The sequence below is a fragment of the Undibacterium sp. Xuan67W genome (genome assembly GCF_049340165.1).
Taxonomy (GTDB): domain Bacteria; phylum Pseudomonadota; class Gammaproteobacteria; order Burkholderiales; family Burkholderiaceae_D; genus Undibacterium.
In genome coordinates this window covers 1-57,671 of the sequence record NZ_JBMPPN010000013.1, presented here as the reverse complement: position 1 = coordinate 57,671, position 57,671 = coordinate 1, and the positions used below count along the sequence as shown (strand labels likewise).

General features: G+C 49.3%; 52 protein-coding genes (1 of these 52 running past the window's edge). 18 read left to right on the top strand and 34 right to left on the bottom strand.

What is annotated here, in order from left to right; all coding sequences use genetic code 11:
- Positions 1-97, top strand: the final stretch of a protein-coding gene (locus ACO0LE_RS12910) for an ATP-binding protein (protein ID WP_422960760.1). Its footprint begins 1,403 nt before the window's first position; the window shows 97 of its 1,500 coding nt (coding positions 1,404-1,500); the start codon falls outside the window, past its left edge; its stop codon occupies positions 95-97.
- Positions 98-169: 72 nt separating this feature from the next.
- On the opposite strand, the gene ACO0LE_RS12905 is transcribed toward ACO0LE_RS12910, so the two are convergent.
- From ACO0LE_RS12905 to ACO0LE_RS12875, 7 genes are all read right to left on the bottom strand, one after another.
- Positions 170-1,492 carry a TolC family outer membrane protein gene (locus ACO0LE_RS12905; RefSeq protein ID WP_422960759.1) on the bottom strand — a complete coding sequence of 441 codons (1,323 nt, stop codon included), beginning with the start codon at positions 1,490-1,492 and terminating at the stop codon, positions 170-172.
- 85 nt (positions 1,493-1,577) lie between these two features.
- Positions 1,578-1,901: a rhodanese-like domain-containing protein gene (locus ACO0LE_RS12900; protein ID WP_422960758.1), complete on the bottom strand. Its 324-nt coding sequence runs from the start codon at positions 1,899-1,901 to the stop codon at positions 1,578-1,580.
- Positions 1,902-1,919: 18 nt separating this feature from the next.
- Complete coding sequence (locus tag ACO0LE_RS12895; protein ID WP_422960757.1) at positions 1,920-2,570, bottom strand: protein-L-isoaspartate O-methyltransferase family protein; 651 nt, start codon at positions 2,568-2,570, stop codon at positions 1,920-1,922.
- Positions 2,571-2,694: 124 nt separating this feature from the next.
- Complete coding sequence (locus tag ACO0LE_RS12890; RefSeq protein ID WP_422960756.1) at positions 2,695-5,853, bottom strand: efflux RND transporter permease subunit; 3,159 nt, start codon at positions 5,851-5,853, stop codon at positions 2,695-2,697.
- A 3-nt stretch (positions 5,854-5,856) separates the two neighbouring features.
- Positions 5,857-7,050 carry an efflux RND transporter periplasmic adaptor subunit gene (locus tag ACO0LE_RS12885; RefSeq protein WP_422960755.1) on the bottom strand — a complete coding sequence of 398 codons (1,194 nt, stop codon included), beginning with the start codon at positions 7,048-7,050 and terminating at the stop codon, positions 5,857-5,859.
- 152 nt (positions 7,051-7,202) lie between these two features.
- Positions 7,203-7,832: a TetR/AcrR family transcriptional regulator gene (locus ACO0LE_RS12880; protein ID WP_422960754.1), complete on the bottom strand. Its 630-nt coding sequence runs from the start codon at positions 7,830-7,832 to the stop codon at positions 7,203-7,205.
- A gap of 676 nt (positions 7,833-8,508) precedes the next feature.
- The gene (locus tag ACO0LE_RS12875) at positions 8,509-9,528 is read right to left on the bottom strand and encodes a LacI family DNA-binding transcriptional regulator (RefSeq protein ID WP_422960753.1); all 1,020 of its coding nucleotides are present in this window, start codon (positions 9,526-9,528) and stop codon (positions 8,509-8,511) included.
- 716 nt (positions 9,529-10,244) lie between these two features.
- Here ACO0LE_RS12875 and ACO0LE_RS12870 point away from each other — a divergent pair.
- The 4 genes from ACO0LE_RS12870 (at position 10,245) to ACO0LE_RS12855 (ending at position 16,573) form a co-directional block, all read left to right on the top strand.
- Entirely contained in the window at positions 10,245-11,498 is a 1,254-nt protein-coding gene (locus tag ACO0LE_RS12870) for an MFS transporter (protein WP_422960817.1), read from the top strand.
- 128 nt (positions 11,499-11,626) lie between these two features.
- Complete coding sequence (locus ACO0LE_RS12865) at positions 11,627-12,982, top strand: GH1 family beta-glucosidase (RefSeq protein WP_422960752.1); 1,356 nt, start codon at positions 11,627-11,629, stop codon at positions 12,980-12,982.
- A 315-nt stretch (positions 12,983-13,297) separates the two neighbouring features.
- Complete coding sequence (locus ACO0LE_RS12860; protein WP_422960751.1) at positions 13,298-15,721, top strand: TonB-dependent receptor; 2,424 nt, start codon at positions 13,298-13,300, stop codon at positions 15,719-15,721.
- A gap of 555 nt (positions 15,722-16,276) precedes the next feature.
- On the top strand, positions 16,277-16,573 hold the full coding sequence (locus tag ACO0LE_RS12855; protein WP_422960750.1) for a YkgJ family cysteine cluster protein: 297 nt from the start codon (positions 16,277-16,279) through the stop codon (positions 16,571-16,573).
- Here the strand turns inward: ACO0LE_RS12855 and ACO0LE_RS12850 are convergent.
- The 4 genes from ACO0LE_RS12850 to ACO0LE_RS12835 form a co-directional block, all read right to left on the bottom strand.
- Positions 16,543-17,148 (bottom strand): hypothetical protein, encoded by a 606-nt coding sequence (locus ACO0LE_RS12850; protein ID WP_422960749.1) that lies wholly within the window; start codon positions 17,146-17,148, stop codon positions 16,543-16,545. The two genes, ACO0LE_RS12855 and ACO0LE_RS12850, sit on opposite strands and share 31 nt — an antisense overlap.
- A gap of 108 nt (positions 17,149-17,256) precedes the next feature.
- Entirely contained in the window at positions 17,257-17,835 is a 579-nt protein-coding gene (locus ACO0LE_RS12845) for a hypothetical protein (protein ID WP_422960748.1), read from the bottom strand.
- 54 nt (positions 17,836-17,889) lie between these two features.
- A complete protein-coding gene (locus ACO0LE_RS12840; RefSeq protein ID WP_422960747.1) occupies positions 17,890-19,038 on the bottom strand; it encodes a hypothetical protein in 1,149 nt (382 codons plus the stop codon).
- A 140-nt stretch (positions 19,039-19,178) separates the two neighbouring features.
- Positions 19,179-21,311, bottom strand: a complete 2,133-nt coding sequence (locus tag ACO0LE_RS12835) for a helix-turn-helix domain-containing protein (RefSeq protein WP_422960746.1) — start codon at positions 21,309-21,311, stop codon at positions 19,179-19,181.
- Positions 21,312-22,272: 961 nt separating this feature from the next.
- Between ACO0LE_RS12835 and ACO0LE_RS12830 the strand changes: the two genes are divergently transcribed.
- The gene (locus ACO0LE_RS12830) at positions 22,273-23,094 is read left to right on the top strand and encodes a hypothetical protein (RefSeq protein ID WP_422960745.1); all 822 of its coding nucleotides are present in this window, start codon (positions 22,273-22,275) and stop codon (positions 23,092-23,094) included.
- Between the two features lie 72 nt (positions 23,095-23,166).
- On the opposite strand, the gene ACO0LE_RS12825 is transcribed toward ACO0LE_RS12830, so the two are convergent.
- A complete protein-coding gene (locus ACO0LE_RS12825) occupies positions 23,167-24,786 on the bottom strand; it encodes a recombinase family protein (protein ID WP_422960744.1) in 1,620 nt (539 codons plus the stop codon).
- A gap of 87 nt (positions 24,787-24,873) precedes the next feature.
- Between ACO0LE_RS12825 and ACO0LE_RS12820 the strand changes: the two genes are divergently transcribed.
- From ACO0LE_RS12820 to ACO0LE_RS12795, 6 genes are all read left to right on the top strand, one after another.
- Positions 24,874-25,080, top strand: coding sequence for a Fe-S-cluster oxidoreductase (locus ACO0LE_RS12820; RefSeq protein WP_422960743.1), 207 nt, complete (start codon positions 24,874-24,876; stop codon positions 25,078-25,080).
- A 43-nt stretch (positions 25,081-25,123) separates the two neighbouring features.
- Positions 25,124-25,492 (top strand): VOC family protein, encoded by a 369-nt coding sequence (locus tag ACO0LE_RS12815; protein ID WP_422960742.1) that lies wholly within the window; start codon positions 25,124-25,126, stop codon positions 25,490-25,492.
- 156 nt (positions 25,493-25,648) lie between these two features.
- Entirely contained in the window at positions 25,649-26,227 is a 579-nt protein-coding gene (locus ACO0LE_RS12810; protein WP_422960741.1) for a transglutaminase-like domain-containing protein, read from the top strand.
- A 302-nt stretch (positions 26,228-26,529) separates the two neighbouring features.
- Positions 26,530-27,393, top strand: coding sequence for an undecaprenyl-diphosphate phosphatase (locus ACO0LE_RS12805; RefSeq protein WP_422960740.1), 864 nt, complete (start codon positions 26,530-26,532; stop codon positions 27,391-27,393).
- Between the two features lie 3 nt (positions 27,394-27,396).
- Positions 27,397-29,238, top strand: a complete 1,842-nt coding sequence (gene recQ / locus ACO0LE_RS12800) for a DNA helicase RecQ (RefSeq protein WP_422960739.1) — start codon at positions 27,397-27,399, stop codon at positions 29,236-29,238.
- Between the two features lie 10 nt (positions 29,239-29,248).
- The gene (locus tag ACO0LE_RS12795) at positions 29,249-29,938 is read left to right on the top strand and encodes a helix-turn-helix transcriptional regulator (protein ID WP_422960738.1); all 690 of its coding nucleotides are present in this window, start codon (positions 29,249-29,251) and stop codon (positions 29,936-29,938) included.
- Positions 29,939-30,037: 99 nt separating this feature from the next.
- Here ACO0LE_RS12795 and ACO0LE_RS12790 read toward each other — a convergent pair whose 3' ends face one another.
- Positions 30,038-30,430, bottom strand: coding sequence for an MAPEG family protein (locus ACO0LE_RS12790; RefSeq protein WP_422960737.1), 393 nt, complete (start codon positions 30,428-30,430; stop codon positions 30,038-30,040).
- A gap of 241 nt (positions 30,431-30,671) precedes the next feature.
- Positions 30,672-32,819: a gluconolaconase gene (locus ACO0LE_RS12785; RefSeq protein ID WP_422960736.1), complete on the bottom strand. Its 2,148-nt coding sequence runs from the start codon at positions 32,817-32,819 to the stop codon at positions 30,672-30,674.
- Positions 32,820-33,008: 189 nt separating this feature from the next.
- Here ACO0LE_RS12785 and ACO0LE_RS12780 point away from each other — a divergent pair, with 189 nt between their 5' ends.
- Positions 33,009-33,383, top strand: coding sequence for a VOC family protein (locus ACO0LE_RS12780; RefSeq protein ID WP_422960735.1), 375 nt, complete (start codon positions 33,009-33,011; stop codon positions 33,381-33,383).
- Positions 33,384-33,578: 195 nt separating this feature from the next.
- Here the strand turns inward: ACO0LE_RS12780 and trmB are convergent, their stop codons facing one another.
- From trmB to ACO0LE_RS12705, 15 genes are all read right to left on the bottom strand, one after another.
- Positions 33,579-34,298 carry a tRNA (guanosine(46)-N7)-methyltransferase TrmB gene (gene trmB / locus ACO0LE_RS12775; protein WP_422960734.1) on the bottom strand — a complete coding sequence of 240 codons (720 nt, stop codon included), beginning with the start codon at positions 34,296-34,298 and terminating at the stop codon, positions 33,579-33,581.
- A gap of 283 nt (positions 34,299-34,581) precedes the next feature.
- Positions 34,582-35,661, bottom strand: coding sequence for a porin (locus tag ACO0LE_RS12770; protein ID WP_422960733.1), 1,080 nt, complete (start codon positions 35,659-35,661; stop codon positions 34,582-34,584).
- A 491-nt stretch (positions 35,662-36,152) separates the two neighbouring features.
- Entirely contained in the window at positions 36,153-37,430 is a 1,278-nt protein-coding gene (locus ACO0LE_RS12765; RefSeq protein ID WP_422960732.1) for a multidrug effflux MFS transporter, read from the bottom strand.
- A 345-nt stretch (positions 37,431-37,775) separates the two neighbouring features.
- Positions 37,776-39,248 carry an NAD-dependent succinate-semialdehyde dehydrogenase gene (locus tag ACO0LE_RS12760; protein WP_422960731.1) on the bottom strand — a complete coding sequence of 491 codons (1,473 nt, stop codon included), beginning with the start codon at positions 39,246-39,248 and terminating at the stop codon, positions 37,776-37,778.
- A 158-nt stretch (positions 39,249-39,406) separates the two neighbouring features.
- Positions 39,407-40,618, bottom strand: a complete 1,212-nt coding sequence (locus ACO0LE_RS12755; RefSeq protein WP_422960730.1) for a THUMP domain-containing class I SAM-dependent RNA methyltransferase — start codon at positions 40,616-40,618, stop codon at positions 39,407-39,409.
- A 270-nt stretch (positions 40,619-40,888) separates the two neighbouring features.
- On the bottom strand, positions 40,889-41,491 hold the full coding sequence (locus ACO0LE_RS12750) for a 2-hydroxychromene-2-carboxylate isomerase (protein WP_422960729.1): 603 nt from the start codon (positions 41,489-41,491) through the stop codon (positions 40,889-40,891).
- 17 nt (positions 41,492-41,508) lie between these two features.
- Positions 41,509-41,931: a CopD family protein gene (locus ACO0LE_RS12745; RefSeq protein ID WP_422960728.1), complete on the bottom strand. Its 423-nt coding sequence runs from the start codon at positions 41,929-41,931 to the stop codon at positions 41,509-41,511.
- Positions 41,932-42,010: 79 nt separating this feature from the next.
- A complete protein-coding gene (locus ACO0LE_RS12740; protein ID WP_422960727.1) occupies positions 42,011-43,276 on the bottom strand; it encodes a glutamate-5-semialdehyde dehydrogenase in 1,266 nt (421 codons plus the stop codon).
- Between the two features lie 234 nt (positions 43,277-43,510).
- A complete protein-coding gene (holA, locus tag ACO0LE_RS12735) occupies positions 43,511-44,527 on the bottom strand; it encodes a DNA polymerase III subunit delta (RefSeq protein ID WP_422960816.1) in 1,017 nt (338 codons plus the stop codon).
- Positions 44,528-44,632: 105 nt separating this feature from the next.
- A complete protein-coding gene (gene lptE, locus ACO0LE_RS12730; RefSeq protein ID WP_422960726.1) occupies positions 44,633-45,166 on the bottom strand; it encodes an LPS assembly lipoprotein LptE in 534 nt (177 codons plus the stop codon).
- 2 nt (positions 45,167-45,168) lie between these two features.
- On the bottom strand, positions 45,169-47,844 hold the full coding sequence (gene leuS / locus ACO0LE_RS12725; RefSeq protein WP_422960725.1) for a leucine--tRNA ligase: 2,676 nt from the start codon (positions 47,842-47,844) through the stop codon (positions 45,169-45,171).
- A 117-nt stretch (positions 47,845-47,961) separates the two neighbouring features.
- Positions 47,962-48,414 carry an ExbD/TolR family protein gene (locus tag ACO0LE_RS12720; protein WP_422960724.1) on the bottom strand — a complete coding sequence of 151 codons (453 nt, stop codon included), beginning with the start codon at positions 48,412-48,414 and terminating at the stop codon, positions 47,962-47,964.
- 5 nt (positions 48,415-48,419) lie between these two features.
- Complete coding sequence (locus tag ACO0LE_RS12715) at positions 48,420-49,076, bottom strand: MotA/TolQ/ExbB proton channel family protein (protein ID WP_422960723.1); 657 nt, start codon at positions 49,074-49,076, stop codon at positions 48,420-48,422.
- A 226-nt stretch (positions 49,077-49,302) separates the two neighbouring features.
- On the bottom strand, positions 49,303-50,109 hold the full coding sequence (gene dapB, locus ACO0LE_RS12710; protein WP_422960722.1) for a 4-hydroxy-tetrahydrodipicolinate reductase: 807 nt from the start codon (positions 50,107-50,109) through the stop codon (positions 49,303-49,305).
- Positions 50,110-50,123: 14 nt separating this feature from the next.
- Positions 50,124-50,702, bottom strand: a complete 579-nt coding sequence (locus ACO0LE_RS12705) for an outer membrane protein assembly factor BamE (protein WP_422960721.1) — start codon at positions 50,700-50,702, stop codon at positions 50,124-50,126.
- Between the two features lie 188 nt (positions 50,703-50,890).
- On the opposite strand from ACO0LE_RS12705, the gene fur reads away from it, so the two are divergent.
- A complete protein-coding gene (gene fur, locus ACO0LE_RS12700; RefSeq protein WP_422960720.1) occupies positions 50,891-51,328 on the top strand; it encodes a ferric iron uptake transcriptional regulator in 438 nt (145 codons plus the stop codon).
- A gap of 141 nt (positions 51,329-51,469) precedes the next feature.
- Here the strand turns inward: fur and ACO0LE_RS12695 are convergent, their stop codons facing one another.
- Entirely contained in the window at positions 51,470-51,853 is a 384-nt protein-coding gene (locus tag ACO0LE_RS12695; protein WP_422960719.1) for a response regulator, read from the bottom strand.
- A gap of 57 nt (positions 51,854-51,910) precedes the next feature.
- The gene (gene hrcA / locus ACO0LE_RS12690) at positions 51,911-52,939 is read right to left on the bottom strand and encodes a heat-inducible transcriptional repressor HrcA (RefSeq protein WP_422960718.1); all 1,029 of its coding nucleotides are present in this window, start codon (positions 52,937-52,939) and stop codon (positions 51,911-51,913) included.
- A 150-nt stretch (positions 52,940-53,089) separates the two neighbouring features.
- Here hrcA and ACO0LE_RS12685 point away from each other — a divergent pair, with 150 nt between their 5' ends.
- From ACO0LE_RS12685 to arsC, 3 genes are read left to right on the top strand one after another with little or no spacing between them, the layout of a single operon-like run.
- On the top strand, positions 53,090-53,431 hold the full coding sequence (locus tag ACO0LE_RS12685) for an ArsR/SmtB family transcription factor (RefSeq protein WP_422960717.1): 342 nt from the start codon (positions 53,090-53,092) through the stop codon (positions 53,429-53,431).
- Positions 53,432-53,433: 2 nt separating this feature from the next.
- Positions 53,434-54,123, top strand: a complete 690-nt coding sequence (locus ACO0LE_RS12680; RefSeq protein WP_422960815.1) for an aquaporin — start codon at positions 53,434-53,436, stop codon at positions 54,121-54,123.
- A gap of 39 nt (positions 54,124-54,162) precedes the next feature.
- Positions 54,163-54,582, top strand: coding sequence for an arsenate reductase (glutaredoxin) (arsC, locus tag ACO0LE_RS12675; protein WP_422960716.1), 420 nt, complete (start codon positions 54,163-54,165; stop codon positions 54,580-54,582).
- A gap of 385 nt (positions 54,583-54,967) precedes the next feature.
- On the opposite strand, the gene ACO0LE_RS12670 is transcribed toward arsC, so the two are convergent.
- A complete protein-coding gene (locus tag ACO0LE_RS12670; protein ID WP_422960715.1) occupies positions 54,968-55,549 on the bottom strand; it encodes a hypothetical protein in 582 nt (193 codons plus the stop codon).
- A 591-nt stretch (positions 55,550-56,140) separates the two neighbouring features.
- Entirely contained in the window at positions 56,141-56,407 is a 267-nt protein-coding gene (locus ACO0LE_RS12665) for a hypothetical protein (protein ID WP_422960714.1), read from the bottom strand.
- A 121-nt stretch (positions 56,408-56,528) separates the two neighbouring features.
- Between ACO0LE_RS12665 and ACO0LE_RS12660 the strand changes: the two genes are divergently transcribed.
- The gene (locus ACO0LE_RS12660) at positions 56,529-56,759 is read left to right on the top strand and encodes a hypothetical protein (protein ID WP_422960713.1); all 231 of its coding nucleotides are present in this window, start codon (positions 56,529-56,531) and stop codon (positions 56,757-56,759) included.
- A 438-nt stretch (positions 56,760-57,197) separates the two neighbouring features.
- On the opposite strand, the gene ACO0LE_RS12655 is transcribed toward ACO0LE_RS12660, so the two are convergent.
- The gene (locus ACO0LE_RS12655) at positions 57,198-57,470 is read right to left on the bottom strand and encodes a hypothetical protein (RefSeq protein ID WP_422960712.1); all 273 of its coding nucleotides are present in this window, start codon (positions 57,468-57,470) and stop codon (positions 57,198-57,200) included.
- Between the last annotated feature and the right edge of the window lie 201 nt (positions 57,471-57,671).

Below are 57,671 nucleotides of genomic sequence, written 5' to 3'. Positions count from 1 at the left end.
GATCGGCGTTAGAGAGAGGGTATTTGCACTAGATGGTGATATTCAAATTCTGTCTGAGACAGACGGCGGTACAACGATCACCATCAGACTGGGGTAGGTTTTGAACAATATGATAGTTCAATAAAAAAGCTCGCTTGCGCGAGCTTTTTTATTGAACTGGAACTAAAAATTAACGCTGCAACAAATCATTAATTTCTGCCAGATCCGATTCTTTTAAAGTGCCGGCGGCGGATTTCAAACGCAGGCCATTCATGATGGTGTCATAACGTGCTTTAGCCAAGTTCTGACGTGTTGTATATAACTGTTGCTGTGCATTCAGCACATCAATATTAATACGTACGCCAACCTGATAGCCAAGCTTGTTTGAGTCGAGCGCGGATTGAGAAGAGATCTCTGCAGCTTCCAGAGCTTTGACTTGTGCCAATCCGCTATTAACGCCGAAGTAGGCTTGACGGGCTCCTTGTGCGGCTGTGCGGCGTACATTGTCGAGATCGCTTCTGGCTTTATCCTCTAAAGCAATTGATTCACGCACACGACTGTCTACAGCAAAGCCGGAGAACAAAGGAATGTTCCACTGAACACCGATAGCCGTCGGCTTTACAACACCGGTACCGGACAAGGAATTGCCGCCTGTTGAAGTGCGTCCTGTACTGGCAACTAAATCCAGGGTTGGCATGTGACCTGCGCGGTTTCTTGAGATATCACGCTGAGCGATTTCTAAGGCGACTTGTGAGGCGACTACGCCGTAGTTCTGCTTCTCCGCAGAGCCTACCCACTCCTCAATACGTTCCGGCTGAGGTGAGCTGAGTTTGACGCCTGGTTTCAGGCTGGACAAATCGCCCGCTTCTTTGCCGATAATTTGCTGAAGTGCTGCGCGCTTGATTTGCAAATCGCTCTGACCAGCAAATTCCTGAGCGATGATCAAGTCATAACGGGCTTGTGCTTCATGCGTATCCGTAATGGTTGACGTGCCGACTTCGAAATTGCGCTTTGCCGACGCCAGTTGTTCCGAGGTTGCGGACTTTTGAGCCTGTAAAGTCGCGAGTGTATCCTGTGCAGCCAGTACATCGAAATAAGCCTGACCTACTCTTACGATCAGGTCTTGCTGCGCCTGGGCAAATTGCGCATCACTTACGATGACAGATAATTTGCCTTGTTCATATTGCTGCCAGTTCGCCCAGCGAAATAAGGGCTGCGACAACGCCAAGGTGTACGTATTTGTGTAGCTCGTGCCCTTGCTGTCACGGCCCGCCAGATCTGACTCAAAATTACTGTTGGTACGAACATCGCTACCGCTCAATGCCACACTTGGCAAAATACCTGCACGGCCTTGTACAGATTTTTCTTTACCTGCCACTTGCGAAGCGCGGGCGCTACTGTATTGCGCATCATTGACTAAGGCATCTTTGTATATTTGCAGCAGATCGCTGGCGCTGGCATTGAGCGTCAGAAAAGCACTGGCAATCAGTGTGGCAATGATGGGATTACGCATGTAACACTCCAGAGAGTAGTAGTTAGTTAAATTTATGTTTGAGCTTGCTACGCTTTAAGCGTTTCAGACAGGTCAAACGTCTCAATCAATAAGTCGGCATTGCACTATCGACCAACTGTGCCCAGGCATGCACACCGCCAGTCAGGTTGATTACCTGGGTAAATCCCTGGCGCTCTAAAAAATGAGCGACCTGCATGCTGCGTGCTCCGTGGTGACAAATACAGACGATCGTAGAATCAGGATCAAGCTCTTGCTGTCGTCCCGGTATGCTCTGCATCGGCATCAGAACAACACCTGGGATATGACACGTTTCATACTCCCAAGGTTCCCTGACATCGAGCAAAACCGGAGGATTTTTTGAAGTATCCGCCAGCCAGCTTGCTAACTCGGGGGCAGTTAAATGTTGCATGACAATTTCCGCAATCGTTTAAAAAATGAAACGCGATACATGCTCAGACTGCGGCAAGGCTGGCACCACAGTTTCAAACAAGGTTGTCGCTTTAAAACTGGTATCAGATTCACGACGTATCAGTTGCGCTGCCATGACCGGTGCCTGTCCAGTGACGACAAATAAACGACCACCGATATTGAGCATATCCTGCAATACTTGCGGAACGATTTCGAGAGAGCCGCTGACGACGATGACGTCATAAGCCGCACCCTGCTGAGCGGTCAGCCCACTGGCTTGAATAATGCTGACATTCGAGACATCGTTATCACGTAAGTTCTTTGTGGCTGTTGCAATCAATTCAGGATTGGTTTCAGTCACTGTCACATGCTTCGCCTGATGCGCCAGCAGTGCTGCCAGATAACCTGTGCCAGCACCAATCAGCCAGACAGATTCTGATTTTTTTGATGCGACCTCCTGAACGATCCGTGCCTCCAGTTTGGGGCTTAATGCGAAAGCGCCGCCGGCCAAAGGTAACTCGGTATCAAAGAAGGCCAGACTTTTTTGACTCTCAGGAAAAAAGTTTTCGCGCTTGCAAACGATGAGTAAATTCAAGACATCCAGATCCAGGACATTCCATGGGCGGATTTGCTGTTCTATCATGTTGAAACGGGATTTTTCGATATTCATGGTATTTACTCTGTCGCAATATAGGTGGGGAACCCGCATTTTATCAAAGCGCAGCCCCCGATTAGAAGAATCCTTGTTTATTAGTTCAAATTGCCAGATCAAATTACTAGCTCAAATTACTAGCTCAAGAAGTCCATTTGTTTTTAAACCAGGTTCCCAAATCATCCAGATAGGTGTACATCACAGGAACCACCACCAGCGTCAGCAATGACGAGGTAATAATGCCGCCTATTACCGCCTGCCCCATCGGCGCACGTTGCTCGGAGCCCTCAGTCAAGGCAAATGCCAGTGGCACCATACCAAACACCATTGCCAGGGTTGTCATCAGAATAGGACGCAGACGGACATGAGCAGCCTCCAGCAGAGCCTCCATACGTTCCATTCCCTCTTTACGTGCCTGATTCGCAAAATCGACCAGCAAAATTGCGTTCTTGGTGACTAATCCCATCAGCATGATGAATCCGATGATAGAGAACATATTCAAGGTCGAACGGAAGAACATCAGCGCCAAAAATACGCCAATCAAGGTCATAGGCAAAGCCGACATAATCGCCACTGGTTGCAAGAAGCTGGCGAACTGAGATGCCAGGATCATGTAAATAAAGATGACTGCCAATGCCAGGGCAGATAAAGCATAACCAAAAGACTCCGCCATGTTTTTAGACGCGCCACCCATCTTGTAACGATAACCGGGTGGCCACTGCATGCTATCCAATACCTTTTTCACTTCAGCGCTTGCCTCACCGGCAGAGCGACCGACTACGTTCGCGGACAACTCCACCTCGCGATTAAGATCGCGCCGGTTAATCTGATTTGCCCCGGTGGATGCCTGAATATCGGCTACCTGACGCAGCGCGACCATTTTTGGAGAGCCGTCCGCATTCAACTGAGAACTACTCAGCATCAGTCGTGATAAATCATCCTGGTTGTTTCTGTCATTGGGCGACAAGCGGACTGAGACGTCATAATTTTCATCGTCCGGTGCACGCCATGTCGTTGCTGTCTCACCGGCTAGCAATGGTCGCAGAGCTGCACCGATTTGCGCAACGCCAATACCCAGATCGGCGCCCTGATCCCGCTTGGGACGTACAGAAATCGTCGGCTTCTGGGCTTTCAAGCTGGTATCAAGATCGACGACCCCCGGAATAGCGCGCATGCGTCGTTGCGCCTCTTCTGAAAGAGTAGCAAGTTGCCGTAAATCGGTTCCCAGTAAGCTCAGGCGCAATTGTTTATTGTCGCCACCGACACCATCCAACGCACCGATATGCGTGACCGTAATACCAGCAATTTGAGTCAAGCGATTACGTAAGGGAATCGACATCTGCGAAGTGCTGCGCACTCTGTCCTTGCGCGGTACCAGCCTGATGTAGGTGGTCACATAGTTCTTACCCTGTGCTGAGCCGGTGTTGACTGTGCTATAGGTATCTAATACTTCAGGAAACTCCTTCAGTACAGTCTCGACCTGATGCACTTTGGTTTCAGTCAATTCCAGCGAGGATCCTACTGGCGTATAAAAAGTCACACCGGTTTCAGAATAGTCAGCTTGAGGCACAAACTCTGATCCGATCAATCCTGTAGCAGGAATCATCAGGCCACCGACAAAAGTCAGTAGCGCAATCAATAAAGTCTTGATACGGTGTTTAAGCGACCAGCGCAACATACTCTGATAACCGCGCGAAAACCATTGCACACCGCGCTCAAATTGTTCCAGTACACGACCAATCGTGTGCGCATAAAACCCTTTTCGCGCTTGCCCTTCATGGCCGTGCGCATCGGGATCAGGCCAGATCGACGACAACGTAGGATCCAGCGTGAAGGACACAAACATCGAGATTAATACAGCCGCCGTCACCGTAATACCAAACTGGTGAAAGAAGCGTCCAATAATCCCGCCCATGAATCCGACTGGCAAAAAGACGGCCACAATCGAGAATGTCGTTGCCAGCACGGCGAGTCCGATTTCTGCAGTGCCTTCCAGCGCTGCCGTGTGATGATCCTTGAACTTGCCATTCACTTTCATGCCGGCATGACGGACGATATTTTCGCGTACCACAATCGCATCATCGATCAACAAACCAACGCACAGGGACAATGCCATCAGCGTAATCATATTGATGGTAAAACCGAACATGTCCATGAACAGGAAAGTTCCGATCAAAGCAACCGGTAAAGTCAGTCCGGTAATCACGGTGGACCGCCATGAATTCAAAAACAGAAACACAATCAGGATAGTCAGTGCAGCGCCTTCGATCAGCGTCCTGCGTACGTTTTCAACACCAACCCGTATTTGCCGTGAACCGTCTTTGATGATCTGTACCTTCACACCCGGATACAGGGCTTTGAGTTGCGGATCCAGATTCTTTAATGCCTCTGCCAGGCCATCGGCGACTTCAATCGTGTTCTGTCCCTGGGCTTTCAGGATATCAAGCGCCAGCGTACGTTCCCCGTTATACAGAGCCAGACTTTCCTGTTCTTCCTGACCGTCAACAATGGTGGCAACCTGAGATAAAAATACCGGCTGTCCACCACGTTTAGTCACAATAATGCGCCCAAAATCCGCAGGGTCTTTGACACGTCCCTGTATCTGGACAATTTTTTCGTTATCCAAAGAACGTATCGCACCTGTTGGTAACTCCTGGTTTTCATTCTTTACTGCGTTGATCACCTGATCGACACCCAAGCTCAGGGCTTCCATCTCATTCGGCTTGATATAAATCTTGATCTCACGTTTGACGCCACCAACTAGCGTGACGGAACCGACGCCTCGCACATTTTCAAGACGCTTTTTAACGATCTGATCACCGATCGTCGTCAGCTCTCGAAAACCGCGTTTTTTGATCTTGTCGTCATTCGTCACCGAAACAGAAAAGATGGGTTTGTCTGACGGGTCGTAACGCGTCACGCGCGGCTCTTTGACTTCTTTGCGGAATCCAGTTTTTACCAAAGCCACTTTTTCACGTACGTCTTGTGCTGCTTGCGCCGGATCAATAGTCAGATCAAATTCCATAATCACGACCGAACTACCTTCGTACGAACGCGATGTCAGTGCGCTGATACCATTGATGGTGTTCACCGCCTCTTCGACTTTGCGCGTGATATCGGACTCAATAGTCTCAGGTGATGCGCCCGGATAGTCGGTCTGAATCACGACAACGGGAAACGTGATATCGGGAAACTGATCGACCCGCAAGCGTTTATACGAAAACAAGCCCAGCACGACAAACGCCACCATCATCATGGTTGCGAGCACGGGGTTGCCGATACTGATACGAGTAAACCACATGATCTAGCCCTTGCTCACAGATGCTGGCGTTGCGGTTGGCCCTACCGTTGGAGTTGGAGCAGATGCAGATCCAGATGACGGTACTGCAAGTTTGACGTTTATTCCCGAACGCAGACTACCGAGATTGGCTTTGACAATTTGTGCGCCGATAGTCAAACCGGATAAGACTTCTGCCGCAGGCCCGGCAACACTATCGCCCTGCAAACCGATGCTGACACTTTTCTGTTGCAACACATTGTTCTCGATCGCGTAGACAAACGCTTTGCCCCCGTCATATTGCACCGCTGTTTGCGGGATCGTGAGGACATGGAGCTTTTTGTCAACAGCGAGTTGCGCTTCCGCGAACACACCCGCCTTTAAAAAACCATCCGGATTCGCAACCTGAATATACGACATGATGGAGCGAGAACCCGATTGAACCGCGGGATTGATGCGCGTCACTTTACCGACAATAATTGCGCTGACACCTTCTACCTTGAGGGCAACTTCCTGACCTAAGCGAATATTGGCGATGTCCTGACTGGGCACGGCGGCTTCCATTTCCAGTGTACGTAAATCGACGATATCAAGCAGGCGATTATCCGCAGAAACTTTTTCGCCAGGCTGTACGCTACGAGTGCTGATAACGCCAGCAATCGGCGCTTTGATCAGTGTATCGGCGAGTGCTTTTTGCGCGACAGAGAGTGCCCCTTTGGCGGAATCCACATTCGCTGCCGCAATGGCGTACTGGTTAGTCGCATTATCAAACGCGTTCTTGGAAATGAAATTTTTATCCAGCAGCGCTTTGTTGTTATCGCGTGTCTGTTTTGCAATTTCCAGTTGTCCCTGCGCCGCCAGCAATGCACCGCGCGCTTGTTCCAGACGCGCGTCGTACTCTGTCGTGTCCATCTTGATCAGCACTTGTCCCGCTTGTACTGTCTCACCTTCACGAACCAAAACTTCCCTCACCTCAGAAGCGACCCGTGCCTTAACAGCAGACTGATTCATCGCACGCAAGGCGCCAGATAAGGTCAGGTTTTTTTGTAGATCAGCAGTATTGGCCGTCGTAATATCGCTGGGTAAAAACTCCAATACTTGCAGTGTACTGACCGTAAGCGGTACTTTAGGCGCATCTGAAGATTTCTTCTTCATAACGACCACCGCGACGATAACAAGCACGATCACAATGACAATCCAAGTTCCGCGACGCTTCAACATAGAGATCCGATATATAAGTAATTATTTTTTTAATCTGCGCATTGGTGCGGCATGATTTACTTTTGAATTCTGCGTCTTTAATTGCTACTAATTCATTCTGATTCATACTATTTGATGCAGCTGTGCCAGCGAACTCACAATGTCATGCGGCGTTATCTGACAAGCAGGCCGTGCAAAGCCATATCAATGTAATGCTCCAGATAACTATCCAAATCCTTGTTAGGAATCTGGCACACGCTGTAGGAATGCTTCCACATCATCATCATAATCATCGGCGCAATCAAAATTTTTGCTCCGATTTCCGGATCTATCGTACGCATTTCGCCATTGGCAATACCTCGGCGCAGCATGCCAACGATCATCGCATCGCCCGTAGCAATCACTTCATCATGATAGAACTGCGCGAGGTCCGGAAAATTACTCGCCTCTGCCATCATTAGCTTGCTCAAGCCAGACAATTTAGTCTTACCCATGCGTTCCCACCATGTCGTCATGAATAAGCGAAACAAATCGGCGGTACTACCGGAAAAAGTCTGTATTAACTCACCTGCTTCATCGATCAACGGCAGCACATTTTCACGTACGACTGCTTTAAATAATTCTTCTTTGCTGCTGTAATACAAATACAAGGTTCCCTTAGACACGCCGGCTGCCCGCGCAACATCGTCCAGACGCGTCGCAGCGAAGCCACGTTCGACAAACAAGTCGAGGGCGGCTAAAAGTAGTTCTTGAGGGCGAGCATCCTTGCGGCGCTCCCAGCGTGGCTTAAATGGGCAGGACATCATAGAAGGGAAAATTAACTTACTTTTGAGTCAGTAATATAATCATCTATCCCGACAGCGTCAAGCAAAGCACGCCCTGCAACCCGGTACGGAGTCTGACAAAGGCCGGGTTCCGGCACAATCAGAATGCGACGAATGGACAAATTGACAGTCTGAAATGCAACAAACTGGCACAAAGTTATATCGGTCCCGATGCAAAAGCAGAGATAAACCCGATGTAAATCCGACATTGGTATGGCGGCGACAAGCAAGAAATAGCGTCAAAACGGGAGTTGCGTAAACAAACTCACCGGAAACTTCTAAAAATTTCTAAAGTGGAAAATCACATCGACAGAACTGATGCAACAACCAAGACCCCTCACCACAGCGATACGTAGACACGGAGACACGAAGACACAAAGAAAAGGCAGGAGTAGAGGAGTTAAACGGCTCCAAGAAATATCGATTTTAGGTTTTTTAGAAATTTCCGATATCGAATCCGCAGGCTGGACGAAGCTTTCAGAGGCATTTCAGGCTAGCAGGTCCATCCAGCCTGTGGATTCGTTTTAAAAATTTTCTAAAAAATCGGTAAACTTAACCACTCTCTAAGCAAGGCATCTTGGATGTGCGTCACTGTAACGAGACATTTTGGTTATCGAGTCAATATTGTGACAGTGTTACTGTAAGCGCGGAGCAATTAACGAAACCGCCTTGTAGTTTCCCTGACCACTAACTCCAAAGGTGGCAATTCTGTTGCAATTTTCTCGCCATGAATCAAGCCCATTAATGCCACGGTTGCGAGACGCCCCATGTCATATAAAGGCTGGTGTATGGTAGTCAAAGGCGGGGTTGTATACAGCGAGCCAGGTAAATCATCGAAGCCGACCAGAGAGATGTCATCCGGAACGCGAATACCTCTGCGATACAGGCTCAGGCGCACGCCATATGCAGTCAGGTCATTGGCCGCAAACACCGCGCTAAACTGCTGCTGGGACTCAAACAGACGATTCATCGCCATTAAGCCGCTAGCCTCATGAAAATCGCCCTCTACTACCAACAGTGGATCAAAGATCAGATTTGATTCAGTCAGTGCGCGCCGGTAGCCCGCCAGACGATCGGCTGCATCCACGTTATTCGAGGGTCCTGCCACGAATGCAATTCTGCGATGACCAAGCTCAATCAGGTGCCGTACAGCGAGATAAGCGCCATGCTCATTGTCTAGCTTGAAGCCAATCGCCGTCTTACTATTCAGCATGCGCCCTGTCGCTACAATCGGACGCTGATTCGCAAAACGCAGCACATCCTTATCTTCGATGCGGCCTGACAGCAGAATAATTCCATCGACTTTACGCGCCAGCAATAATTTGATCCGCTCGGTTTCTTCTTCCGCGTTCCAATGACCACTCACAATCACAGATGCAAATCCTGTTCCCTTGAGTCCATCATCAACGCCGCGCAAGGTCTCATCAAAAAACGGACTGGAAATATCCTGCACCACGATACCAATTGTCATGGAGCGGCCTTTTTTTAAACCTTGTGCGAGCTGATTCGGTTCGTAATGCATTTGTGCGATGGCCTTCTCTACCGCAGCTCTCTTGACCGCCGACACCTTCGCCGTACCATTCAAAATACGAGATACCGTGCTGGGCGAGACGCCAGCTTCTTTGGCGACATCTAGCAACGTGACCGGCATAGCGGCATTTTCTTCTTTGTTCAATTCTTTCCTCTCGCTTTTGAACATGGTAAGCAAACCATGGCGTACAGCTATATTTTTATATCATCAAAGCACCGACTTCCGCATCAGCCTTTACCAGCACCCGGCAACCTGCAATATGAGGCAGAACTAATCACTCAACTGATAAATCGCTAAAAAAACACTGGGCAAGAATAGCATAGGCATATCAGGAGCCGTCTCGTTTAACGATGTGTTTGCCACCAACACATTGGATCAAACAATGTCACGTGGTTTTTATTTTTTACTTGACACATTTTATTTGAAAACGTTTTCAAAATACAACAATATTTTAAATAACTAATCCTCCTATGAAAAACCTCCTTCTTCAGACTAATCTAGACCTATGCCCTAGGTAAATAATTTACAAAAATTGCCCCGTCATGATTGACACAAATGAAATTGAAGTGGTAAATTTCATTTGAAACTGAAAACGATTTCAAAATAAAAAATAAGCGGAGACAAGTAATGCAGCCTTACCACGCCATCGGGCATGTGGTCGCGAACTCATCGCGCGCCACCACCATCTTTTCTAACAGCGCGGAACTGAAGCGAGTCAGCTTTGTCACGTCGGTTAATTCTGAGAGCCTTGCCCAATGAACTCTGTGCCTACACCATCAGCCGGCAATACGCTGCATACCACGCCATCCACACGCCCCGGAAAATCCCCCCTGCTGTGGGTACCGACTGGTTATTTCACGATGGCGCTGACCTATATGACGCTGACCAGTGTCACTGCGATCATGTTCAAGAATCTAGGTATGGATAACGGCAAAGCAGCAGAATATGCAAGCTATCTAATTCTCGCGTACACGGTAAAACCTTTATTCGCACCATTTGTAGAAATGTACCGTACCAAGAAATTTTTTGTACTGTGCTCACAATTAGCCATCGGACTGGGCTTTGCGGGTGTTGCTCTGGCAATGGCACTACCAAACTATATGATGGTGATGATGATCGCCTTCTGGATACTCTCATTCGTCGGCGCTACACAAGATATTGCTCAGGATGGCGTATACGTCACCTCATTGGACAGCAAAACCCAATCACTGTATTGCGGCATTCAAAGTCTTAGCTGGAATATCGGCCCCATTATTGCCACCGGAGGTCTGGTCTATCTGAGCGGATGGCTGCATTCTCATTATTTTCACCATGACGCCACCATCTTTGGCTCAGACTGGATTGCATCCTGGCGCATTATATTTTTTATTGTTGCTGCTGTGACGCTTAGCATGGCGATCTGGCATCTGCGCGTCATGCCCGACGGTGCGCGTGCCGACAACGCGCCTGGATCAATCAAGGCTGCGTGGGAAATTCTCATCGATTCTTTTAAAACCTTTTTTCAAAAACGGGATGTCTGGCTAATGATCGCCTTTGCCTTTCTGTTCCGTCTAAGCATCGGATTTCTTGAAAAAATTGGTCCTTTTTTTATGGTGGATCCCATTAACAAAGGCGGGCTTGGTTTATCCAACGAATTACTCGGCATCATCTACGGCACCTATGGGCTGAGCGCCGTCTTATTGGGATCGCTGCTGGGTGGAATTTTTGTTGCCCGACGTGGCTTGCGGCCTACGCTGTTCATCCTCTGCTGCGCGGTCAATATCCCCAACATAACATTCCTTCTAATGAGCATCTATCAGCCAGACAATCTGATACTCATTAGTGCAGGTGTCGCCATTGAAAAATTCTTTTTCGGCTTCGGTTCAGTTGGCTTCATGATTTACCTAATGCAGCAACTCGCTCCTGGCAAATACACCACAACCCACTATGCGTTCGGTACAGGATTGATGGGGTTGTGCATGATGATCACTGGTACTGTCAGCGGTCACTTGCAACAGTCGCTTGGCTACGTAAATTACTTCGTGTTTGTCATGATTGCTACCATTCCGTCGTTTCTGGTGACCTGGAGAGCCCCATTCCATCATCAGGATACGGACACAAATGTCAGCGCATAGCCGAAATACAAAAATATTTTTTTAACCTTAAATGAAATCGTTTTCATAATTTATTAAAAAAACATGTAACACGACACCCCCTTTGAAATCCATTTTTATATTTATTTTTGACTGATAAGAATTGAACCATGTCTAAATTCCCGAACAACTTTACCTGGGGTGTTGCAACCAGTGCTTACCAAATTGAAGGTGCGGCAGCAGAAGATGGCCGCGGCCCGTCAATCTGGGATACCTTTACTAATACTCCGGGAAAAATTATCGACGGATCAACCGGCGATGTCGCCTGTGACCACTACCATCGCTATCAGGAAGACGTAGAACTGATCGCGTCCTTACATGTCAATGCGTACCGATTTTCGGTGTCTTGGTCACGGGTACAACCGAGCGGATCAGGCGAATGGAATGAGGCTGGTTTTCAATTTTATTCCAAATTACTCGATCAACTTATCGCAAAAAATATCCAGCCCCATCTGACGCTGTATCACTGGGATTTACCCCAAGCCCTGCAAGATCAAGGCGGATGGCTGAACCGCGATACAACACAACATTTTGCTCACTATGCAGCAGAAATTGCTCGTCGCTTCGGCGATCGTGTGGCCAGCATCGCTACCCATAATGAGCCATGGTGCACCTCAGTTCTTGGTCATGGCACGGGTCAATTCGCACCCGGCATGGCAGATCCCGTACTAGCGATTCAGGTGTCTCATCATCTGTTGCTGTCGCATGGCCTGGCATTGCAAGCCATGCGTGCTACCGGCACCAAAACTAAACTTGGTATCGTTTTGAATCAGTGGCCGGTCACCGCCGCTACCGACTCTGCCGAGGATCTCGCCAAAGCCAAACTCGAATACGCACAATCTGTGCAGTGGTATATGGACCCTATTTTCAAAGGCCATTATCCGGCACTAGCTTTGGCACATCTTGATCAATCGCTTTTACTCATTCATGAAAACGATTTCAAAAATATCCAGCAACCACTCGATTTTCTGGGGGTGAATTATTACACCCGTACCTTCATCAGTACCGAACACCCCCCACGCAAACCCGAGGGCAAATTAGGCTTTAGTGATATGGGATGGGAGACCTATCCCGATGGCTTAACCGATCTGCTGGTCGGTTTACATCAAGAATATACGTTACCTCCGGTGTACATCACTGAAAACGGTATCGCCGTTGCCGATCAGTTGAACAAGGATAGCGGTGGCATCGATGATCAGCAAAGAACCGACTATCTACGTCGACACCTTGACGCGTTGCAAGCAGCGATGCAGCAAGGGGTTGATGTACGCGGCTACTTCTACTGGAGTCTGATGGATAACTTCGAATGGAATTCTGGCTACGCCAAACGTTTTGGCATGGTCTATGTCGATTATGCGACGCAACAGCGCACTGTCAAAGGAAGCGGCATCTGGTATCGCCAGTTCATCGACTCGCACATGGCATTACATGCCACCCGTGAATATGCACAAAGTAAAACAGCTTAGCCAAAACAGGTAACAGCGCATGGCGACAGCAAAGGATGTAGTACAGCAGCAAGGAGTGCAGTAATAGGTGAGTAATTAGCAAATATCCGCCCGAAAAATGGCAGCTAAACGGTAGTTCCACCTGATTTTTTGCAGGATAAGAAGTAACAAGACTCAAGACAAATTGATCAACATGGTAATAACAGCGCCACGCACAGCAATAAGAAGTACGGGGCAGTAAAAATGGGAGCGAGAGAAGTATGAACACATCATAAAATGTACATCATCCAATCTAACAATAAACCAAACTCCATACGAGATTTTAGAGGACGACAAATGAACCACTTTAAAAAAACAACGATCGCACTGAGCCTCGCTCAAATTGCGTTTGTTTCCAGCGGCACTGCAACAGCTCAAACTGCACCTGCAGCCAACAATGAAAAAATCGATAGTATCGTTGTCAGCGCTACACGACGCGACACCATGCTACAAGAAACTCCGATGGCAATTACCGCCTTCACCCAAGAAACACTGGCGAATAACCAGGTCAAAGATCTGGCCTCACTGGTCGCGATGATCCCCAGTCTCAATGTAGAACAACATGGTGATTCAGGCGGTGTTCACGTCTACATGCGCGGCGTCGGCTCAGCCAACCATACCGAACTAGGTGATCCTGCCGTGGCTTTTTATATGGACGGTATCTATATGCCACGTCCTCAAGCAGCCACCGCATTAATGTACGATCTGAGTCGCGTTGAAGTTGCCCGCGGCCCACAAGGTACGCTGAACGGACGTAATTCAACCGCTGGTGCAGTCAGCCTGGTATCCGGTGCGCCGAGTACTGATAAAGTCTTTGGTTCAGCCAGTGTTACGGTGGGAGACTATCGTCATCTGCAAACACAAGCGATGATCAACATTCCTTTCAGTGACAGCGTGGCATTACGCCTCGCTGCGATCAAAGATTCGCATGACGGCTATGTCGATTTTCAGAAAGGTTCTAACGTTTTGCCTGGAGCAGCCAAATACGGTGCTGGTAATCAAGAAGGCGCACGCGCTTCTTTGCTCTGGAAAATCACGCCGGATCTGAAAGCCAGTTTCATTGCTGACTATTACAAAGACACCGGTGCTGGCAATATCTATCTGGCAGTCGAGCCAAGAGCGGGTCAGACATTGCGCTCTGCTCTGGTAGACACACCAGGAACACTCGATCAATCAATCATGTCATATAAAGGCAAGATATCATACAAGCTGAATGAAGCAACTGAGTTGCAATACATGGGTGGCTTTACCCGCTACCAACGTACCAATGCCAATGATGCCGACGCCGGTTTGTTCCCGGGATTTAAAGCAGAAAATCGTACTGACTGGTCCACATTTGACAGCACTTCACATGAATTCCAATTACGCTCCGATGACAACAGCGCATTCCAATGGTTAGGCGGTGTCTTCCTGTTCAACGAAAAAAATAAAATCCGTTTTGACATTGATCGTAGTCAGATCGCACCAGCCACATTGGCTCAAGATATTGCATCTGGTTCAGTTATTTTTGTACAACCTACCGTTGGTCAATACGCGTCGATGATGTCCTTCATCCAACCTGATCGCCAGCTTAAATCCAAAGCCGTCTTCGGTCAGATCAGTCAGGATTTGAATGACCAGCTGAAGTTAACCGCAGGTGCACGCTACACCAAAGACAGTAAATCTGATGTTGGTGGCCGTAACTGGGCATGTCCTGGCTGGCCTAGCCCAGGTGTTTATGGCACTACGCCATTGCCAAGTGACGCCTCTGCATATTCTCAGCTGGTCACACCGGGCGGCGGCCTTGTCAATACCCACAACGTCGGCCCCGGCGGTACCATCAATGCAGCAACATGTGGCCGTAACTATCAAGGCGAAAACGATGCATCGCTCGAGTATAGCCAGGCAACTTACCTCGCTCGCGGTGAATACAAACTGGCAAAAAATACCCTGCTGTTTGCCTCAGTAACTACCGGTTTCCACTCTCCGGCAATCGGTGATGGTGGTGCCACGACCAAGCCAGAAAAACTGACTAGCTATGAATTAGGCTTCAAAGCCGATTTGTTCGATCGTCAGCTATCCTTGAATATCGATGCGTTCATGATGAAGTACAAAGACAAACTCGAATCTCAGGTCGTTAACAATGTACTTGCCAACTTCAATGCAGCTGGCGCCACAGTCAAAGGTATAGAAGCAGAATGGGCATGGCGCCCGACCAACGTAGATCGCTTCACAGGCAACGCAACCTACCTGAATGCTGTCTATGACGACTTCATCTCTTGCGACACCGATGCAGCCCGCGCAAACGGACAATCCTGCGGCTCCACCGCACCGAATGTCAATGTTGGCGGCAGCACTATGAAGCATGCGCCGAAGTTTGCCACCACGGTGCAGTATGAACACGACTTCACCCTGGCTGGCGGTATGTTGACTCCACGCGCCTCCCTGCACTACGAAAGTATGTCCTTCGTCGGCAGCGGCGCATTTAACAACGAGGTACCAGGCCATCCAGGAGTAAAGAAACAAGAAGCTTACTCCACGCTCGACCTGAGTCTGCGTTACGCACCGTATAACAAAGCCTACACACTAGAAGCTTTCGTCACGAATGCTACAGATAAAGCCGTCAAACTGGACGTCGCTGATCTGTGCGGCGATCTGCCATGCCGTCCGGATCAACAACTGTTCGGCGCGTTCTACAACGCACCTCGCACTATGGGCGTTCGTGTTGCTTATAAGTTCTAAGTTTTAAGTTTCTGCACTGATGTAGCAAGCGCAGAATTGGCGTAGTCGTAGAAGTGCCGCACTGCGCTAATGTATGCAGTAGCGCAGTGCGGAAAGCAGTAGTTGTAAAGTAGTAGAAAGTGCAGTAAAAATGTTGTAGTTAGTCCGTTGCACCGGAATACAGTTTGAACGCCGTATTCCGCTAGTCATACCCACTCCTTGTGCCGCATTCGTGCGGCACTTTTTTGCCTATCACTTCCCTCACCGGGATCGGCAATGTATAGCGCGACACCCGCTTTTTAATCAGCACAAGGTTAGCGAAAAGTATCCGGTAAAATAACAGCGGATTCCGAAGATGCGCCCCCTCCAACGCCACTTTGAGTAAAAAATTAAGCGCTCACGGAAAGCAAACACAACCAATAAAAATTTCTGAAACAAGCATGAGCAAAGCAACCATCACTCCACTACTACATGAACTGCCGTGACAACTGCGGCGCCTGCTGCATTGCGCCTTCTATCTCCAGTCCGATTCCGGGTATGCCGCTTGGCAAGCCGGTTGTCAACTAAAGAGATGCTATGAACTGTCGCGACGACTGCGGAGCTTGCTGTATAGCCCCATCAATTAACAGCCCAATTCCTGGGATGCCAAAAGGGAAACCTGCGGGGGTGAGGTGCACCCAGCTCGGGGCCAACAACCTATGCCTCATCTTCGGCAAGCCGGAACGGCCGGCATTCTGCGGTGGACTACAGCCGTCGGCAGAAATGTGCGGAACTAGCCGTGAATACGCGATTCATTGGTTGTCCGCCTTAGAGACCGCGACCGCTCCCGCACAAAGCGGCGCTCACCCGGATACCACGGCTCCTATGGGGTGACCAGCGAAGAAAGGCACTCGTTTGGAAATCTCAATGCGATTTCCTTCCGGCAGGTTTAGCCAGAACCCATCGACTTCCTCAAAGAAGCGCGCAACTTCAGCATTCGACGGCCTATATTTTTCAAGGTAGTCGAGTCCATCTATGAGCGCGGCGCTGGTCAAATTGCCGCTCTTCAGTCTTGAGCGATTTTTCTTGAAATATGCCAGCACGGATTCCACCGCCCGACCATCTGCAGCGTCTCGTATTGCCCACATTGCATACCCTTTGTCCCGATACTCGGTACCGGAAATAGCTTCGGCAAATAGCAGTGTCTCATCACTGCCAGCGATATGCGCAATGGTCAATATCGCACAGCACTTGACATCCTGCATTGGATATTGAAGCTTGTCCTTCAACGCCGGAATGCTGGCTTTTGTTCCGCAGTCACGCAAGGCCAATACTGCCCAATATATGTCGTGCTTCTTATCTGATGTCTGAAGGACGTTGACGAAGTAAGCTTCATTCCAAACTAGACTCTTACGTCTGAAATGATGCTGAACAGCTTCTCGCGTATGTTCTGAAATAGGAAATGGCATATTGTGTATCTGGCGAGATTCTAATTTTGGTATTCCGAGTGAGGCTGCAATTTGTGTGGCGAAATCACAGCGCGTCAACGGTTCGAGTCGTCGATAATAGATATCTGATTAAACTACGATTTGACCATTAATCTTTTCAATAATTTCAAGTTCAGCTTGCTTGAGATGTCCATATAAAAGGTCAGCGCCAGCATTTGCAGATGCGTGCACGCTTCCACGCGTCGCATTGAACTTCTCTTGACCGGCAATTCCAAAGCAAATCGTAACCAAATGCTTTACACCTGCCGGGAGTATTGCTCCATGTTCCTTAAGATATGCGTGCAACTTTACTTCCGTTCTGCCAAAGTCCAACGCCATTTCATCGCAAGCATCATACCAATCCATATCCGGGTGGGAATAAGTTGGGACAATATCCCTATTTAGAGCGACCAGTGCGCTTGCTGCCTCAAATTCCTTCTGAAAAATAAATTCAGATTTCTTTAATTTCACCTTGTGACTGTCAGCAGTTTGAGACAAGTCGCTCTTGAATCTTTCAAGGTCCGTTGAGTATTTGGCCTTTTCTTTCTCCATTAGCCTGTCTGCCCAAACCTTGCCGAGCCAAGATGAAAAACCAAATAGCACCGCCGAAGCGCCCCCAAGTGACACAAGTATAGCGCCCCCAATTTGAATAACTTCTTGAATGGTCATGTTGTAACTCTCTCGGTGTTGAAAAGTGCATGGGGCAAGAAAAGCTGCGTGAATTTAGATTTCGCCTTTGAGACGCAATCTTTCCTCAAATTTATCGACACGCTTTTCGTTTGGCGCGTCAAATTCACCTTCGAAACGGGATGTAGTAGTCAACCTTCTCCAATATCCTCCCCCTTCGAATGGACCCGTCACTGGATGGAAAGGAGCATAGACATGGGTCCCTTCGAATACATCATCACCTAGCTCGTCAACAGCAACGACCGAACGGAACGGAATAAACCCAGAAATCTTGAGCCACCCCTTATTCTTCTCTGGCAGTGCATCCCACACACTGCGCGCTGCCGCCTCGAGCTCATCTTTTTCAGCATCATCGACTCGCCAAGGATGATAGCCAGGCATGGCGGTGACAGCGTCCGCTGCGTCCCATTCACCCGTCGCAGTATCAACGAACGCATAGTGCCATCGAATTCTCACCATCAGTCCAAGATGGGTAAGCTGTTCTGGTTGATACACCCACCACTTTGTTGGGCGCTTGCCTTTTTCGGCTCTTGGGTAATCTGACGCTGCTGGGTCACGTACCAGAATTTCTGCCGAGCTCATTGCTACAGTCTTGCTCAGCTTGCGCTTCATCGCAAGTTCAGCTCTCAGCTGCGTTGCTAACGTACGCCGCCTAACGACCAACGAAATACCAAAGTAAGCAAACAAGAGGTTATCGTTCTTCGGCTGAAATAACATATCCTCCAGTTCGCCGCGTCCCCAAATTTGCACCTCTGAAATTCCCTTGGCTCGGCACCAATCAAGGATGACGTCGCGTGTCTTCTTCGAGAAGTCGCAAGCTGCTGCGAAAATCAACCCATAAAGTGGTGCGTCGACTGGAAGAACAATTTCACCGAGATATGCCTTAGCCTTCGAAGGACCAATAACGCGTTCTCGTTTGCATTGAATTAACCACAATCTGTCTGGCGTTTCTGACTCAACCTCAGCGTCATCATCGGGCTCTACCGTAGGATTAGCATCAATCTGCCCGACAATTTCCAAAGCGCGGGCGTCGAATCCCTCGTCTGCACCCGAACGACCTGTGGCTTCTAGTCGCCTCCAAGGCCGAAAGTCATAGGTGACTTGACGAACGAGGTCTTCGAAGCGCTTGGGCTCTAGGTCCTGAAATGGCAATGGATTGGTTGTACGGGTCACAGTCGCGTTCATGGCATTTCCAAATTCAAGAGTCAGCGGGGTGGTCCGCACTCGCAGGCCTATTCAACATATACACCGTGCCTTGTGATACGAAAGGGCAATCTCTCGCACCTATGGCTCGTTTCATTTCAACGCACATGGTTTTTGGTCTATCACACATCTTGCAACATACGCTCTACGCGACCCAGTGCCTCCACCCACTCAGTTGCAATTAGGCTTCGCACTTCGTTTCCAATAGCCTGATGGCCATCATCATCGAACCATTGCTCACTGCGCATAGTTACACGGTCACGATAGCCTGAACCCTGCCCCCACTCATTGGAGCAGTTGAACCAATAATCTTTGTCTTTCTTCATCTCGTCATCGAAAAGCGATTCGCCAGAGAGCTGCATCTTCCGTAGAATCTGGTCGTACGCAGTATTGAGAACTTGCTCGCACTGAGAAATCAATGATTCAGCGCCAGTGAAATCTGGATTCGTTCGCAAATTCTCTGCAATTGCGACGAAATCGTTTACTTTCTTGCCAAGGGCTTGAGCGGCTAGGGTCCTAGCGCCGTGGCCGAGCTGGTAGCCATACTGCAAATGTGCCCAATCGCCTTGGCGTCGCACAGCGGCATGTACGGTACTTGGATGGACGCTATTGATTTCTTGCAGGAGACTACGCTGAACTTGGCGGTTGATAGCTGGCGCCTGCTTGTTTTGCGCAACCCAATGCTGCAACTGTGAGGCCGCGTCTCTTAGTATCGCCTGTGCTTGCTCCCTCTCCTGATTGGCGATGACCTGCTTCACATTCTGTACAATTTCTGCCAGTTCCGTGCTAAATCCCTGCCTAGTCTCAACCAATCGAGCCATTACAAATCGTACGAGCTTGTCTTTGGGGTCTTCAAGTGCATTAAAGAAACAGGAATGCATTCCATGAATACCTGTTGACTCCAAGGCCGTGACAACCTGCTCCTGCTTGAGCTCACACCCTTCTTCGACGGACTCAACCAATTCCGAGGTCGCGTCGTCTTTCATTTTGAGCGCCTCGCCTGGATGCGGGAGTACCAACAATGCGGCGCTTCGGTCAATTCTCCGTTGCCCAGCCTCCTTAGCACGAGTAAGCAACTGCCGCGCCTCTGTTCCAGGAGCATTATTGAATCTCGAGCACAATAGTGCTAGCGAGTGCGGGTCTTGAAGGTGCGCTTCCAAGTCTTGCCGTCCTACAGCCCTATCAATGCCTTTGGTGTCGATAAAGCGAATATTCAGGTCGGTGTTCGCAACCAATGGCAATGGCACTACCAATTCAATCCTACGAGGCAAACTAAAGTCGGGATGGCGGCCGTTGTTAATTTCCAAGAACATTTCGCGCAACCAAGCTAGCGGGGCCTTCCCACTCAAAGTGTCATACCATAAGGTTCTTGCATCTCGCCGGTGCAGTGCCATACGCGACAAGACTTCAACGCCGAAATCACGAGGTGCGGTGTATTCGGCTGCAAGGGCTTTCGCGTCGTCAGTCCGCAGGACTTTGCCGTCCGAACCCTTGTTCTTCCGAACACGCAGACCAGACAAGTTACGGATTGCCCGCTCAATCTCTTTTGAGACACCCTGCGATTCGCTCTCATCTTCGGAATTGGCAAGTTTGCCGTTCGCCGCGCGCCAAATGAATTCCGAAAAGTCCATTACATGCGCCCTCACCTCGTCCTCTGGGCATGGCTCAACAAGGAGGCCATAGCTTGGGCCGCTATAGATATGCACTTCACATACCGTAATCCCGCCTGCTCCGACTTCGAGCACAGTTTGTGGGGGACCATCTTCCGATGGCAGCTCAAGGCTCAAGGCGCGACAAATTGCAGTGCTTTTTCCGATTCCGATACTGCCAATGAGCGCTACGGTATGGTCTCGCTTCAAAATCAGAGTGGCGGTTGCCCGGATTTGCGTCAAGTATTCTTCAATTCGCTTTTGGAAGGATGCCTTTATGTCCCCCTCCACTAGGCCACGCAGCGCCACGCAGGCTTGGTCAGCTTCCCAAAGCAAGTCCTGCTCTGCATGATTCAATGGCGGGACAGGCAACTCACTCCAATCCCTGGCAAGGAATTCCGCAAACCGCGTAGCATCAGCTGTTCCAATTTCCCTCAGAAGTAAATCCAGCTCTTCGGGCGCAAGAGAGCGCTCTCCACTCTCGACACGTGAAAGGGATGGTGCACTCATGGTGACTCGACCGGCAAGGTCCGCCTGCTTGATTCCGGCGGCTTCACGCAAACGAGCAAGGTTCGGACCAATTTCATTTATAGATGGGCGAGCCATATATCCTCCTGTCAAATAATTTGAATTATTCTAGCAAGCTTTCTGAAAGCTTTCAACAACAATTCAAAACACGTTGCTTTTGGGAATATTATAAAAATATTAACTAACGAGAATTCAAGACTGATTCCGATACCTAAAGAAGTTCTGCAATCGGTAGGACTGGTTTAACTGGATGGTGGAAGAGTTCGGAGCGAAGGCAAAACACCCCCCAACCCACCATATGGCGAGTTAGAGGCGCATGCCTTGCGATTATGGACGTATGGAGCCAGCCCATCGCTTCAGGCGCATCTGTCACATTTCGGCGCAGATGCTCAATCGGACTTGGAGCGGCGAAATCCACCCCCGTCGCGCCTCCGACTGCTCCACCCGGCGCTGCGCCCACGACACCCGCTTGGCGCTTACTTCATGAACGCGGGGTTTCGAGCCCTCTCCTCCATGTATCGTATAGCACCCATTTTTATACGAACAAAATATGCATAGGCCAGGAACCACCGCTCAGCGGTGGGGCAAGCGGCTGCGACGCGCTGCCCCGACTGAAGCTCCCGCCCCAAGCGGGACGAAGTCGGTGGGGGAGCCACCGAGCGTACAGGGCGTTCAGCCCGTGTGAGCGCCCACTCGAACGAGCTTGATGGGGGCGCAGCCCCGCCCCGGACGCTTCGCGGCAGGGAAAGGTCCGGGGCGTCGCCAGACATGGTCGTCCAGCCCATCCCGGAAGCGGGGCTCCTATCGCGCATTGGAGGGGGATTGGACCTTTCCCTGCCGCGAAGCGGGAGGAGGGGCGCTCGTTGTTCCGCCGTGACGGGGCACTAGCCCCGTAGGGAGTGGCGCTGCGTCCAGCAGCGGAAAGCGAACGGTAGGTGCATTTGGACCCTTTGTCCCTTGGGCTAGCACCAAGCGTATAAAAAGCAGTGCTCTATACCTACAAGAGCACATGGGTGTGCTCACCTTAACGGAGAAGCAAATGACCAATATCGAGCGCGTTCTGCGCAATGAAATCTACACTACAGAGGAACCGACTCAGGAAGCGCCAACGCGACTTGACAACCGCCTCGTACAAGAAACCAATCGCAGCCAAATCCTGCTTTATCTTTCCCGATTTGGCTGGCTAACATGCCGCATGTTGGCAGACTTGGTCTGGCAACATGCCGCCCAGCCAATCACAATGGCGCGCCGCACACTGGCGCCCATGGTAGAGGAGAAATTGGTCTTCACACGCCAACTGTCCAAAGGTGGCGCAGCATACTTCCTCTCCGCCAAAGGAGCAGGCTTACTACGCCTTGAAGGCTTCGATGCACAAAGCGGATACACACTTTCTGTGGCAAACCCTATTCATCGCGCCTGCTCAAATTGGTTCCTCATCCGAGCCATAAAGAAAGGTCTGGTTGTTTATACCGAACACGAGATTGCAACTGGCCGCGCGCCGCGCAAGGTCGTGAATGACAAGTTGCCGGATGGCTTGATTGTGGCCGACAACGGCCAGTGCATCTGGGTTGAGTGCGAATACTCCCAGAAGTCGCGCTCAGAACGCCATCGTGTCGTCGGGTTCGCGAAGGCTGCGCTTGGGCGAAGTGAGCGTATTGAGCTGGGTCCTGACCTATATCTGGCACGTCTCGCTATCGTCGGGAGCAACCAGCACGCGCTGCGGTGGATGGCTCAGTCAGTTGACGATACGCGCCGATATGGCGGGATGACGGAAAGCCAGCTCGCCGAGGTTGACGTTTGCCTTTTGACCCTGACGGACAGCCTCGTTCCCGGCGATGTTTTTGATGGGAACCTCTATTGAGACATTCTTCGTCCCGTGGGCTAACACTGGTGAAATCACCGCTCAGGCGCTGCATGAGCGGTGATTTTTCAACTAAAAGATGAAAAAGCTATCGCATCCCGGAACTTCCTTCGGAGCCTCGACGAGCGGAAGCGTAATGCTGATGTCCTCGTTTCGAAACTCTGCCACGGCATGGTTTTCGGGCCAGACGCGCACATTACGTAGGACTCGTATCAAAGTCTGATGCAGCAATTCGCGCTCTACGACAAAGGCATCAGTCGAATCTCGAACGGCCTTAAGCGCCTCGAAGACGTAAACATCGACATCTTCTGTCCAGACATGAGTAACCGGGTCATTGACGATGATAGCCAGCTCTTGCAGCGTTCTCCGAAGAGAGTGCCTTTCACTTTCCAGCGCACGGATGCGCTCAGCAATTGCTTGCGAACCTCCAGTCAGTTCAATATTGCGCACCAAATTTCCAAGGGATTTTTGTGACCGAGATTCAGCGACTCGAACTAGCTCCATTTCCTCGCTCGCACGCTGCTTCGCCGTGCCGGCAACTACTTCACTTGCCACGCACTCAATTAGCGGTGGCAGCAACAAGTCCTCAAGCCGCCTGGCATTCCAGTTAGGACACTTGGACAGCCCGCGGTCTCGGTCCGAACAAACGTAGAGCGCATATCCCTCGCTGTTCCTCTTCCCATTTTTCGATTTTCGCGCCAATGTCGCGCCACAATGGCCGCAATGCAGAATGCCTTGAAATACATTTCGATAGCCCGAATCGCGGCGCTTGGGCAAATTGCGACGCCGTTCGGCCGATGCGCTTGCAGCGTCAAAGACCTCAAGCGAAATGATGGCAGGGTAATATCCTTCCCAAATTTCTCCCGTTGGACGGCGGCCATTCGCCTCTTTCACTTGCGGCTCCAATTCACCAAGAACCCGCCGATTGTGAATGAGCTTATTTGGTAGGGTCTTGTGCCATGTGTTAGCACGTCCTGGCACCGGCCATTTTTCGCGATTTGCGATACGAGCAATCGCCGTGGCACCAAAGCCACGTGCTGTCAGTTCAAATACCCTTCGAACGCTGGTGGCCTTTTCCGGCACTACTTCCCAGCCAGTCCTTTCTACGTTTGGACGCAACCAACCTGGCCCCTGCCCGAACGCAAACGAACACTTCATTTTGCGCTTTTGCTCGTGAGCTTCTTTCACGCGGTCAGATTTGGTAATCGACTCTTCGTTAGCATGCACAAAAGCAAGAACTGCCATAATGAGATTCATGGGATTCCTAATGGCCTCCTGGTCAAAAACCGAGCCATCACAAAGAGTCACCACTTTAATTCCGAGCCGAACGATGGAAGAGAGCAGTGCGACGGCCTCGTCGGCGTGACTACGCGAAAGCCTATCAAGATTTTCTACTAAGAGGTAGGAACCCCGTGGGATTTTTCCCGTTTCAACCGCTTCGATGAACGCCGCCAATTGTCCCTTAGTCACATTGCTGCGGTCGAATGCGGAAACGCCCAAATCCTCATACGACTTTTCCACCAATTTCAGGCCGTGCTCAGCCGCATAGTGTCTGCTACGCTCAAGCTGCCTGCGCTGGCTGTCGCCGCCGCCCTGCCGTTTCGTCGAGAATCGAATATAAGAAAATGCAAGAATTTCGCGCAATACCTCGGGTGTATACTTTGCACCATCGCAAATAGCTTTAGTTTCCATGTGTGATTTCCTGATTAAGAATGACATCAGAATTAAGCGAAACGGTTTTATCCTTGCCAATTTGATAAAAATCCACCCATCGCTCAGATGTCATCTCTTAAGGTACTGTCCGGCAAGCCGGCCGGCGTACGCTGCATCCAACTCGCGGATGATCATCGCTGTAAAATTTTCGGCCAGCCGGAACGCCCTGCATGTTGTAGTGGATTGCAGGCATCGCAAGAAATGTGCGGCGAAACGCGGGAGCAGGCCCTGATATGGATTGCTGATCTGGAGCGGATTACCGCGGTCGGATAATATATTTTTTGAAAATTCTACTCAATCTTTATTCAATCGCCTAATGACACCAACGCTAAGCACCATCATTCTGTACGCCAGAGACATGCAAAAAACTGCAGCGTTTTATCAGACGTTTTTTGGGTTCGTCACTACCGGCCTTGTTGTCGAAGGATTGATTGAATTGCGGGCTGCTGATCACGGCGCGGGTATATTGATTCATCAGGCAGCCAAGAGTGTCAAACTGGGACAAGCTGCCGTAAAACTGATGTTCGACGTCGCGGATATCGAAAGTTTTAAAAGACTAAGTGCGGAACGTGGTTTGATTTTTGGCAGCACACACCAAGCTAAGGGCTACGCCTTTGCCAACGCCAAAGATCCGGACGGCAATTCCGTTGCGATCTCTAGCCGGGCTTTCCGTGAAAATACGTAGAACTCAGTTCTTCAATAGGAACACTGATACGTCCTGTTGCAGAGCTATTCCGGTCGGTGGATCTTGAAGTCCAGCCATTATTCTGGTCATCGTCATTTATCCCTACTGTCTCGCGAGCACCTTTAACCGATACCACATTTATCGCCACTGACTTCTATGCAAAATTATCTGATACCAAGCACCTATATCGATTTCAACGATCCGGATGTGTCGGCACTGGCAGCTACATTCGCCAAGGGCACGTCATCACAACAGGATGGGGTTCAGCGGTGTTTTGAATTCGTGAGGGATGAGATCAAACACAGTGTTGACTTCATGCGCAATCCAGTCACATGCAAGGCGTCTGAGGTATTACGACATGGCACCGGCTACTGCTATGCAAAAAGTCATCTTCTCGCCGCCCTGTTACGTGCAAATGGCATCGCCGCCGGGTTGTGCTATCAGCGATTATCCGTAAGCGGACAAGGCGCGCCATTTTGTCTACACGGATTGAACGCCGTCTATCTTGAGGAGTTCGGCTGGTACCGTATCGATGCGCGCGGCAATAAGCCGGGCGTCAGCGCACAATTTTCGCCCCCGGTTGAGGCACTGGCATTCCCTATTCTCGATGCGCAGGAGAGAGACCTGCCGGAAATCTGGGCGGAACCCTTACCAATAGTTATCGCTACACTCAAAAAATATAGCCGCGTTGAAGACGTGTTATGCGATTTGCCGGATGTCCAGGTCTTTCAGTAAGTGCGGGAACGTGTGGGGGATCGTGTCAGTCCCTGCAAGCCTCTGCTATCTACCTTCAGATAATTTCTATTTACCGCGATAAAAAAACATACTCCAACTGAGTATTTTTCAACACACCAATAGGGGTATGCGGAATAGGCCTATTTTTACCAATAATACAGGGGAGTATATTCCTCCACACTCTGCTGCTGAAATATTGAGCAGCGCGCTACAGGTGCGCATGTTAAGCTTCGTGCCGACTAAATCCTGCTCATATTATTGAGCTTTTTGCCTCTTTTAACCCTTTCACTCTTCCGCTGACTATGGATATTCTCTTCGCCGTAAAAATCATCATTATGGGTATTGTCGAGGGTCTGACAGAATTTTTACCTATCTCATCGACGGGGCATTTAATCCTGACCGGTAGCTTGCTGAACTTTACGACAGAGACGGCAAAGGTATTTGATATCGTGATACAGGCAGGAGCGATTTTTGCGGTGTGCTGGGAATATCGCCAAAAGATTGCGAGCGTCTTGCTCGGTTTGGCGAGTGAAGCGAAAGCGCGTAAATTTGCAGTGAATCTGGTCGTTGCGTTCTTACCGGCAGCTATTCTCGGCGTGCTGTTTATCAAAAAAATTAAAGCACATCTGTTCGCCCCGGTACCGGTTGCGACGGCATTTATTGTAGGTGGTCTGGTTATCTTATGGGTAGAGCGCAAGCGTGCAGACACCGCCACGGCCAGTGGCGCGGATAGCCATGATGATCAGCATGCACGTATCCATTCTGTCGATGACATGACGATCATCGACGCACTCAAAATTGGTATCGCACAATCATTCGGCCTGATCCCTGGTATGAGTCGCTCTGGCTCGACGATTATCGGCGGCATGCTGTTTGGTCTGTCACGCAAGGCAGCAACAGAGTTTTCTTTTTTTCTGGCGATCCCAACCTTGCTTGGCGCCACCGTATTTTCTCTCTACAAAGCGCGCAACGACTTATCCGGCGCGGATCTGCCTATGTTTAGCCTGGGAACAATTGCCGCATTTATTTCAGCGTTCTTTTGTGTACGCTGGTTATTGCGTTATATCAGTTCGCATAACTTCAACGCTTTCGCCTGGTATCGCATTGCATTCGGCATCATGATTTTGATTACCGCGTACACCGGCACGATTGCATGGGTTGAATAAGTAGTGATAAAAGCAGTCACAGAAACAAGTAATAGCAACAATCCTGCCCTGCACTTATTGCAGACCGTATTTGGGTATCCGTCTTTTCGCGGGCAGCAAGAGCAGATCGTCGATCATGTCGTATGCGGTGGCGATGCGCTGGTCTTGATGCCGACCGGCGGTGGTAAGTCGCTGTGTTATCAGATTCCTGCCTTGATACGTCATGGTGTGGGCATCGTCATCTCGCCCCTGATTGCGCTGATGCAGGATCAGGTCGATGCGCTGGAAGAAGTTGGCGTGCGCGCTGCGTTCTTAAACTCTACCCAGAGTTTTGATGAAGCCCTGCGCATCGAGAGAATGATGCGCGAAGGCGAACTCGATATGGTCTACATCGCACCGGAACGCCTGATGACGCAACGCTGCCTGGAACTGTTATCAGTGACACCGCTCGCCTTGTTTGCGATTGATGAGGCGCATTGCGTATCGCAATGGGGCCATGATTTCCGACCAGAATACATCAAGCTGTCTGTCCTGCATGAACGCTTTCCAGAGGTACCTCGCATCGCGCTGACGGCGACAGCAGATCAGCAGACTCGTGATGAGATTATTCATCGCCTGCAACTAGAAAATGCGTTGCAATTCGTCTCCTCCTTTGACCGTCCCAACATCCGTTATCAAATCGTAGAAAAGGCAAACGGGCGCAAGCAGCTACTCGACTTCATCAACGCCCAGCATAGCGGTGACGCCGGGATTGTGTACTGTCTGTCCCGTAAAAAAGTAGAAGAGACCGCCGAATTCCTGAACGAAAACGGCATCACTGCCCTGCCCTATCATGCAGGAATGGCGCTGCCAGACCGCACCAAGAATCAGGCGCGCTTCCTACGTGAAGATGGCATTGTGATGACGGCCACGATTGCGTTTGGCATGGGCATTGATAAACCCGATGTGCGCTTTGTTGCGCATCTGGATTTGCCAAAAAGCATAGAGGGCTATTACCAAGAAACTGGTCGCGCCGGTCGTGACGGTGCGAGTGCCAATGCCTGGATGGCCTATGGTTTGCAAGACGTGGTGCAACAGCGCCGCATGATCGACGAATCAGAAGCCAACGAAACCTTTAAACGGGTGCAAGGCGTCAAACTAGATGCGATGCTCGGCTTGTGTGAAACACTGAATTGCCGGCGCGTACATATCCTCGATTATTTCGGCCAGCAATCGCAACCTTGTGGCAATTGCGATACCTGTCTCGCACCGCCGACTTCATTTGACGGCAGCCTTGCCGCACAAAAAATTCTCTCCACAATTTATCGTGCGGATCAGCGTTTCGCTGCGGGTCATATCATCGACGTATTACGTGGGATCGATACTGACCGAGTCAAGCAATGGCGGCATGATCAGCTCTCGACTTATGGTATCGGCTCCGATAAAAGCGAAGCGGAATGGCGGGCACTGTTACGCCAGCTGATCGCACTCGGCCTGGTCGCCGTGGATTATGAGAACTTCAGTTCACTCAAACTCACTGAAGATTCACGGGCTGTATTAAAAGGCGAAACCAAGGTGCAATTACGGCAGTATAAAAAAGCTGAAAAAGCCGTCAAACATAAACGTCAATCTGCCAGGGATTATGCCGAGGAGAATCTCTCCACCATTGAACAGACCATCTTTGAAAAACTACGCTGGTGGCGAGTCGAGACGGCAAAAAAACACAATACGGCCGCCTTCATTATTTTTCATGATTCGACACTGCGTGAAATTGCTAAAGCACATCCGCGGTCAATGGATGACCTGCGCGGCGTAACGGGTGTCGGCGAGAAAAAACTCGAACGTTACGGTGCAGAAATCGTCGCCCTGATCGCTGAAGTCGAATAAAAAACCAGCCATGTCACGCTCGCAACGTCTGCTCCAGCTCATGCAAATCCTGCGTCGCTACCGCTACCCTATCACCGGCGCGGCACTGGCAAGCGAATTGGGAATCAGCCTGCGCTCACTGTACCGGGATATCGCGACGCTGCAAGAACAAGGTGCAAAGATTGAGGGCGAGGCGGGTCTCGGCTATGTACTTCAGCCAGGATTTAACTTGCCACCACTGATGTTTTCTGAAGAAGAAATCGAAGCAATCGTGCTGGGATCCCGCTGGGTTGCCGAACACGGCGATACGCATCTGGCAGCCGCTGCACGTGATGCACTGGCGAAAATTGCTGCGGTACTTCCGGGGGATTTACGTCATGATCTCGACACCACGGCATTATTGATCGCTCCCACTCAAGGGGCAATAGAAAATAATGAGCACCTGCGCCTGATCAGACGTGCAATCCGCACCGAACATAAACTAGATATCCAGTACCTCGATCAGTATGGCAACACTAGTCAACGGGTAATCTGGCCGTGTGCTCTGGGGTTTTTTGATCGCGTCCGCGTGATCGTCGCGTGGTGTGAATTACGGCAAGAGTTCCGGCATTTTCGAACTGACCGGATTGCCCAGCTCTGCGTGATGGAACAAAATTTGCCGCGCCGCCGTCAGGCTTTACTCAAGGAGTGGAAAATTCTGGAAGGTGTGAAAGCGCAATAGAATGCGTAATAAAAACCAGTTCTATTTCATATCGATTCTCTGCTGATGTGAAATAGAACTGGTTTTTTTCAACACCTTCGGTTAGATATTTTATAGGTTTTAATGCATCAGTAATTGCCAGGCAATCGTCATCTGAGCAGCAACACCGGTCAGGAATGCCAGTGTACGTATCCACGGAATAGCGAGGGTATAAGTGATGGCATGCACCACGCGAGCCCAGAAATACACGACACACGCCGTCGCAATCACTGCACTGCTCACTCCGGCAAACTGTGCGATCAACACCAGAGGTGCAAACACGACCAGATTTTCTATCGCATTCGCATGCGCTTTCATCAGACGCCGTGCCCATGCCGTTTGTGGCTTGGGATGTTCAGGATAACCTACTGAGTTCGACAAGCCGCCAGCAATGACACGGTTCAAAATATACGGCACCCATAACAAGCCTGTAAAAGTGGTGACGAGCGCGAGATAAAACAGTTCTGTTTTCATGAGTGTCTCTTTCTATTATTGTGGTCTAGAGCCATACAATATGCTCAATGCGTGGCACAGCGTGATGATGTCATGTCGCTACACGGCAAGTAGCCAGCATCGACCATACGACAAATGCAGTGTAATTCTTTTCTCAAGCGCGGTGTGACTGGCATGTATGATTGGTATACGGCTACAGACACTTCAGCTGGTGGCAGTAAGCTTAGCACTCATATTTTCACTCACATTTCTACTCAAAATTTCACTCTACTGTCACCGCTACATCAACACCTTTGGTGGCAATATTCCCTGCATAGTCCGATGCAAAAATTCTGATGAGGTAGTTTCCTTTTGCCAGATCAGCGACAGGCAGATGGCTGGTTTTTGCTACGCCACCTCTGACGATATTGCTCACCATATATTGAAATCGTGTTTCGGCATTGCCGTGTACCGTGATTCCGCTATGCGGTGCGTAGGCGATCTTGACCGCGTCTTTGTCTGCAGGCAATTGACTAAAATCGAGAGAGATCACCGGTTGTTCATAGCCAGCCAGTGCCTTGCCATCCTTGCTTAATAACTGATAACCAAGCTGATACAAACCTAAGCGTCGTCTGGCGGCATTGCCATCGACTTTATCGTAGGCGTCAACCACGAGACCCAGATCGGTTGTGCCTTGCGGAATATGCACATGACCATCGCGTGCCTTGGTGATGATGTTGCCCTTGCCATCCAGAATCGATACCTCACCAATGACGGGTGCGATCCGGTCAATCAACCCGTCCAATGACAAGGCCAAAGGATTCCGGTAACGTCCGTACTCCTGATATGCCAGATGGACATGGAACATGCGATTGACCGTGCCTAATACATCACCGGTGACAAAACGAGTTCCGCGCTTGACCCGTACCCGCCCAAGCTTGCCGTCTGCGTTGACGATCTGCATGAATTTGTCGGGATTCACTGAAACATCTTTAATGGTCCGGCCGACCCGCATATGGATGTAGCTCATCTTATCGATCGCAAGACCTTCGCTCAACTCCCCGAATCCCCAGTTCGGCATAGGATCGCTGATTTTTTCATCCATGACTGCCAGGACATTTTCCCCCATGTCAGCTTGCATATCTACACCATTATGCAGATGATCACGGCTTTCCCCTGTAAAGTTACCGCGTACTTCTCCGATAACACCGACGATTTCATGCGAAGCGTGTTGTGGCTTTAAGGGCCAGGGTAATTTGTTCAGCGTTGCGTTGGACAGTGATTGTTCTTGCCGTTCTTGCAGAGCCTTGAAACTGTTGTCCGTATTTGCAGAAACATTTTTCAGTTGTTGAACTGCATGCGCTACCGAATCGACCACCAGCAGATTGCCATTTTGTTGAAAGGCGATACCGACTGGCCGCTCGAATTCGATGTCCGGCTCTATCCCCGTCATTGCCTGTATTTGCTGCTCAGGTGCCAAGGTGAGGATTTGACCGCTGCGCATCTCGGCGATATAGAGGACGCCATGTTGATTCAACGCCAGAGCGCTTGGCCTTTTGAGTAAGGCCTCTTTATCTTCCGGAAGGGAGCGCACAACTGTGCTGACAACACCGACACGACTGATACGGCGAATCGCGTTGTTACGGGTATCGGCAATCAAGAGTTCGCCTGCGGCGTCGACAATGACAGCACAGGGCGTATCAAGTAATGCCTCACTCCCCGCACCATCCACATAACCCGGGTGGCTACCGGCAATTGTCGTGACTTTCCCGTCCGGACTGATGCGGCGAATCCTGTCGTTATAGGTATCGGCAACATAAATATTACCGCTCTGATCGGCAGCAACACCAATCGGTCCGTTGAACATGGCCTCCTTGCCTGCGCCATCTTTAAAGCCCGCAACGCCAGTTCCCGCAATGGTCGTCACAATACCTTTGGGGGAAATTTTACGGATCGCATTATTACCAGTGTCTGCCACCAGCAGATTACCCGCCATATCAAGGGCAAGTCCGGAGGGCGTATGAAACATCGCCGCAGCACCGGCACCATCAGCATAACCTTCACTACCGCCAGCCAGAGTCGTAACAAGCCCTTGAGTTGAGATTTTACGTATCCGGTTGTTGTCACCAGCGTCGCTAACGTACGCATTTCCTGCCGCATCAATGACTACACCATATGGATCAGAAAAGCGTGCCGCGGCAAAATCTGCATCCTTGAATCCCGCTACTCCATCACCGGCAAATACACTTCGCGTCACAGGTGAAGCGAGTACGGCCGGACGTGCCTGCCCAGTTGTACTGAGGTTCTTCGACCAAGTCTGTCGCAGATGATTGAAGACCATGGAGCCATGAAACAACAGATATGCGCCGCCGGATACAAGGACGAGAAATATACCGAGGATCAGAGGAAGTTTGATTTTATGAAAAGACACGTGGAAGTAGATTGACTAATTTTAGATTGGCAAGTGTAGCGCAAGTGATGCAAGAATTTTTCAGCATATCAGTGCGCCGGTAATTCACTACTGACAGAAACTGACACAGCCAACTACGACAATGACTTCGCTGCAAAACAAAAGGGAATGATTTGCCCTTCACACCAACTTCTTGATAAAGGACACACCATGCCACATCCCAATTTCATCATTCTATATGTCGACAATACTGCTGCCAGCGAACAGTTTTACAGCACTATATTAGGCATGAAAGCGGTAGAGTCATCGCCAACATTCGCCATGTTTGCACTCGACTCTGGTGTCATGCTGGGACTATGGTCAAAGCACACCACAATACCAGCACCGTCACATCAGCAGATGGGAGGCACTTGCGAAATTGCATTTGCACTGGGCAGTAAGGCCATCGTCGATCAGACCTATCACGACTGGAAAGAGCGACACCTGGCGATCGTACAAGAACCCGTTGAGCTGGATTTTGGCTATACCTTTGTTGCAATAGATCTGGATGGCCACCGCCTGCGGGTGTTTGCGCCAGGCAATTAGAATTTTGTAGGACTCAATAAAAATGCGCATTAGCAGCCAACATTGACTGCTAATGCGCATCATATTTACCCAATATTTTTAGATTTTTTCTCTTTTACCTGATGCTGAAATCGATGAAGATTTTTAAAGATATCTTAAAAATGCTTTTACACGCACGCAGAATCTAGCGGATAAAACGAGTTGAGTAAAAAATTTTTAACGTTTACTAAATACTAAATCCCAAACACCATGACCAAGCTTCAGGCCACGGTTTTCAAATTTCGTGACAGGCCGATAGTCGGGTCGCGGTGCATAAGCATCCGCAGTATTTTGCAAGCTTGGCTCCGCGCTCAGCACGTCGAGCATCTGTACCGCATATTCTTCCCAATCGGTTGCACAGTGGAGGTAACCACCGGGTGCAATACGCGAAGCGAGCAAAGCAACCAGCGGGCCTTGAATCAGGCGGCGTTTGTTGTGACGTGCTTTGTGCCATGGGTCGGGAAAGAAGACGTGTACGCCTGCAAGTGAATTGGGCGCAATCATGTTTGTGAGAACTTCAAACGCGTCATGCTGAATAATGCGTTGATTTTTTAATCCTGATTCATCCGTCAATTTCAGCAAACTACCTACACCGGGCGTGTGTACTTCAACACCGATGAAGTTTTTTTCCGGCATGCTGGCAGAAATTTTAGCGCTGGTTTCGCCCATGCCAAATCCGATCTCAAACACCGTAGGTGCACGACGACCAAATACAGCATCGATATCTAATACGGCCTTTTGATATGGCAACATCAATTGCGGGCCAAGCGTCTCGATTGCTCGCGCCTGCGCATCCGACAAACGACCGGCACGTGTCACAAAGCTACGAATACGATGCTCAGTTGGGTCGTAGAAAAGTGGCTTAGATGCGCCGTCGGAGGGTTTGGAATCGGACATACGTGTGAGCTTTAAGAAAGATGAGGATCCATTTGTCCGGATCGGCTCATGAGAATTGGATTAACTGATTGAATTGACTTGCGACGCTTAGTTAACGTTAAGCGTAAGTCAGAGTAAAGGCGTATTTTACGCGGTTTTAACTCCACTGAGCAAACTTGGGACGACTCTGTAGCAAGCGCCAGTATGAGTAAAGATCCGTAAAACAAATGGGGTAATCATCACTGATTACCCCATTTTTACCGCGAATTCACTTCTGATTTATTCAGGCTAAGCCTGACATCAATTAGAACTGGTGACGTACACCAAATGTGAGTTCTTTTACGTCTGCGCCGTTCACGGATGCCAAAGTCTTGGAATTAGCATCTTGTGTCAAGCGAGCGTAAGCAGCATACAAATCAGTACGCTTAGACAATGCATATTGGTAACCCAATGCGAATTGTTTAGCATCGCCAACTGTATCCAACGTAGTTGTGTTGATACGTGTGGAATCTTTCACTTTTGTGAATGTAGCGATTACTTTGCTGGAAGCATCAACTGGGACTGTCGCGCCAACTGTGAATACTTTTTTGTCTAAAGCAGTAACGCCTTTGTCATCTTCAACTTTTTGATAGATCACAACTGGCTTAACGAAACCGAAGTCATAAGTTGCAGCAACTGTGTTTGCTTTCTTGCCTACGATAGGACCACCAACAACTGCTTGTTGATTGTCTTTAGTGTAGGAATAGCCAACATCCAGGCCACTTGCGTTGTAACGCAGGTTCAAGCCCAAAGAACGGCCAGCAGATGTATCGCCAGCAACTTCACCCATACCGTAACCAACCAGAGCGGAGAAACCGTTCAGGTTACCTGGTGTGGAGTACAAAACTGCATTAGTGATACGGCCATTGGATGCACCAGCTGTGTTTGCTGTGTCGCCACCAACGAAGTACAAAGTGTTGTTGGACAGACCGCTACCGTTGTTGATGTAGCCAGATGCGTATGGATCGAAGTTGTCGAAGAATTTGAAAGTTGGAGTCTTGTCGCGGCCCAGATCAACAGAACCGAAATCGCCAGACAGACCAACCAAAGAGCGGCGACCAAACGCCTTGCTACCTTGACCAGATGTGCCATCATCAACGTTCAGGCCCATTTCCAACACGAAGTTTGCTTTCAAACCGCCGCCCAGATCTTCAGTACCTTTGAAGCCCAGACGTGAACCACTTTCCTGACCACTTTGCAGTCTGGAAACTTTACCAGCAGCAGCGCCAGTGTCCAGGCTTTGGAAGCCAGCGTCAACGATACCGTAAACGGTTACAGAAGATTGCGCGAATGCTGCGCCGGAGAAAGCACCGATTAGAGCCAGTGCGAGTAATGATTTTTTCATAGGGTAATATCCAGAAAATTATAAGTTTAGTCTTTGCTGCAACACAACAAATTCAGCGAGCAAAAACAAATTTGCAGGTCTTTTACAGCCTTGAGCACTCTAGGTGACTCAATGACAGAAGCCACGATACCTGCGGAAAATGACAACTTGATGAAATTGGTACTTGCTCACAAATAAGACTGTACCTAGCGTTGCTTAAAAAATACACGAAGTATTTTTAATAACGGTATGCACATTTCTTAGATGCGCCAATTTCAATTTGGTTCGCATTATATGCAGATTTTCAAAATGCTGCAGAGCATCAATAATGTAAGGTGTCAAAAGCTTATTTCAAGTCAAGGAAAGCAAATATTTTTGGCCTAATTGTAAAAAACTGTATCAGCGAAAGACATTTGCATTTCGTTCCGTGAAATAGCTCTTTTAATATTGCATTTAATAGCGAATTCATAACCGGATTCGCTGCCAGATTGAGTGTTGTTCCAGCTATCCGGCTATCCAACGGTTTCCCAGGCATTTTGTTTTTGATTCGTCATGGCACGCCAGTAATGGCGGCCTGTGTACCACAAGACCATGCCAATGACGGCAAATGCCAGCTGGCCCAGCGCCAGCGTCAAAGCAGAGTGATCCAATGCAGGAGCAACCACGCCAGCAACCACGGCGCCTAGCATGGTCACCGATGCCGACTGGCAAGACGCGACAATCCCGCGAATTGTCGGAAACAGATCGAGCACCAGCAAGGTTGCACCGGGAGCTACCAGCGACATGCCGAAGCAATAAAAAAATAGAGGCAAAACCGACCATGGCAACATCGGCGGCCAGATAGCGTGATACGCCACATTGAATAAGGCAGCGCCAACCAAAAAGCTGAATCCGATATTGACCTGTTTCCAGACCGATAATTTGCCTGCCAGCCGGTTTGCTGCCAGAGCACCTAGAAAAATTCCGCCCACAGACGGCACAAACTGCCAGCCAAACTGATCTGCACCAAGATGCAAGTGCTGGGTAATAAAAGCCGGTGCCGACGATACGTACAAAAACAAACCGGCAAAATTAAAAGCAATCGTGCCTGCTTTCAAGTGGAACAACGGTGACTTAAATACCTTTTTATAGCTATCCCATAAAAACTCTGCACTGAATGGCTGGCGCTTGTCTAATGGCAAGGACTCGGGCAAACGCTTGTAGCAAGCCCAAAACAACACCAAGGTGTACACAAACAGAAGTAAAAATATGCTGCGCCAGCTGAGATAACTCACAACCCAACCACCCAAAATCGGAGCAATCGCAGGCGCAATCGAAAAAATCATCGTGACCAGCGACAGCAGCCGCTCGGCCGCCGCTCCCGCATACAGGTCGCGAATAATCGCCCGGCCAACCACTACACCAGCACCGGCAGATACTCCCTGCAAAATACGAAATCCCCACAAATAATGAATGCTATGTACCGACGCACAGCCAAAGGACGCAACAGCAAAGATCGCAAGAGATACCAAAATCACATTGCGACGACCAAAGGCGTCGGACAAAGCGCCATGCCACAAGGTCATCACCGCGAATGACAGCATGTACGCAGTCAAGGTCTGCTGTACCTCGATCGCACTCGCCTGCAAGCTCGCCTGTATCGCTGGGAAAGCTGGTAGATAAGTATCAATCGAGAAGGGGCCCAACATAGCCAGCGCCGCTAATAAGGTAGCCAGGGCGCCCGTGCTGGCTACTTGCATAGGTGATGGCGAGGAGGGTGGAACAAATGGCTCGGGTTGCGTGGTCGACATAATTTCACTTATTAAAACAGGAGTATCGCCGTATCACATACACGGCGATTTACAACATGGTGCAAATACAGCGCCCGGACAGTGCCCAGTACAGCAAGTGACGGGGCATTTGATACCGGCGCTATAGTTGCGAATTGGCTCATAACTAGACATCACTGTGATGCCGCAAACACGACATTACCACTCTCACACTTATGAGCTCACGCTTATCAGTTCACACATCAGTTCACACTTAAGCCAGATGCCCGGATGTGAACGATACAAACAATCGGACTATGAGTCGTTTAAACGCAGCGTTCAAAATCAACGTTGCAAATCAACACTAAAAAAAATACAAAGAGCTGCTTAAATTCCACCCATGCATAAGTATTTCATTTCGAGATACTCATCCATCCCGTAGACAGAACCCTCGCGTCCCAAGCCCGATTGCTTGACCCCGCCGAAGGGCGCTACTTCGTTTGAAATCAGGCCGGTATTGATACCGACCATACCGTATTCCAATTGCTCGGCAACGCGCCAGACACGGCCAATGTCACGCGAGTAAAAGTATGACGCCAGGCCAAAATCAGTATTGTTCGCAGCAGCGACCACTTCAGCCTCAGACTTAAACTTGACGACTGCGGCAACCGGGCCAAAAGTCTCTTCACTCATAATCTGCATCGACTCTGTGACATTCGATAACACCGTAGGTTCATAAAAAAGTGAACCGGCTGCATGTTTTTTTCCACCTGCCAGCACAGTCGCCCCCTTAGACAAGGCGTCGGCGACATGTTCTTCTACTTTTGCCACGGCCTGTTCATCGATCATCGGCCCCTGATTGACGCCTGCATCAAGCCCGTTACCAACCTGGATTTTTTTGGCGCCGGCAGCGAGTTTTTCGACAAAAGCGTCGTAAATCGATTCATGTGCATAAAACCGGTTCGTACAGACGCAGGTCTGACCGGCGTTACGGAATTTTGATAAGAGTGCGCCCTCCACCGCGGCGTCGAGGTCTGCATCATCAAATACGATGAAAGGTGCATGACCGCCTAATTCCAGCGCGAGTTTTTTCACGGTAGAAGCACACTGCCGCATCAGGATACGGCCAACCGGCGTCGATCCTGTGAATGACAAATGACGGACCACCGGGCTATCACACAAGACTTTGCCGACCTCAATAGAACGCTCTGAATCTGCCGTAATTACGTTGATCACACCAGGAGGTATGCCTGCGCGATGCGCCAGCTCTGCCATTGCTAGTGCCGACAAAGGTGTTTGCTCTGCGGGTTTGATCACGATGCTGCAACCGGCGGCCATCGCTGGCGCTACCTTGCGCGTGATCATCGCAATCGGAAAATTCCACGGTGTGATCGACGCGCAGACACCAATCGGCTGCTTCAACACAACCATACGTTTATCCGTCCAGGTCGAGGACATGACATCGCCGGAAACACGCTTGGCTTCCTCTGCAAACCATTCAATAAAACTGGCACCATAGATCACCTCACCTTTTGCTTCTGCGAGTGGTTTACCCTGCTCTACCGTCATCAGGATTGCCAGATCATCTGCATTGGCTACCATCAGATCAAACCATTTGCGCATGATCGCGGCACGCTCTTTACCAGTCTTCGCTGCCCACAACGGAAAGGCCGTTTGTGCCGCCTCAATCGCAGCCTGAGCCTGCTCAGCACCAAAATTCGGCACAGTTCCGATTAACGCAGAAGTCGCAGGATTGGTGACGTAAAATGTCTCGGAAGTACCAACCCAAGTGCCATTAATATAGGCTTGGTTGCGTAACAAACTGGGATCTTTTAAATTGAGGGAAGTAACTTGGGACATGAATTAATCTCCGGAATAGTTGCTGTATGTGCTCTGCGTTCTGTCTATAAGATGAATTCTATGGATGCTGTGAACGCTGCATGGTTTGATGAACTGGCGATCAGCATAAAGCAAAACGGGCGAATCTGCTGTGCAGCTTCCGCCCGTTTGATAAGGAGTTAAGACAAGTTTTTAGGCTTGGCTTCCTCGCGGCGATTAAAGCCCGCGACCATATCGAAACGGAATAAACGACACTCCAGTGCGCCATTAAAGAATGGTGTTTTACGCGACTCTTTCAGGCGCAACATCTTAGGCAAACCCAGATCGGCGGTAAATAGAAAAACGCTCCAGCCAGCAAAGCGCTGTTTCAGCGTCGAGCTAAACGCGCTGAAAAAATCTCTCGCCATATCATCTGGTTCGACCGTGCTGTCACCACGCACACCAATACGTTCACCATACGGCGGATTGGTCAGCAGGACGCCTGGGGTGTCTGTCGGTGCTTTGATTTCCTGCGCTTCAATCTGCTTGAGCGGCACGTCAAAACGGATACCGGCCTTATTCAGATTATTGCGAGTCATCACGATCATATCGCCTGAAATATCGCTGCCAAAAATCGTTGGTTCAGCAGGCAAAGGATGCGGTTTCGCCTTGGCTTTGGTTGCCAGCCACTCTTCTTCTTGAAAGCCCGCAAATTTTTCAAATGCGAATTCACGGCGTAAACCCGGCGGGATACCTGCCAGCATCTGTGCCGCTTCGATCAGGATCGTTCCCGAACCGCACATAGGGTCAAGCAAAGGCATACCTGGCTTCCATCCCGTGGTACGCAGCAAACCTGCCGCCAGATTTTCGCGCAACGGCGCATCACCTGTTTCCATGCGCCAGCCACGCTTGAACAAAGGTTCACCTGAGGTATCAAGATAAATCGTGAAATTGCGCGCATCCAGAAAACCGACGATACGCATATCCGGATTTTTGGTATCTACCGATGGACGCTGGGTGAACTGATCACGGAAGCGATCGCAAATCGCATCCTTAATTTTCAGCGTCGTAAATTCCAGACTCTTCAACGGCGACTTCACCGCAGTCACGTCAACCCGTATGGTGTGGTGATAACCGAACCAGTCTTCCCATGGCTGTGCCAGGGTCAGGTCATAAATATCGTTTTCATTTAGATACCCGGCATGTGCCATCCGCAGCAAAACACGGGATGCGATACGGGAATGCAGATTGATGCTGTAGGCATCGCGCAATTCGCCAGAACAATGCACACCGCCTGGCACCTGTGTATGTACATGCAGTGTTTGATCAAACTGAGCAATCTCATTCAGCTCTTCAGCGAGAGCGACTTCCAGGCCGCGAGGGCAAGGGCAAAAATACGAGTAACGTGTCATGGGGAACCTTTTATCCAAATTAATTTTTAAAGACCAAGCTCTTGCTTAGCCGGTGTTGAACATCAAACGCTACGTTTTAACTTCAGAATATCAGGACGTAAACAAAACCTTAAAACCTCTTACTGCAATACGTTCGGGAATGGATTTTTGAATGATCCAAAAACGGAACACGCTTTATTGGCAGGCCTTCCAGCACGAAATCCCTCCACAAGCCGCATCCAGCCTGCGGGTGGCATTACGAAATTTCCAACTGTCCCTTACTCAAAACCCTTATTCCTGAAACACCCGCTCTAAAAAATCCAGTCTGTCCTGTCCCCAATAGCTCTCGCCATTGAAGACAAACCAGGGTACGCCGAACACATTATTGGCAATCGCCTCGTTCGTAAAACGTTCGTATTCGGCTGATACACTGCTGGTTTCCGACGATTTGATCAAGGCCTTACCATCGAGATCACAATCAAGCGCGATACCAGCCAGTGTGTCGGTATCGGCAATATTTTTTTGCTCCGCCCAAACCCCGCGCATGATGGCGCCGGTTAACTGCAATGCAGTCTCGGTGCCGTGCGCCAGCTGCGCGGCGATAATCAGATGCGCAGCAGAATCAGCAGCGACAGGAAAAAAAGTCGGCTGCAAATTCATCGGCAACTCCAGATGCGTGCTCCAGCGCTGCATCTCGACCAAGCGATATGCCTGCCTTTGCGGCGCACGTTTAGCCAAAGGCAGGCCGCCCGAAATCGGAAATACTTTGCCTAAATCGATCGGCTTCAGATCAATGCGGATGGCGTGTTTTTTCGCCAGATCGACGAAACGCTGGTGACCCAAATATGCCCATGGGGATTGCGGAGCAAAATAGTATTCACAGACTCTGTTCATCGTGATTCCCTTAAGGATTAAAACGGTTTGACTACGACGAGAATAACGACGGCGAGCAATAACACAACGGGCACTTCATTGAACCAGCGAAACCAGGTATGCGTACGTTTGTTTTTGGCTTGTTCAAATTTTTTCAGGATACTGCCGCACGCATGGTGATAACCGATAAGCAAAACAACAATGAAGAGCTTTGCATGCATCCAGCCGTTGCCGGGACCACGCCCGATGCCCGTCGCAAGCCAGTACCACAGCCCGAAGCCAATCGCAGGAACTGCCAAAATCGTCATGAAGCGATATAACTTGCGCGCCATCAGCAACAGGCGTTCTGTCGTGACTACTTCGCTTTCCATCGCAAGATTGACAAAAATACGCGGCAAATAAAACAGTCCCGCAAACCACGACGTCACAAACACAATGTGTAGCGCTTTAATCCAGAGCATGCATTTCTCCTGAAATTCATATATTCATATTGAAGGCGGATACGACACTATTCCGCCACAACGCCGGGATGGCGAATGCTTATTGGCGAACTTCGCCATTCCCAAATACCACGTACTTGAGCGACGTCAGTCCGTCTAAACCGACTGGTCCGCGCGCATGTAATTTGTCGTTCGAGATACCGATTTCGGCACCAAGACCGTATTCAAAGCCATCGGCAAATCGCGTCGACGCATTGACCATCACCGATGCAGAATCGACTTCGCGCAAGAAGCGCATGGCACGTGTGTAGTCTTCGGTGATGATGGACTCAGTATGTTGCGATGAATAATGATTGATATGTTCAATCGCTTCATCCATGTCCGCCACCACTTTGACGGCCAAAATCGCTGCCAGATATTCGGTGCTCCAATCGTCTTCGTTCGCACTAGCTAAATGAGGATAACCCGCCAGTAATTGCATCGCTTCCGGATCGCATCTCAACTCGACTTGTTTGCCCGCATACAGTGTTGCCAGCTCCGGCAATACTTGTGCCGCAATCCCACGTGCGACCAGCAGGGTTTCCATGGTGTTGCAGGTGCCGTAGCGATGACATTTTGCATTGAAGGCGACATCCAGCGCTTTTTTACTATCGGCTTTGTCATCGATATACACGTGACAGATGCCATCCAGATGTTTGATCATCGGCACTTTGGATTCGCGCATCAGGCGCTCGATCAAGCCCTTGCCACCGCGCGGAACAATTACGTCGACATACTCGGGCATGGTGATCAGTTCACCGACCGCAGCCCGATCGGTGGTCTCGACGACCTGTACCGCATCCGGTGGCAAACCGGCACCGGCCAGCCCCTCTTTGACGAGTTTAGCCAGGGCCTGGTTGCAATGAATCGCTTCTGAGCCGCCGCGCAGGATGGTCGCGTTGCCGCTCTTGATACACAAACCTGCAGCATCGACAGTTACGTTCGGGCGAGCTTCGTAAATGATGCCAATCACGCCCAGCGGGACGCGCATCTGACCGACCTGGATCCCGGTCGGGCGGAATTTCATATTCGAAATTTCGCCAATCGGATCGGCGAGCCTGACAATTTGCTCCAGCCCTTCGGCCATGGTGGCGATCGCCTTGTCTGACAGAGTCAGTCTGTCCAGCATCGCGGCGTCCATGCCATTTGCACGAGCTGCCGCGAGATCGAGTTCGTTCGCTGCGCGCAAGGCCGCTGCATCGCGCCGTATCGACGCGGCAATCAATGATAAGGCGCGATTCTTGGCTGCCGTATTGGCCTTAGCCATGGCACGCGACGCTTTGCGGGCGCGTATGCCAAGGTCCTTCATGTAATCTTTGATATCCATGTGTAATTCTTTATCGATTACGGTGAAAAATTATGCAAATTAGCACATACTCCACCATGTATATTTCTAATGCCTAGTATTGCTGTGCGAATTAATGCCTGTTTTCAGACATACCCCCCCAACAATCACGTAACATAACGAAACGTACTCAACGTACGCAACATGAGCCAATCAGCCTGCGGCTTAGTCGCCCACTAGGCGCACCATGCGTCTGGCACAAAGCTGGCGACCTGCTTATCCGCGCGCGACTCTGAGACCTAGCTGCAACAGTGCGTCCCATGCATCACCAGCAAAGGCTTTAGCACGCAAACCCTTGACCATCTTATCGACTTGCGCCGCCTCTTGCAGAGCAGTCTCCAACGTGGCGAGGCTGACGCGGCGTAATGCAGGTTCCATCAATTTTTCACGAGGACCCCAGATCCGGTATTCCTTAAGCAGCATGCCCAGGGATTTACCCTGACTCATGCCGGACTTCAGCTTGAGCAGGGTACGGAGTTCTTCGGCGACCGCCCATAACACCAGTGGCAGCGCCTCGCCCTCGCCTTTCAGGCCTTCCAGCATGCGCACCAGACGAGACACATTGCCAGCTAACATCGCCTCATTGAGCTTAAAGACATCGTAACGCGCTACATTCAGCACTGCGTCGTGGATTTGTTCAAAACTCAGCTTGCCAGCGGGGTGGAGCAAGGCGAGTTTTTGGATTTCCTGATGCGCTGCTAGCAGATTCCCCTCAACCCGGTCAGCAATAAAATCCAGGCTTTGCCGATCGGCGCTTTGTCCTTGCATAGAGAGACGCAAAGAAATCCAGTTGGGCAATTGCGCCCGTTCTACCAGCGGGATGTCGATATACACCGCCGCCTGTTGCAAATTGGTGACCCAGGCCGCCTTTTGCGTAGCCCAGTCCAGCTTGGGTAGGGTAATCAGAGTCAAATTATCCGGTGATAAGTCGCTCACATATTCTTGCAATGCTGCACCGCCATCCTTGCCGGGCTTGCCCGTAGGAATACGTAAATCAACGAGTTTTTTATCGCCGAACAGGGATTGCGACTGATTCGCGGCAAGCAGAGCGCCCCATTTAAAACTGCGCTCTACTGTCAGGATTTCCCGCTCTAGAAAACCCTGGGCCTTCGCGGCTCGACGGATTTTGTCCGCTGTTTCCAATGCCAGCAAATGCTCGTCGCTCGTGATGACATACAAGGATGCCAGCGATTTGCTCAGATGAGCGTCGATTGCATCAAAGCGTAGTTGCATCTCATTGATCTCCACGGACGACGGCATCATCCTCTGCACTTCCACTCTTCTGCGCGTGAAAGAAGTCTGTAGTAAGCGCCAGGATGATCGTATGCACTTGCGTCATTAGTCGGTTTTCAGCACGGCCAGGCGGCGCATGATTTGTTGTACCAGATCGCTTTGCATGTCCCGATACAGCAGGGCCTCTTCAGCCTCTTTCGCCAAGACCTGCGACTCATTAAACGTGATATTCCGCTTCAGGCTGATATCGGTCGGTGCAAGCAGCTCTTTGCCCGCTTCATTGCGAACCCGAAAGCGGAAGGTATAGATTAAATTGTACTCACGTGCGCGGCCCTGGCTATTCAAAGACAAAATAACTTTTTCACGCGTCTCGCCCAGCACCTCCAAAATCACGTCTACATTTTTGGCTTCGCTGGCAATGACCGTTTTTCCATTCGCACGAATATTACGTTTCAGTTCGCCGCCGAGTGGCGCACTGTCTGGCAAGCCGATGTAAATACTGGAAAAAGGGAATGTCACCGGCCCGCGCAATGCAAAACCGCAAGCAGACAATGCAAGCACGGCAGAGGCCATCGCAACGCAGGCAAGCAGCTTGCGCGCTATGTGACGAAGGGAGAAAGTAGAGAATTGGGTCATCATGATCAGGCGACGATATTAATCAGCTTGCCCGGCACCACGATGATTTTCTTCGGTGTGCCTTCGACAAAACGCAGGACATTTTCATTCGCCATCGCCAGCGCTTCTATCGTCGCCTTATCTGCATCCTTGGCTACTGTGATGCTGCCACGCAACTTGCCATTGACCTGGATCATCATCTCGATTTCGGTTTGAACTAAGGCAGCCTCATCGACTTGCGGCCACGGTGTGTTCAGAATATCGGTGAAAGCGGCGGCATAGCCCAACTCTTCCCACAAGACATGCGTCAGGTGCGGGCAAGCGGGGTACAAAGCGCGCAGCAGGACGCCGAAGGCTTCGCGCAAAACGGCTGCATGGCCTGCACCTTCGAGTTTGAACGCTTCAATCGTGTTCAGCAATTTCATCGTACCGGAAACCACCGTGTTGTACTGCATCCGCTCATAGTCATAGCTGACCTGACGCAAAATAGTGTGTACTTCACGACGCAGGGTTTTACTATCTGCACTTAGTTCGCCCTGCAAATCACTAGCAACGTCAGCACGCAGCAAATCAGCATGCTTGTAGCCAAAATTATAAACACGGCGCAAGAAGCGGTGAGCGCCTTCAACGCCGGAATCATTCCATTCCAGTGTCTGCTCAGGTGGTGACGCAAACATCACGAACAGGCGCGCGGTATCGGCACCATATTGATTGATCAGCTCTTGCGGATCGAAACCATTGCTCTTGGATTTGGACATGGTGGTCATCTCGTATTCGAGCGCCGACCCATCCGATTTCAAGGTCGCGCCAGTGATCTGGCCTTGCTCATTGGTGATGACGTTGACTTCTTCTTCCCAGAAATAATTCTTGCCTGCACCTTCTGGCTTTTGGAAGAACGCGCCCTTCAAGACCATGCCTTGCGTCAGCAATTTAGAGAACGGCTCATGCGCATCAATCAGCTTCAGGTCACGCATGACCTTGGTCCAGAAGCGCGCATACAGCAAATGCAAAATCGCATGTTCGATACCGCCGATGTATTGATCCATCGGCATCCAGTATTTGCTACCTTCTGCGACCATGGCCTGATCGTTGCTCGCGTCGCAATAACGCATGAAGTACCAGGAACTATCGACGAAGGTATCCATGGTGTCGGTCTCGCGCTTGGCTGGCTTGCCGCAACTTGGGCAATCGACATGCAGGAAATCGAGACGTTTATTCAGCGGATTACCGGAGCCGTCCGGAATACAATCTTCTGGCAATACGACCGGCAAATCTTTTTCCGGTACAGGCACCGCACCACATGACTCACAATGGATAATAGGAATAGGTGTGCCCCAGTAGCGCTGACGGCTGATGCCCCAGTCACGCAAGCGCCAGGTGGTTTTCTTCTCGCCCAGTTCTTTGGCCGCCATCAGTTGGGCGACTTTGCTGACTGCCTGTTTGCAAGTCAATCCATTTAGGTCAATACCGGAATCGCCACTATTGATCGTCAAGCCGCGCTGCTTGTCGCCATACCAGTCGGCCCAGGCATCAGTCGAATAGGTTTCACCCTCGACAGCAACTACTTGTTTGATCGTCAGATTGTATTTTTTTGCGAAAAGGAAATCACGCTCATCATGGGCAGGCACGCCCATGACCGCGCCGTCACCATAGCTCATCAAGACGTAATTACCGACCCAGACCTCAACCAGCTCCCCCGTCAGCGGATGCGTGACGAACAGACCCGTTGGCTGCCCTTCTTTTTCACGTACGGCAACTTCGGCTTCAGTGGTACCGCCTTTTTTGCATTCTTCGATGAAGGCTGCCAGACCAGGATTACTCGTAGCGGCATGCATTGCCAATGGATGCTCCGGTGCCACTGCGCAGAAGGTCACGCCCATGATGGTGTCGGCACGAGTAGTGAACACGTACATCTTGCCGTCCTGAATCAAAGCACCGCTGGCATCCTTGATGTCATGTGTAAAAGCAAAACGTACGCCTTCGGATTTGCCTATCCAGTTTTCCTGCATCAGGCGCACGCGCTCTGGCCAGCCGGACAGGTAATTCGGATCTTCCGGATTGGCGACCGCAGACAGCAATTCTTCCGCGTAGTCGGTAATGTTTAGGTAGTAGCCAGGAATTTCACGCTTCTCGACCAGAGCACCGGAGCGCCAGCCGCGACCGTCGATCACTTGCTCATTAGCGAGCACGGTCTGGTCAATTGGGTCCCAGTTAACCACTTGCGTACGGCGTTCGCAAATGCCAGCTTCCAGCATTTTCAGGAACAGCCATTGATTCCATTTGTAATATTCAGGCGAGCAAGTTGCGACTTCGCGCGACCAGTCTATCGCCAGACCCATGGCTTGCATCTGGGTCTTCATGTAGGCGATATTGTCGTAAGTCCATTTGGCAGGCGGCACCTTGTTTTTGATCGCGGCGTTTTCTGCCGGCAGGCCAAAGGCATCCCAGCCCATCGGCATCAGGACGTTATAACCATTCATGCGCAATTGGCGCGCCAGCATGTCATTGATGGTGTAATTACGCACGTGGCCCATGTGCAGCTTGCCCGAAGGGTAAGGCAGCATGGAGCAAGCGTAGTACTTTCCTTTTGGGAAGCGTGGGTCGTTTTCAACCGCTTTATACGCGTCTATTTTTTTCCAATGAGTTTGTGCCGATTGCTCGACGTCGGCTGGTTTATATACTGAGCTGAATTTTTCTTGCATGGCGGGCTATATTTTCTGAATGCGAAGGAATCTTTTGAACCTTGGATTATAACTGGTTCAGAGGTGCTACTGACGGCGGGATGGCGCGCCCCGCTATTTTTTGCCAGCGCTGCGGGTTTATCTGGGCTGCGACGGAGATGTCGCGGAGGCCGGATCAGTAACAAAGCCGATTTTATCCAAGCCCTGCGCCTGCGCAGCCGCCATGACCTGCGCGATGATGTCGTAACGTGTTGCCTTATCGGCACGCAATTGCAGCTCCGGCTGCGGTTGTTTTTTTGCGGCCTCTACCAATTTAAGGTTTAAATCACGAAAATTGATCGGTACTTTGCCCCAAAACAATTGCCCCCGCGCGTCAAACGACAGACTAATGGTGTCGGGTTTATCCGGAGAGGCCGTTGATTTGGCGGCGGGCAGCTCTAACTTGATCGATTGTGTCAGCAAGGGCGCGGTAATGATGAAGATCACCAATAACACCAGCATTACATCAACCATCGGTGTGACGTTGATGTCAGCCATGGCCACCGGCGTTTTTGAAGTCAGATCATTACGACTGAATTTACCGAAGGCCATCGCGATTAGGCCTTAGTCAGGTGCGCATGCAAGTCATAGGCAAACGCATCCAGCTCTGCCTGACAAATCCGGTTTAAGCGGTTAAACGCGTTATACGCCAGCACCGCTGGAATCGCCACCAGCAAACCCAGTGCCGTCATGATCAGCGCCTCGCCTACCGGACCGGCGACCTGGGCAATCTGCACGCTGCCTGCGCCTGCAACGGTAGTCAGTGCATGATAGATACCCCAGACCGTTCCTAGCAAACCGACAAACGGGGCTGTTGCACCGATTGAGGCGAGCACGCTTAAACCTGCTTCCAATCTGACAGTTGCAATGTTTAGCTGTTGTCGCAGTACCCTCGTCAGTACGTCATCAAGACTGGCTCTGGCATTCAGGTTAACGTTTAAGTTTTCAGGTGCTGTCGCTTCTATCGACGCTCTAGCGAGAGGTGCATAAATTCCTTCAAGATCAGCCTGACTCAACAATGCCAGCGCATCGGCAAAACCAGGCGCTTTCCAGAAATTGGACAATGCCGCCGCAGCGCGGCGGATGCGCCAGAACGACCAGGACTTGTATAACAAAATGAACCAGCTGAACAAAGACATCGCCAGCAATACATAGGCAATGAGGTGACTGAATTCATCCACTTGCGCCCAGTAATGGGAAATCGTCGGATTCATAGGGTTCTGCTTGTATCTCAGCTAAAAGAGGGATGAGGGTGTAACTAGCGAACAAACATATGGCTAAGTACGATGACCGAATGCTATGACTAAGTTCGACAGATAAAGACAAGAGGCAAAACATGCATGATGAGCTGTCAGGGGCTACTGCCAACTTTTTCAGCAAAACGCACCCGCACGCACCGGCAACAAAATAAACGCCGCCAGTGCGATTTGCCTATGTCGCCTAATTCAGTCCGAGCACGTCGTACATATCGTATAAACCTGTCTGCTTGTCTGCCAGAAAGCGTGCTGCGCGCAAGCTACCATGAGCATAATTAATACGGCTTGACGATTTGTGACTAATTTCTACCCGCTCACCGATGCCAGCAAACATCACCGTATGGTCGCCAACAATATCACCACCACGAATCGTCGCAAAACCGATCGAGGATGGATCGCGCTCACCGGTCACACCCTCACGGGCGAATACGCCGACCTCGTTCAGATCACGACCCAGCGTATCAGCGATGACTTCACCCATTTTCAGTGCGGTACCGGATGGTGCATCGACCTTATGGCGGTGATGCGCCTCGATGATTTCGATGTCATAGCCCTGAGCAAAACTTTTTGCTGCCATTTCCAGCAATTTCAAGGTCACATTGACGCCGACACTCATGTTCGGTGCAAACACAATAGCTGTTTTTTGAGCTGCCGCAGCGATTGCGGCTTTGCCTTCTTCATCAAAACCTGTCGTGCCAATGATCATCTTGATGCCATTTTCGGCACAATAGGCAAGATGAGTCAGCGTGCCTTCAGGACGGGTAAAGTCGATCAAAAAATCGGCATCAGCCAGGCCCCTGGATAAATCAGATTCGATCAAAACACCGGCTGGCTTACCCATACTCGCAGCGGCATCCGTACCGATCGCAGGCGATGCTGCAACATCAATCGCACCAACCAATACGGTGTCGTCGGCGGCAGCGATCGCTTCTATCAACATTTTACCCATGCGGCCAGAAGCACCGGCCACCGCAATTTTCAATGCACTCATGCTGGTTATCCTGATTATTTTTTCTTATCTTTATCCGTTGTCAGGATAGAGGATTCCGCTCTGACGCCAATAGCCGAGGTCGTAATGTGGGCGAGGTAGTCTTTTTCTGTCGGCAGATTACCGCCTTCAAAACGCTGCACCGTATTATTCTTAAAAAACACGGCAACTCGGCTGGTAATCAAATCCCCGTTTGGCTTTTGCAGACGGAAAGGATAATCCCAGCGATCTTCATGGAACATATCTGTCAATAAGGCCGTGCCCAGCAAAAAGCGCACTTGCTCACGGGTCATACCCTCTTTGAGTTGCGACATCATTTCTTGAGAGACAAAATTACCTTGCTGAATGGTGATGCGGTACGGCGAGATATAGCCAAGGAATTTAGAAACACCGGTACGGCCAACAATCTGCGCATCGGTCGATGCTGCAGCGGACGCTCCAGTCGCCGCCGCATCCTTTGTCGCGGTGAGTTTTGTCGCAGCAGGTGCCTCAACCATAGGATTAAACAAGGCACAACCAGACAAACTCAAGGCAAAAGCCATCGCCGTCAATCGTAATGGCATGCCTTTGGATGCTTCAGGGAACAACAATCGCATAGTGTTAACCTCAATGTGTGTGCAACAGTGTACAGTTTGCAAATTATTCACGGCTAGGCCGTTGCTTAGCTCAATTTAGCTAGATATTTAAGCTCGAAGAAATCGCCGACAAATCTGGTGGTGATTTACTTTGAGTTAAGCTTTAAACCCTATATCATAAAGCAGATAGATCTTTTTTTACTGAAAACATGACGAATTCCACTACTGACCTCAAATCCAGCGGCCTCAAGGCGACTTTGCCAAGATTGAAAATTCTGGAAATTTTCCAAAACAGTTCGATTCGTCATCTGACAGCAGAAGACGTCTATAAAATCCTGCTCAACGAAAATATGGACGTCGGACTGGCAACGGTGTATCGCGTTCTGACTCAGTTTGAACAAGCCGGCTTGCTACATCGCAATCATTTTGAAACTGGCAAAGCAATTTTTGAGCTGAACGAAGGTACGCACCATGACCATCTGGTCTGCTTAGACTGCGGTCTGGTAGAAGAGTTCTTTGATGACCAAATTGAAAAACGCCAGCAAGCGGTCGCCCAGGAGCGTGGCTTTACTATTGCAGAGCATGCTCTGGCGCTTTATGGAAACTGCACAAAAGTAAATTGCGAACACAAAGCGCGCAAAGCATAAGACGCTTGATTTGGTTTGATTTAGCTTAACTTGGCGCAGGAATGATTAAGACAGCTTCAGCAAAAAAATAACCTAAAAGACTGTCAAGCCGCCGGAAGCAATGCGGCGGCTTTTACTTATTTACTTAAATTCAAACTTCAATTATTTACCTAACTTTACAACCACATTGGCGACGGTGTCCAGCACACGCTGTGCATTAAACGGTTTCACAATGAAGCCATGGATGCCTGCCTTAACCGCCTCACTTACCGTATCTTGGTCCTTATTTGCGGTGACCATCAGCACCTTCACATCTGGCAACGCCTCTTTAATCTTTGGCAAAATTTCCAGTCCGCTGATTTTAGGCATCACCACATCAAGCAAAATAATTTTTGGCTTTAACTTGACCGCCATCTCCAAACCAGTGCTGCCGTCAGCCGCCTCACCGATCACGTTATAAGCCTCGCTGCGCAGGATGACACGTAACACTTCACGCGTCGCTTCGTTGTCATCAACGATCAAAATAGAGATGTCTTTGTTATGCATACGTATCTTCACTGACTGAATGTCTGATCACAATCACGCTGCCATCGTCACGACAAGTTAATTGTTCACAGAACCTAAGGCATTAGAAAGTAATTTCGCCGTAATATCTACAATCGGTATGACACGCTCATACGCCATGCGTGTCGGACCGATTACACCCAGAGTACCTACAATTTTACCGTTCACGCCATAGGGCGCGGTGACAATACTCATTTCATCCATCGGCACCAACTGCGATTCGCCGCCGATAAAAATCTGCACGCCAGTTGCCTTACTCGATACATCCAGCAACTGCATCAGGCCAGTTTTTTGTTCAAACATATCAAACAGCTTACGCAAGGAAGTCATGTTATTCGACAGATCTTGCACATTCAGCAAATTGCGTTCACCCGAGATCACGACTTCATCAGACTGGTCCGACATCGCATCGCTACCCGCCTCGACAGCCGCCTGCATCAGGCGCGTCATATCGTTTTGCAACTGACGTAATTCGCTGTTGATACGCAACCGGGCATCTTCAAAACTCAGGCCGCCAAAATTCTGATTCAGATAGTTTGCTGCCTGCACCAGTTGCGAGGCATTGTAGTCAACATCGGTCAGCAACAAGCGATTATGTACCTCGCCGTTCGGCGCAACCACAACCAGCAAAATCCTTTTTTCAGACAAGCGCAAAAACTCCACTTGCTGAAAAGTAGATTCATGTCGCGGCGTCATCACAACTCCGGCAAAGTGCGACAGCGAGGATAAAACCTGGGCAGCATTCGAAATGATTTTTTGCGGTGAATTGGCAAATACATTCGCCTGCATCCGGGATTCCAGCGCGGTACCATCAATTTCTTGCACCGTCAGCAGCTTATCGACAAAAACACGGTAACCCCGCGGTGTAGGAATACGTCCTGCCGAGGTATGCGGGCTCGCGACGAAACCCATTTCTTCGAGATCTGCCATCACATTACGGATGGTCGCTGGTGATAACTCTAGTCCGGAAATTTTTGACAAAGCACGTGAACCTACCGGCTGACCATCAGCAATGTAGCGTTCTACCAAGGCTTTCAATAATGTTTGAGCACGAATATCAAGTTGCATAAAGATATTCTATGTCACTGTGAGATGAATCACATAAAAATCTATTGTGAAAAATTGATGCGGTAAAAGATTCACGAAACGCCGAGAGTAAAAAAACCGTTTACTTTGATATTTCAATTAATATAGAATTATTAAATTAAAAGGATGCGTATGGAAACCAAACAAGCCGTTGCCGCACTTGCCGCAATCGCACAAGACTCCAGACTCGCTATTTTTCGCCTCCTGGTGCAAAGTGGCCCTGATGGCCTGATCGCCAGCAAGATTAGCGAGAATCTGGGGATCGCGCCGTCGTCACTCACTTTTCACTTAAAAGAGCTGACTCACGCGAATATGATCAGCGTCACTCAGGATGGCCGCTTCATGATCTATGTAGCGAATTTCACCACAATGGATGCCTTGTTGGGTTTTTTGACCGAAAACTGCTGCGGCGGCAATCCCTGCTCAAGCACCTCAGCTTGCACAGCCGCCGCTGATACGGAAGCGACAGCATGAGCATGAATTTACCGAATTTATCCAAACGGCTGGTTGCCGAAGGACTGGGAACAGCATTTTTACTTGCAGTCGTAGTCGGCTCTGGCACCATGGCAGAGCGACTCGCCGGTGGCAATATGGCACTGGCTTTACTAGCCAATGCCATAGCGACCGGTGCCGGACTGGTCGCGCTTATCCTGATGTTTGGAGGCATATCCGGTGCGCACTTTAATCCTGTTGTGAGCTTATCGGAAGCCTGGCAAAAAAACCTGCCTTGGTCGTACGTAACGCCCTATATTGTCGCGCAGGTAATCGGTGCATTTGCTGGCGTTGCAGCCGCGCATGGCATGTTTGAGGAGCCAGTTTTTTTTGCATCAGAGCATGTTCGCACCGGCATCGCACAGTGGTGGAGTGAATTTATCGCTACCTTTGGCCTGATCGGCGTCATTATTGGCTGCTCACGCAATCGCCCCGATCTCACGCCATTTGCTGTTGCCGCCTACATCACAGCAGCCTATTGGTTCACATCATCCACCTCTTTCGCCAATCCTGCCGTGACGCTCGCACGCGCTGCTAGCAACACGTTTGCCGGGATTCGCCCGGTAGACATCAGCGGATTTATCCTTGCGCAAATAGCAGGTGCAGCGGCGGCCACCTTATTGTTTGGCTGGCTGTATCCATCCGCCAATCAAGATGCCATACGAATTCAATAGCAGCCAATTATTTAAATTCACAAAGAACTTTCGACAACTATGACCACCACGATTTATCACAATCCAAAGTGCGGGACATCACGCAACACCTTAGCTCTGATTCGCAATACCGGCGAAGAACCTGTCGTCATTGAATATCTGCAACATCCACCTAGCCGGGAAAAACTGTCAGAGCTCATTAGCGGCATGAATCTGACGCCACGTGAGCTATTGCGCAAAAAAGGGACTCCCTATGAAGAGCTGCGACTCGATGACAGAAAATGGTCTGATGATGAGCTGATCGACTTCATGATCAGCCATCCGATATTGATCAATCGCCCCATCGTCGTCACCCCTGCCGGAGCCAGACTGTGCCGTCCATCCGAACTGGTTCTAGATATTTTATCCGCACCGCAGCGTGGCGAATTTATAAAAGAGGATGGGGAAAAAGTGATTGATCAGGATGGGCGTCGTGTCTGAGTTTTTTTGCCGACTTATTTAGCTTGAAGCTCTATGTTTGCACAAGCAGATTTGTACAGATTCAAAAAGGCAAGCTCGTTCATCTAACGATTTTCAGTTTTAGTTATTGAGAAAAATAAACAGAACCTAACAAGCTTTGGAGAAAATCAATTATTGAAGTGATCTATCGGCAGTCCCAAAAAATCAATTTAACAGAGTGACGTTCGATCCACACCAATTTATCATTCATAAATTCCACTAATCATAACTGGCAAAGTTTTAGCAATAATTTCACCTACTTCTGAAACCATCGGAAATTTATATGTAATTTTAATTTTACCTTTAAGAAACAAACTGTTTTCTGTTGGGATTTCTGTCAATATACCTTCGGAATTTTTATAAAAAATCATTGGAGATGTTGTATTTTTTTGAAAAAAAACTCAACTCCTGAACATTTTTTACCTGAAAACTGTAGTCTGTATTTAACACTTCCATTTCTTAAAACAGATAATAGTTGGTCGCATGCTGTACGTAAATCAGTAAGTGGATATTTGCCATCTTGGTTTAGTACAATTGATCCTGTATTTTGGAACTGATAAGTTCCAGCTTTTCTGTTTATTCTAAATTCAGCGTCCTCATCATAAGCTTGTTTAAGCTTTGGGATGATCGCATTTAGTCCATCATCTAATGGCAATACTAAATGCGTTTGATCACCGACTAGTCCCAATCGAAGATTCTCAGTAGACTCATTAGAATCGATAGGCCAAAGCTCAAAAGGTAGACGGACAAATTGCTTAGGCTTAGCGTAAGCTTCCAGCCACTCAAGAGAACTATACGCCTTTCGATACGACATCCACTGGGGATCCCTAGTGGATGCAACGATAACTGATTGAGGTGGCGCTTCACGAGTTTGTGCATTAACAACATATGGCGATGCTAGCGATGATGCAATCACCAAAAACAGAGAAAGAATCTGAGATTTCGACATTCTGACGTTCATACAGAAGATTTTTTATCAAGCGTGAATCGTTATTCGTAAATACCTGCAATCATCACTATCAGACTTTCAGCTATGACTTCACGTACGACTGAGTCCTTGGGAAACTTGTAGTTCACGATTCTAAGACCCGTTTTTGTGAAGGAATTTGCAACACATACTAGCTGAGTCAGTTGCCCATTTGCATCTTTAAAATACAAAATTGGCGAATCAATTTTTTTGTATATAGAAATACGCACCGATGATGAAAAAACGATAGGCCTAGAAAGAAACGCTATCGTGTGAGGCGGTGTGCATGGCGCACTACGGAGGTACGCACGCACGCTACGCTTTCTTGGTTTTTTTGCAAATATTATCTATTAAAGCTTTCAAAAATTCCCAATAGAAAATTTGCGCATGTATGAACGGCACAAGTAACAAAAAAGGCTTTTTGATTGGACTTTTTGTCAAACGATAAATACACGAATGCTAAATAAGCCCCGCCAACTAGTCCACTTGTTAAAGCATGATATCGGCCATATGAGAAATGGGCTAATGTGAAGCAAAGTACTGACAAAAAAAACTGCCCGCTTATTGAAAAATTTAGTTTTTTTGCAATCCAAATGGGGCAGATTGGAGAAAGAAAGTTTCAAATATCGGTGCGATCAGAATTGCTATAACCAATATAAAAAACCAAGGCAGATTTTGATATTTTTGTGTATTTTCCAGTTCTGGAAGAAAAAATAGCAATCTTGAACTGATCAACAAGGAGGCTATTACTAGCTCTAAAGAGATAAGGCAAATAAACTGAAAAGTTTCTTTTTTTTGATAATTTTTAAAATGGCGATTAAAAAAATATGGTGTATTCATGAACAAATTCTTCTACTCTCTTTCCTACTCTCTTTAACTGGAATACCTTAATAAAATAATAACAAAAAAGAGATGCTCCAATTAAAACGGCTTAGTCATTCTTTTTACAGTAATTCAGATAGTGATTGCGTTGGATTTTAAAGGGTTAAAAGCGCAATTCAGTAACCAGACAACCAATATGTTTGTGCAGATGATTACGATGACGCCGATTATTTACCCCGAACGCGAACCCGCCCGGTTCCAATCGGCTTCGGTATTGGCACAAAATCAGATGGTAGCGGTGATCACAGCGCTACTTGGATATACTGGCACGACCGCCATTAGCGTAGCTTGTGTGGTGCAAATCAAATAAGAAATTTTCAAAAAAATTTATACAAGAACAAAAATGAATGATCTTGTAATGATTAGGATCAGTAACATTCATAGAATTACGCGATGCTAATCATAACTAAGCGGACTGATCCCACTTTTTTATCATTGGACAATCGTTTTGGTTTAGAAATTTTCAAGAATTAAAACTGGTAGCAGCATCTTTACTCCGGGTCTGCCATGATGTGAACAATTTCGGTATTTTCAATCCTACGATGCCAATGACACAATTACTGATAATGAGGATTGGAAAATTCTCTGGAGAGACTACTCCCATCATTTTTAATGCCAAAGCAGCAAGACACGAAAAACCAAGTATCAATACCAAATGCCTAAAACTATCACGCATTTCTTTTCTCCTAATTAGCGTTGTGACTCTCAAATTTGAAAGTCACAACAAATTTAAGCATTACTGTATGTCTTAATTCATATCTTTTATTGCTGTAGCAACTGACATTGCTAGGGACGCTCCAACGAAAACAGCAACGCCAACTGGATTGGAAAGTGTCGCTGCGTAAATACAGAATGCCACAGCAGCACCCAAAGTTGCATCACTGCTTACAGCACCAGATACCTGATCCACTTCCAGCATATTCAATGCTTGCATGTAAAACTCCAAAAAATTAATAATAAAAAATGCTGCCTTTAAAGCAAGCAGCTTTTTTATAATGTTACAATTGTTAAACATTGTCAAATTAATTCTCAAAAGTAAAAGACTATTTTGCAAGATACCACTTCGCCTGCACCAGATACAGCCGTCCGCTCCAATACCGTTCGCCCATTATTCCGCCAACAAGCCATAGACCACATCAGCACTCGCCAATACGGAACCGTATTGCTGACGTCTGCCACCAGTCACCGTTGGCTAACCGCTTGGTTTGTTGGACTGATTTTT

Excerpts from the sequence above, each read along its gene's own strand:
- ACO0LE_RS12905 (WP_422960759.1), bottom strand. The coding sequence starts at position 1,492 with ATGCGTAATCCCATCATTGCCACACTGATTGCCAGTGCTTTTCTGACG.
- ACO0LE_RS12900 (WP_422960758.1), bottom strand. The coding sequence starts at position 1,901 with ATGCAACATTTAACTGCCCCCGAGTTAGCAAGCTGGCTGGCGGATACT.
- ACO0LE_RS12895 (WP_422960757.1), bottom strand. The coding sequence starts at position 2,570 with ATGAATATCGAAAAATCCCGTTTCAACATGATAGAACAGCAAATCCGC.
- ACO0LE_RS12890 (WP_422960756.1), bottom strand. The coding sequence starts at position 5,853 with ATGTGGTTTACTCGTATCAGTATCGGCAACCCCGTGCTCGCAACCATG.
- ACO0LE_RS12885 (WP_422960755.1), bottom strand. The coding sequence starts at position 7,050 with ATGTTGAAGCGTCGCGGAACTTGGATTGTCATTGTGATCGTGCTTGTT.
- ACO0LE_RS12880 (WP_422960754.1), bottom strand. The coding sequence starts at position 7,832 with ATGTCCTGCCCATTTAAGCCACGCTGGGAGCGCCGCAAGGATGCTCGC.
- ACO0LE_RS12870 (WP_422960817.1), top strand. The coding sequence starts at position 10,245 with ATGGCGCTGACCTATATGACGCTGACCAGTGTCACTGCGATCATGTTC.
- ACO0LE_RS12865 (WP_422960752.1), top strand. The coding sequence starts at position 11,627 with ATGTCTAAATTCCCGAACAACTTTACCTGGGGTGTTGCAACCAGTGCT.
- ACO0LE_RS12860 (WP_422960751.1), top strand. The coding sequence starts at position 13,298 with ATGAACCACTTTAAAAAAACAACGATCGCACTGAGCCTCGCTCAAATT.
- ACO0LE_RS12855 (WP_422960750.1), top strand. The coding sequence starts at position 16,277 with ATGAACTGTCGCGACGACTGCGGAGCTTGCTGTATAGCCCCATCAATT.
- ACO0LE_RS12850 (WP_422960749.1), bottom strand. The coding sequence starts at position 17,148 with ATGCCATTTCCTATTTCAGAACATACGCGAGAAGCTGTTCAGCATCAT.
- ACO0LE_RS12845 (WP_422960748.1), bottom strand. The coding sequence starts at position 17,835 with ATGACCATTCAAGAAGTTATTCAAATTGGGGGCGCTATACTTGTGTCA.
- ACO0LE_RS12840 (WP_422960747.1), bottom strand. The coding sequence starts at position 19,038 with ATGAACGCGACTGTGACCCGTACAACCAATCCATTGCCATTTCAGGAC.
- ACO0LE_RS12835 (WP_422960746.1), bottom strand. The coding sequence starts at position 21,311 with ATGGCTCGCCCATCTATAAATGAAATTGGTCCGAACCTTGCTCGTTTG.
- ACO0LE_RS12830 (WP_422960745.1), top strand. The coding sequence starts at position 22,273 with ATGACCAATATCGAGCGCGTTCTGCGCAATGAAATCTACACTACAGAG.
- ACO0LE_RS12825 (WP_422960744.1), bottom strand. The coding sequence starts at position 24,786 with ATGGAAACTAAAGCTATTTGCGATGGTGCAAAGTATACACCCGAGGTA.
- ACO0LE_RS12820 (WP_422960743.1), top strand. The coding sequence starts at position 24,874 with ATGTCATCTCTTAAGGTACTGTCCGGCAAGCCGGCCGGCGTACGCTGC.
- ACO0LE_RS12815 (WP_422960742.1), top strand. The coding sequence starts at position 25,124 with ATGACACCAACGCTAAGCACCATCATTCTGTACGCCAGAGACATGCAA.
- ACO0LE_RS12810 (WP_422960741.1), top strand. The coding sequence starts at position 25,649 with ATGCAAAATTATCTGATACCAAGCACCTATATCGATTTCAACGATCCG.
- ACO0LE_RS12805 (WP_422960740.1), top strand. The coding sequence starts at position 26,530 with ATGGATATTCTCTTCGCCGTAAAAATCATCATTATGGGTATTGTCGAG.
- ACO0LE_RS12795 (WP_422960738.1), top strand. The coding sequence starts at position 29,249 with ATGTCACGCTCGCAACGTCTGCTCCAGCTCATGCAAATCCTGCGTCGC.
- ACO0LE_RS12790 (WP_422960737.1), bottom strand. The coding sequence starts at position 30,430 with ATGAAAACAGAACTGTTTTATCTCGCGCTCGTCACCACTTTTACAGGC.
- ACO0LE_RS12780 (WP_422960735.1), top strand. The coding sequence starts at position 33,009 with ATGCCACATCCCAATTTCATCATTCTATATGTCGACAATACTGCTGCC.
- trmB (WP_422960734.1), bottom strand. The coding sequence starts at position 34,298 with ATGTCCGATTCCAAACCCTCCGACGGCGCATCTAAGCCACTTTTCTAC.
- ACO0LE_RS12770 (WP_422960733.1), bottom strand. The coding sequence starts at position 35,661 with ATGAAAAAATCATTACTCGCACTGGCTCTAATCGGTGCTTTCTCCGGC.
- ACO0LE_RS12765 (WP_422960732.1), bottom strand. The coding sequence starts at position 37,430 with ATGTCGACCACGCAACCCGAGCCATTTGTTCCACCCTCCTCGCCATCA.
- ACO0LE_RS12760 (WP_422960731.1), bottom strand. The coding sequence starts at position 39,248 with ATGTCCCAAGTTACTTCCCTCAATTTAAAAGATCCCAGTTTGTTACGC.
- ACO0LE_RS12755 (WP_422960730.1), bottom strand. The coding sequence starts at position 40,618 with ATGACACGTTACTCGTATTTTTGCCCTTGCCCTCGCGGCCTGGAAGTC.
- ACO0LE_RS12750 (WP_422960729.1), bottom strand. The coding sequence starts at position 41,491 with ATGAACAGAGTCTGTGAATACTATTTTGCTCCGCAATCCCCATGGGCA.
- ACO0LE_RS12745 (WP_422960728.1), bottom strand. The coding sequence starts at position 41,931 with ATGCTCTGGATTAAAGCGCTACACATTGTGTTTGTGACGTCGTGGTTT.
- ACO0LE_RS12740 (WP_422960727.1), bottom strand. The coding sequence starts at position 43,276 with ATGGATATCAAAGATTACATGAAGGACCTTGGCATACGCGCCCGCAAA.
- holA (WP_422960816.1), bottom strand. The coding sequence starts at position 44,527 with ATGCAACTACGCTTTGATGCAATCGACGCTCATCTGAGCAAATCGCTG.
- lptE (WP_422960726.1), bottom strand. The coding sequence starts at position 45,166 with ATGATGACCCAATTCTCTACTTTCTCCCTTCGTCACATAGCGCGCAAG.
- leuS (WP_422960725.1), bottom strand. The coding sequence starts at position 47,844 with ATGCAAGAAAAATTCAGCTCAGTATATAAACCAGCCGACGTCGAGCAA.
- ACO0LE_RS12720 (WP_422960724.1), bottom strand. The coding sequence starts at position 48,414 with ATGGCCTTCGGTAAATTCAGTCGTAATGATCTGACTTCAAAAACGCCG.
- ACO0LE_RS12715 (WP_422960723.1), bottom strand. The coding sequence starts at position 49,076 with ATGAATCCGACGATTTCCCATTACTGGGCGCAAGTGGATGAATTCAGT.
- dapB (WP_422960722.1), bottom strand. The coding sequence starts at position 50,109 with ATGAGTGCATTGAAAATTGCGGTGGCCGGTGCTTCTGGCCGCATGGGT.
- ACO0LE_RS12705 (WP_422960721.1), bottom strand. The coding sequence starts at position 50,702 with ATGCGATTGTTGTTCCCTGAAGCATCCAAAGGCATGCCATTACGATTG.
- fur (WP_422960720.1), top strand. The coding sequence starts at position 50,891 with ATGACGAATTCCACTACTGACCTCAAATCCAGCGGCCTCAAGGCGACT.
- ACO0LE_RS12695 (WP_422960719.1), bottom strand. The coding sequence starts at position 51,853 with ATGCATAACAAAGACATCTCTATTTTGATCGTTGATGACAACGAAGCG.
- hrcA (WP_422960718.1), bottom strand. The coding sequence starts at position 52,939 with ATGCAACTTGATATTCGTGCTCAAACATTATTGAAAGCCTTGGTAGAA.
- ACO0LE_RS12685 (WP_422960717.1), top strand. The coding sequence starts at position 53,090 with ATGGAAACCAAACAAGCCGTTGCCGCACTTGCCGCAATCGCACAAGAC.
- ACO0LE_RS12680 (WP_422960815.1), top strand. The coding sequence starts at position 53,434 with ATGAATTTACCGAATTTATCCAAACGGCTGGTTGCCGAAGGACTGGGA.
- arsC (WP_422960716.1), top strand. The coding sequence starts at position 54,163 with ATGACCACCACGATTTATCACAATCCAAAGTGCGGGACATCACGCAAC.
- ACO0LE_RS12670 (WP_422960715.1), bottom strand. The coding sequence starts at position 55,549 with ATGTCGAAATCTCAGATTCTTTCTCTGTTTTTGGTGATTGCATCATCG.
- ACO0LE_RS12665 (WP_422960714.1), bottom strand. The coding sequence starts at position 56,407 with ATGAATACACCATATTTTTTTAATCGCCATTTTAAAAATTATCAAAAA.